Below are 57,229 nucleotides of genomic sequence, written 5' to 3'. Positions count from 1 at the left end.
CACCGCCGTGGTGGCGCGATTCGCCTACCCGCAGCGCGCCGGTGAGGCCGACGCCTACGCCGAGTGGATGGCGGCGGCCGGCCACCGTCCGGTTCGCACCGACCACGTCAACGAAGGCCAGGGCGACCTGCTGCTGGCCGGGTCAAAGCTATTGGCCGGATACGGTTTTCGCACCGACCTGCGCGCCCACGGTGAGATCGCGGCCATCACGGGTCTGGCGGTCACCAGCCTGGAACTCGTCGACCCGCGCTTCTATCACCTCGACACGGCGTTGGCCGTGCTCGACGACTCGACGATCGCCTACTATCCCCCGGCGTTCAGCGACGACGCCCGAAAGCGACTGGTGGGCCTGTTCGGCGACGCCATCGAAGTGGGTTCGGCCGACGCATACGTCCTCGGCCTCAACGTGGTGTCCGACGGCCGCCACGTCGTGATGCCCGCAGCCGCCACCGGATTCGCCGCACAACTGCGCCGAGCCGGATTCGAACCGATCGGTGTCGACATGTCCGAACTCCTCAAAGGCGGCGGATCCGTCAAATGCTGCACCCTGGAGCTACATCCATGACCATCCTGGACGGTGTGGACAACCAGGCCACCCCGGATTCGACAACTACCCAGGCGATCGCGCTCGACAATCGCCATGTCGCCCACAACTACTCGCCGCTGCCAGTGGTTGCCCACAGCGCCGAGGGAGCCTGGATCACCGATGTGACCGGCCGCCGCTACCTCGATTGCCTCGCCGCATACTCGGCGGTGAACTTCGGCCACCGCAACCCCGAGATCATCGCCGCGGCGCACACCCAACTGGACCGGCTCACCCTGGTGAGTCGCGCCTTCCACTCCGACCGCCTGGGTCCGTTCGCCGAAGCGTTGGCCGGATTGTGCGGCAAGGACATGGTGCTGCCGATGAACAGCGGCGCCGAAGCGGTGGAGAGCGGCATCAAAGTGGCCCGCAAATGGGCCACCGACGTCAAAGGCGTGAAAGCCGACAGCTCGAATATCGTCGTAGCGCACAACAACTTCCACGGGCGCACCACAACGATCATCAGCTTCTCCGACGACGAAACCGCGCGCCGCGGCTTCGGCCCGTACACACCGGGATTCCGCTCGGTCCCCTTCGGCGACCACCGAGCGGTCGACGAGGCGATCGACAACAACACCGCCGCCGTGCTCATCGAGCCCATCCAAGGCGAGGCCGGCATCATCGTCCCGCCCGCCGACTTTCTACCCCGCGTCCGCGAGACCTGTACCCGCAACAACGTGCTGATGATCGCCGATGAGATCCAGTCCGGCCTGGCCCGCACCGGACGCACCTTCGCCTGCGAACACTGGGATGTGGTACCCGACGTGTATCTGCTCGGCAAGGCCCTGGGCGGTGGCGTGGTACCGCTGTCCGCGGTGGTGGCCGACCGCGACATCCTCGGCGTTCTGCATCCCGGCGAACATGGATCCACCTTCGGCGGTAACCCACTGGCCGCGACCATCGGCACCACGGTCGTCGACATGCTGCGCCGTGGCGAATTCCAGCTCCGCTCAACTGAACTCGGAGCCCACCTACACCAGCGCCTCACCGAACTGATCGGGCACGGAGTCATCGCGGTACGCGGTATGGGCCTGTGGGCAGGGGTGGACATCGACCCAGACCTGGGCACCGGCAAGCAATTTGGCCTGGCGTTGGCCGAACGCGGCGTGCTGGTCAAAGACACCCACGGCTCGACCCTGCGGTTCGCCCCGCCCCTGGTGGTGACCGCCGACGAACTCGACTGGGCCGTCGACCAATTCGCCGACACCCTGGTGCACGCGCGCCGGTAGGCCGGTCCTGCCGGGCTGACCGGCGCGGAGAAATCAGTACTTGAGCACGCCCCGGTCGACGGCGATCTGGCTGCCCGACAAGGTTGCCGAGTTGTCACTGGCCAAGAAGGCCACGACGTCGGCGACCTCTTCCGGAGCCATGAACGCCGCAAGTCCCTCGTTCTTGCCGTCGGTCACCTTGTGGTAGGGCATGGGCGCGAAGCTGTGCAGGTAGCTCGGATACTTCGCGAAGATCTCGGCCATCGCCTCCGGCTCGATCATCGGGGTGTCGATCGAGTAGGGGTGGATCGAGTTGACCCGAATCCCGAACTCCCCCACCTCAAGCGCCAGCGTGTTGGTCAACGCGACCAGGCCGTGCTTGGAGGCCGCGTAATGCCCGTTGCCCGGCGTGGCCTTGAGCCCGGCCGAAGAGCTGACGATGATGACCGACCCGCCGTTGCCGGCCTCGATCATGGCGGGCACCGCGGCCCGGATGGTCCGCCAGGTGCCGTTGAGGTTGACGTCTACGACCGTGTCGAACTGTTCGGGCGAAAGCTCGAACAGCCGGCCCCAACTGAGCACTCCGGCGTTGGCCACCACGATGTCGAGCCGGCCGAACTGCTCGACACCGTCGGCCACCACCTGCTGCTGGGCGGCCAGATCACGGATGTCGACCTCACGGGCCAGCACCTTGCGGCCGGCGGCCTCCACGGCGGCGACGGTCTCGGCAAGTTCCTCCGACGTGGCGGCCGGATAGGTGATCGTGTCGTCGACCGACCGGCACACATCGATCGCGATGATGTCGGCACCTTCGTTGGCCAATCGCACCGCATGCGCGCGCCCCTGGCCGCGTGCAGCGCCGGTGACGAATGCCACCCGGCCTTCCAGAGTTCCGTTACCTGCCGACATCCCGGGGTCCTTTCAGTGAGCCTGGCCACAGGCTAACAGCAGAAGTAGAACGTGTTCCTGTCCGTACCGATGAATGGAATGCCAGATGATGCGCCAGCTCACACGGTGCCCGATCCGGTTCGTCCAACGCCAGATCAGAGATCGGCGATGATCTGCTGTCGTTTGGCCGCGTACTCGTCTTCGCTGATGGCACCGGTCGCACGCAGGGTTTCCAGTTCCTGAAGGCGTTGGGCGGTCGACGGCGCGGGCGGCGCGAGGAACGGTGCCGAAGGCGCGGCCGGTTCCGGGGCGGCGACCGACGGCGAGGGCTGCTGTGCGGCCGTGCGCCGCACCACGGCCTGAACCTCTTCGCGGGCCACCGGATTGGCCCGCAGGTCGACCATGTTGTTGATGGTGATGCCGTGCGTCTTCAGGATCTGCAGGATCTCCATCAGCGGGCCGGATTGGCCGGTGAGGTCGTAGGTCCTGTTCTCCTCGGCGATCGTGAACGTCGCCGGCATCAGGCCACTGACCAGACTGCTTCTCTCCCAATCGATCCGGTATTCGTTGGTGGCCGGGTCGACCAAGACGACCAACTTGCGGTTGGTGATCATGGGCAACCGCGACACCGAGGCCAGCACGCGGTCCTGACTGGCGAACGGCGCAATGCCGGGTCCAGAGATCTGCAGATCCAACTTCACCAGCGGCTGCTCGTTGATGCGGGTGTTGGTCTCGTGAATTCCGGTGACCTGGGCCAGGGCCAGTACCCCGACCTGTTCGAGCTTCTCGTTCTGCGCGGCCGACTTCGACCCGGCAGCGGTGAGGCCCAACGCAATCAGAACGTCGATCGCGGTGACCAACAGCCCGGTCCAGAACATCCATTTCATCATCGGATCACCGCCGGCGACGAAGTAGATGACCAGGAATATCGGACCGACGATGCCGCACAACAGTACGAAGGCCTGAATGCGTACGTACCGCCAGAATGTGGACATCACGGGCTCCTGTCGTCGTCTCAAGCGCCATCAGATTAGCGCCCGAGACCCTGCGGATCAGGAGTGAACGACTCCATCGGTCGCGACTGCCGTCGGCACCGTCTGCTGCTGCATCGGGGCAGGACCCAACATCCGGTACAGCGGCCAGGTCCACCGGTATCCCCCGCTGCTCGAGCGGGCGTAGCTGGTGTGCACGGCGATGGCGGTGGCCGTCACCTCTTCGGCGTCCTCGTCGTAGTCGCAGACCGCGTCACCGCGGTCGCACACGCTGATGGTGCGGCTGCCGATCGTGGCAGTCAGCGGTGCCGGAGCGTGGGCCAGGATCGGCCAATCCTGCGCGACGCCCTTGCCGGCTCCGGGCACCGCGGTCGCGGTGCCCAGGTTGACGGTGGGGTCGGCGGGCAACCGGTCACCGTCGGCCACCAACAATGCAGCGGCCAGATTCGGGCTACCCGACAACCCGGCCAGATTGCGGTGCACCACCATCGCTCCCTGCGAGTAGCCGGCCAGGATCACCTGGCTGGACGGGCACCGCTGGGTGAACGCCGCGTACTGGTTGCCCAGGGCTGCCACACCGGTGTCGACGCTGCTCATGAAGCCGCCCCAGCCCAGCAAGTCCCCGTCTGCCGGTACCGGCGCCGCCGGATAGGCCACGGCCTCGGCCGACATCGTGCGGCCGTCCTGCTGCACCCACTGCGACAGGTCACGCAACGAGTTGTAGACGACGCGGCCCATGCCCGCGTCGACCGTCGGATCGTCACGCTCGCCGGAGCCGGCGACACCGATCCAGTGCAAGTCAGGACATCCAGGGCTCGCCGCTGCCGGGCCCGCCAGGCCTATCAGCGCCGCACTGGCGACCGCACCGGCACCTACCAGTGCAACTATCCGTCGAAACATCAGCGGACCCCCAAACCCTTTGGCCTACGTGGGGTGCATCGCCTCACACACCACATCTGTTACATCCGGGTCGTGAGGTGAGGGATCAGAACGGCAGGCCGACCGCCCGGGTGATACTCGGCAGCTTGGTGAGCGGGTTGTCGAGCGAAGGAGGCGGTGGCAGCGCGGGCGGCGGCGGAGGCGGTGGCAACTTGGAGAAGTCGAACGCCGGTGGGGGCGGCAACTTGGAGAAATCGAACGCCGGCGGCGGCGGCAACTTCGTGAAATCGAACGCCGGCGGCGGCGGAAGGGCAGGCATGCCCGCACCCGCGACGGCCGGGCCCAGCATCAGCGCGGTCAAACCATCCGGGGAGGGCAAGCCGCCGTTCTCGTTGCCGTAGTTGGCAACTGTGATGACAGCACTCAGGAAATCCAGTGCTCCGCCGCCGATGCCGCTCACCCCGCCGGAAACCGAAGAAGCGATGGTGCCCGCGGTGTTCTGCGCGTTGGTGTCGATCAGCGCCGACCACGGAGGCTGCATCGTGGCGGTGTCGAATTGCGGCCAGGAGATGCTGGGCACCTCTGCCGGCGCCTCGGGCAACGATGGCAAGACCGGTTCCGAACGGCTCACGATGTTGGAACTCCGGCTCGTTCCGCCGGGGGCCGGCAGCAACGAAGTGGTGCGACTCTGCGGTTTCGGAGAGGGCGTCACGGAAGGGAGCACGTCCGGGATCACCGACGGTGACGGTGCGGGGTGGGCGGCCACTTGCTGCGCGTGCTCGACAGGTGCTGCCGCGACGGCGACGGGCCTTTCGGTCTCGGCCGCCGGCTTCTCTGGTTCGTCCCCGACCACCCACACCAGGGCGCCGACCGCGACAACCGCGACCGTGGTCGAGACGCCTGCGACGATGCGTGACGGACTCAACTGAGTACGGATCCGGTCGGCGAGCGGCACCGACGCGGAGATCGGTTCTGTCACATCAACGTCCATCTCTAGCTCGCCCCGTAACGATCGTGGTCGGAGACCGTTGCATTTTCAACGACGTCGCCACAGCCAAACTATCACCCGACCGCGCGACATGCGCGGGTCCGTGTTCCGGCACGCAAAAACCCCCGAAATCTGCGAGATTTCGGGGGTTTTCGCGTGCTAGGTCAGATCATCACCGAAGTGATCCAGTAGGTGGAACCTACTTGATGATCTTGGTAACCCGGCCGGCGCCGACGGTACGGCCGCCCTCGCGGATCGCGAAGCGCAGGCCCTCGTCCATGGCGACGGGCTGGATCAGCTTGACGGAGATGTCGGTGTTGTCACCGGGCATCACCATCTCGGTGCCCTCGGGCAGGGTAACCACGCCGGTCACGTCCGTGGTACGGAAGTAGAACTGCGGGCGGTAGTTGTTGAAGAACGGCGTGTGGCGGCCGCCCTCGTCCTTGGACAGGATGTAGACGCTGCCCTCGAACTCGGTGTGCGGGGTGGTGGTGCCGGGCTTGACCACAACCTGGCCACGCTCGACGTCCTCGCGCTTGATGCCACGAACCAGCAGACCGACGTTGTCGCCGGCCTGGCCCTGGTCGAGCAGCTTGCGGAACATTTCCACACCGGTGACGGTGGTCTTGGTCGTGGTCGGGCGGATGCCGACGATCTCGACCTCTTCGTTGACGTTGATCACGCCACGCTCGACGCGACCGGTCACCACGGTGCCACGACCGGTGATGGTGAAGACGTCCTCGACGGGCATCAGGAACGGCTTGTCGGTCTCGCGAACCGGATCCGGGATCGACTCGTCGACGGCCTCCATGAGGTCCTCAACCGACTTGACCCACTTCGGGTCGCCCTCCAGCGCCTTCAGCGCGGAGACGCGGATGACCGGGGCGTCCTCGTCGAACTCCTGGGCGGCCAGCAGTTCGCGGACCTCCATCTCGACGAGCTCGAGGAGCTCCTCGTCGTCGACCATGTCCGACTTGTTCAGCGCCACGAGGATGTAGGGCACACCCACCTGGCGGCCCAGCAGCACGTGCTCGCGGGTCTGCGGCATCGGGCCGTCGGTCGCGGCGACCACCAGGATCGCGCCGTCCATCTGGGCGGCACCGGTGATCATGTTCTTGATGTAGTCGGCGTGGCCGGGGGCGTCCACGTGTGCGTAGTGGCGCTTCTCGGTCTGGTACTCAACATGCGAGATGTTGATCGTGATACCGCGCTGACGCTCCTCAGGCGCGTTGTCGATCTGGTCGAATGCGCGCGACTCGTTCAACTCGGGGTACTTGTCGTGCAGAACCTTGGTGATTGCTGCGGTGAGCGTGGTCTTGCCGTGGTCAACGTGACCGATGGTCCCGATGTTGACGTGCGGCTTCGTCCGCTCGAACTTCGCCTTCGCCACTGTGGTGTCCTCCTGGACTTGTTGGTGCTTTTACTTAAAGCAGTTTTGATGTGTTCAGTTGTGTGCCCGCGAGAGTTGCCGCGACGAGCTTACTGACCCGTCGCCTTCGCGATGATCTCCTTCGCCACGTTCGCCGGAACTTCGGCGTACGAGTCGAACACCATGGAGTAGTTCGCCCGGCCCTGGGTCTTCGACCGAAGGTCGCCCACGTAGCCGAACATCTCCGACAGCGGTACCTGCGCCTTGACGACACGCGCACCGCTGCGCTCCTCCATGGCCTGGATCTGACCACGGCGGGAGTTCAGGTCGCCGATCACGTCGCCCATGTAATCCTCGGGCGTCGTGACCTCGACAGCCATGATGGGCTCGAGGATGACCGGCTGGGCCGCCTGGGCAGCCTTCTTCAGCACCTGCGAACCCGCCACCTTGAACGCCATTTCCGAGGAGTCGACCTCGTGGTAGGCGCCGTCGAGCAGCGTCAGCTTCAGGTTCACCAGCGGGTAGCCGGCCAACACGCCGTACTGCATGGCGTCCTGCGCACCGGCATCCACCGACGGGATGTACTCGCGCGGGATGCGGCCACCGGTGACCTTGTTCTCGAACTCGTAGGTGGCACCGTCCTCGCCGATGAACGGCTCGAGGTCGACGAGCACCTTCGCGAACTGGCCGGATCCACCCGTCTGCTTCTTGTGGGTGAACTCGACCTTCTCCACCTTGCGGCGGATGGTCTCGCGGTAAGCCACCTGGGGCTTACCGACGTTGGCCTCGACCTTGAACTCGCGACGCATACGGTCCACCAGGATGTCCAGGTGCAGCTCGCCCATACCGCCGATGACGGTCTGGCCGGTCTCCTGGTCCAGGTGCACCTTGAAGGTCGGGTCCTCTTCGGCGAGCTTCTGGATCGCGGTGCCCAGCTTCTCCTGGTCACTCTTGGTCTTCGGCTCGATGGCCACCTCGATAACCGGATCCGGGAAGGTCATCGACTCCAGCACGACCTGCTGGTTCGGATCGCACAGGGTGTCACCGGTGGTGGTGTCCTTCAGACCGATCACGGCGTAGATGTGACCCGCCGAGGCCGACTCGACCGGATTTTCTTTGTTCGCGTGCATCTGGAACAGCTTGCCCAGACGCTCCTTCTTGCCCTTGGTGGCGTTGATGACCTGGGCACCGGACTCGACCTTGCCCGAGTACACGCGGACGTAGGTGAGCTTGCCGAAGAAGGGGTGCACAGCGATCTTGAACGCCAGAGCAGAGAACGGCTCTTCGGTCGACGGCTTGCGCAGAATCTCTTCGTCCTCCTTGCCGGGGACGTGGCCCTTGACGGACTCGACATCCAGCGGCGACGGGAGGTAATCGATCACGGCGTCCAGCATCGGCTGCACACCCTTGTTCTTGAACGCACTGCCGCACAGCACCGGGTACAGCTCGCTGCTCACGGTCAGCTTGCGGATCGCGCCCTTGATCTCATCGATCGTGAGCTCTTCGCCGCCGAGGTACTTCTCCAGAAGCTCCTCGTCGGTCTCGGCGACGGTGTCCAACAGCTCGCTGCGGTACTGCTCGGCCTTGTCGGCCAGATCCGCGGGGATCTCGACGGTCTCGTAGCTCTCACCGAGCTTGGTCTCACCGCGCCATACCTTGGCGTTCATCTCGACCAGGTCGATGATGCCCTCGAACTCGTTCTCGGCGCCGATCGGCAGCTGGATCACCAACGGCTTGGCGCCGAGGCGGTCCTTGATGGTCTGCACGGTGAAGTAGAAGTCCGCACCGAGCTTGTCCATCTTGTTGACGAAGCAGATCCGGGGCACGTCGTACTTGTCGGCCTGACGCCACACCTGCTCGGACTGGGGCTCAACACCCTCCTTGCCGTCGAACACGGCAACGGCACCGTCGAGCACGCGCAGGCTGCGCTCCACCTCGACGGTGAAGTCGACGTGCCCGGGGGTGTCGATGATGTTGATCTGGTTGTTGTTCCAGAAGCAGGTGACGGCTGCGGAGGTGATGGTGATACCACGCTCCTGCTCCTGCTCCATCCAGTCGGTGGTCGACGCACCGTCGTGCGTCTCACCGATCTTGTAGTTGACGCCGGTGTAATAGAGGATGCGCTCGGTCGTCGTCGTCTTGCCGGCGTCGATGTGCGCCATGATGCCGATGTTGCGGACCTTGTTCAGGTCTGTCAGCACGTCCTGTGCCACGGGATTCCCTTCGGGAAGATTACTGTCTAAAGGCTGATTTTGAATCTGGTCGCGGCTACGCCGCGCACGGAGCAAGCTCCGTGCGTCACCAGCGGTAGTGCGCGAAAGCCCGGTTCGCTTCGGCCATCTTGTGAGTGTCCTCACGACGCTTCACAGCGGCGCCCAGGCCGTTGCTGGCGTCGAGGATCTCGTTGGCGAGGCGCTCGATCATGGTCTTCTCACGACGGGCCTTGGAGAAGCTGACCAGCCAACGCAGGGCCAGGGTGGTGGAGCGATCGGGGCGAACCTCGACCGGCACCTGGTAGGTGGCACCACCGACGCGGCGGCTGCGCACCTCGAGGGCGGGCTTGACGTTGTCGAGCGCGCGCTTGAGGGTGACGACCGGATCAGTACCGGTCTTGTCGCGAGCCTGCTCCAACGCGCCGTAGACAATGCGCTCGGCCAGCGACTTCTTGCCGTCCAGCAGAACCTTGTTGACCAGCTGGGTGACCAGCTGCGACCCGTAAACCGGATCGTTGACCAACGGGCGCTTCGGCGCGGGACCCTTGCGCGGCATCAGCTCTTCTCCTTCTTGGCGCCGTAACGGCTACGGGCCTGCTTGCGGTTCTTGACACCCTGGGTGTCCAGCGACCCGCGGATGATCTTGTAACGGACACCCGGGAGGTCCTTCACACGACCACCGCGCACCAGCACCATCGAGTGCTCCTGCAGGTTGTGACCCTCACCGGGGATGTAGGCGGTGACCTCAACGCCGCTGGTCAGCTTCACGCGAGCGACCTTGCGAAGCGCCGAGTTCGGCTTCTTCGGGGTGGTGGTGTACACGCGGGTGCACACGCCACGGCGCTGCGGGCTGCCCTTGAGGGCCGCGGTCTTGACCTTCGCGACCTTGTCGCGGCGACCCTTGCGGACCAGCTGGTTGATGGTTGGCATGTACCGGCTTTCTCTGTGTTGCTTCTTGCTGTTTAAGTCTCTGTACTGCAGTTATCCCCCGGGCCGCGTACCCCGCGGCCGGGCGTGTCGCATGTGCTCACACCAGTGGAATTCCGATGCGTGTTAGACATGCAAATTCGCCCGGCGTGCGGGCACGCTAGCGAAACACTCAGCCACGTGCGCCTTCCGGCCAGGCACGATCTACCACAATACCAGGGCTGGGCGTGACGAACCAAACCCGCTCACGACGACCTTATCCCAGGTCAGACGCTACGACTCCGACTGCCCCATCCCGGCGGCCAGTCGTCGCAGCATATCGGTGAACACCGCATCGGTGTCGATATCGTCCATAACGCCCGTCATTTCCAGCAGGACGAAGCCGTGCAGAGCCGACCAGAACTGCAGCGCGGCATAGAACGCGTCCTCGCCTTCCAACCCGTACGAGGTGAGGACCTCGATGACCGGCCCGGCCGCAGCCTTGGTGGCTGCCGAGTACTCCGGGTCGTCCCCGCCGAAGGGCATCCGCGTGAAAGCCGAGTAGCGGCCCGGATGGTGATGCGCGTAGCTGCGGTAGGCGCTGGCCATGACCGCCACCGCATCGTCTCGGGTACGGCCGGCGCCGACGGTGTTGAGCATCTCGATGATGTCGTCGATCACCCGCATCCGGACCGTACGCCGCAGGTCGTCGAGGCTGTGCACGTGGTTGTAGAGCGACGGGCCCTTCGTTCCCAGCTGGCCGGCCAGGGCATTGATGGTCAGCGCATCCCAACCCTCACGGTCCAGGAACGTCAGCGCCGCGTTGACGATCGCGTCACGGCTGAGCTTCGTGGTCCGCGCCGGCCGGGACTGGGAACGCCGGGTTCCAGCCGCCTGTGCCTCCGGCCGAGCTGACATGTGGCACTGCCTTCGAGTCGATGTGATTGACGCCCAGATTTGGGCCGCCGTGAAACTCTAGCCCCTCAGACAGCGCAGATCAGTTCACCCGGCCCTGACTGAGCCGGGCGAGTTTCTCGGTGACCTGGCACAGGTCGGGCAGGGTGGCCGGGTTCATCGTCTGAATCGACCATGTGATGACGTCCCGTCCCTTGGCCACATAGACACTGCAGACATTGGGATCCGACGCGCGGAAGCCCTGGTGGCCGTCGATCGACAGCTCGGTCAGGGTGCGTCCGGCCCGGGTCTCCAGCGTCCTCTCGGTGTCCATGTCGCTGCCCCGGTACCACCAGGTGGAGATGCCCATCCCGGCACCGAAGGTGCCCAGCACCGAGTTCTCCTGCCAGAAACACCCGGTGTCGCTGACCACCGCCTTGGTGAACATCGACGAGCCGACGGCATCAGCGATGTCGGCATCGGTGACGCCGTTGCAGTCCGCGCCGTGAAAGCCGTCGCCGCGAGCCACCGGTCCCGACGTCGACGCTGGTTCCGTCGGCGCACACGCGGCGAGGGCGATTCCGGCTGCGAAGCCGACCAGACACCTCGCGGCGAGGTAGCGGTGCGCCACGGTCAGAGTTCCGATTGAAGAGTGGCTGAAAGCAATTTCTTGGCGTCCCGGCACGGATCACCTTTGCCCGCCTGCACCGCACCGCCCACACTGCGGAACTGCACCCACCAACTGATCACGCCCGACCCGGCGGCCGCCGTCGCCGAGCAGGCCGCGCCCGTCACATCTCGACGGGCCAAGAACGCCTGATGCCGCTCGACCACCACATCGGTGATCTCCGCATCCCGACTACGGGCCACCGCCCGCTCACGATCCAGCGAGCCCTCCTCGAACCAGGAGAAGATCACGTCGAGCATCGCCGGTGAACTCGAATTGGGCTGCGGACCGGGCTGGGCGTTGCGCGACAACACGTACTGGCAGACCGCGCCGCTGTAGGGGCGCACCACGTTGTCGGCGGCCAGGATCTCCTGGACGGTGCTGTCGACGAGCAGGCCACACCGGTCGTCCACGTACCCGAAACTGCGATCGGGGTCGTCGGTGTCGGCCGACGCACGCCGGGCAGCGCCGTCGATGGTGTGCGAACACCCCGCGACGGTCACCACGGCTGTGACTGCCACGGCAGCAGCCTGAACAACACACCGACGCATTGCTGAACACGGTACCGAGCAGTGACACCGCACGCGACCTGTCGGCAACCGCCCGCCAAACTGGTCAACACTTGCCGACAGCGCAAGGGCTCCACGTACTCTTCTCCCAGCGGATCGGAAGGGGATCTCACCGTGAATTGGAAAGCTGTGGGTCGGATAGCTGTTGCCGGACTGCTCACGTTGCCGTTGGCACTCACCATCGGCGCGCCCGGCGCGGCGGCCAAGAACGGTGACACCACCATCACCGGCCAGGGCGTCGAACAGACCATCGACTGCAACAACGCGACGTTGTTCGTCAACGGAACCGACATCCGGGTCAACGCGTTGGGCACCTGCTGGGCAGTGGCCGTGCAGGGGTCGTCCAACGTGATCGTCGCCGACAACGTCATCAACGACGTGACCGTGTACGGCTATGACCAGACGGTGTTCTTCAAGAACGGCGATCCCATACTCGTCGACCGCGGCCGCGAACTGGGGATGACAAACCAGATCAGCCGTGTACCCGCCTGACGACGCCTGACGACGTCTGAGCAAGAAAGCAGAGAAGACCCGTGCGTACCCGTTTCCCCCACACCCAGCTGATCCTCGGAGTCGGCGCGGCAGCCGCTGCGCTCAGCCTGGCGGCCTGCGGTTCCGAAAGCTCGGACACCACCACGCCCAGCGCCACCGCGGGCGAGTCGGGGGTCAATGTCGAAGTCGGCAACACCATCAACTACATGTCGGTCGGCACCACCACTGACATCGACTGCGCCGATGGCAAGTCGCTCACCGTGGGCGGCACCAACAACACATTGACGGTCAAGGGCACCTGCGCCAACGTGAACATCGGCGGATCCGACAACAAGATCACGTTCGAGCGGATCGACAAGGGACTGACGATCTTCGGGCTGAACAACACCGTCACCTACGACGCGGGCGACCCGAAGATCAACAACACCGGCAGCAACAACAAGGTCAACAAGGGCTAGTCTGCGCTGGCCCCGTGCCGGCCTGCGCCTGAGGCAAACCGTCCGGCACCATAGGCGGCCTCATCTGCGACACGGGCGATGCTGGCGAATTCGAAATCCATTGCCGCCTGCTCCGATTCGCCCCACTGATGATGGGCCGAAAGCCGGTCGGCCCGCAGACATTGCTGAGGTAGCCGGGCCAGCTCGGCGGCCAGTTCCTCGGCGTGCTTACGGGCTTGACCTTTGGGCACCACCCGGTTGGCCAGGCCGATCGCATGAGCTTCGTCGGCGTCGACGGCGCGTCCGGTCAGAATCAGATCCATGGCGCGGCTGTGCCCGATCAACCGGGGCAGCCGCACGGTGCCGCCGTCGATCAGCGGTACACCCCACCGGCGGCAGAACACCCCCATCACGGCGTCCTCGTCGACCACCCGCAGGTCACACCACAGGGCCAGTTCCAGTCCCCCGGCCACCGCGTGGCCGCTGATCGCCGCGATCACGGGCTTCGACAACACCATCCGGCTCGGCCCCATGGGCCCGGGGCCGGCAGGATCGAGCCGGTTCATCTCCGGCGTGCCGAATGCCTTGAGATCGGCTCCCGCACAGAATGTCCCACCCGCGCCGGTCAGCACCGCCACGGCGGCGTCGTCATCGCCGTCGAACTGTTCGAACGCGGCGTACAGGGCCGCGGCGGTAGGGCCGTCGACCGCGTTGCGGGCATGCGGCCGGTCGATGACGACCGTGGTCACCGGTCCGTTACGTTCCACCCGCACAGCGTCGGTCATGTCGCCTCCATCAGTTCGGTACCGTCGCGCCGCTCGACGAGTTCGGCGGCAAAGTCGTTGTACGCCTTGCGTAATTCAGCACCCGGCCAGTCGTCCGGCAGCAGCTCGTCCGGCAACACCGGGTCAGCCAGCAGGTGGCGCACGATCCCGGCGGCCGCGACGAACCGGCCCGGGACATCGGTCGCGTCGGCCATCTCGTGCAACAACTGCTCGCCGGTGCGCCGCCAGCCCGGTAGATCCCACAACCTGGCGACCAGGCCGGACGGATCCTCATCACGAGCGTGCAACAGCCGCACCCGGTCGGTGATCTCCTGGGGCAATACCTGCTCGAGGTTGTCCGGGCGCATCCACACCCCCTCGCGCAGTTCACCGAAGCGATACTGCTGCAACGTATTGCGCAGGGAAGCCCGGGTCCGGGCATCGGTGCCGACGCTGGTGATGACGAGGGTCAGCCACTGCCCGTCGTACCCGCGAAGCCGCGGGTCGATCGCGTCGTCCTGGCGGCGCTGGCGGGTCAGCAACCGGTCCGAGAGCCGGTAGCCGTCCTCGGAACGAACCAAGTCCCCGGCACTGACCATCCGGGTCAGCGCCACCCGTAGCGTCGGCTCTTTGATGTCGAAATCGGCTGTCAGCCGGACCAATTCGGCAGCGCTGGCCCAGGCCGGATGCGCACCGAGCAGCACGCTCAACACCACCGAGCGGGCCGTCATCCGTTTGAGCCCGGGCATCTCAGACCCCGGACGCCCTACGCCCGTGGTCGCCCATCGGCTCGTCGCGGTGACGCACCGCTTCGCGGAAGCCGTGCTCAACCGCGTCGGCGACGAAAGCGTGCCCTTCAGGAGTGTGCCGGGCGACGCCGTCGAACACGGTGCTGACCATCCGGCTGGTTGCCACCCCCTGCTGCAGCAGGGCCGTGTTGCAGGCCAGCTTGGCCATGATGAGCTGATTGACCGGCATCGCGGCGATGCGTGCGACGAGACGCTCGGTGCGCTCATCGAGATCTTCCGGCTGAGGCGCCTCGACAGCCAGACCCCACTCGGCGGCCTGCGCTCCGGTGATGCAATCTCCGGTGAACAGAAGGCGTTTGGCGCGTTGATCCCCCAGCCGGTGCGCCCACAGGCCTGCGGCCGGAACACCCCAGACCCGCATCGGCGGATAGCCGATCTTGGCATCGGCGGCGGCAATCACCTGGTCGGCGTGCAGAGCGATGTCGGTTCCGCCGGCCACGCAGTAGCCGTGGATCTTGACCACGGTCGGCTTGTCGGCATGCATCAGGCTGGAGAAGCCGCGCACGAACCGGCTCATCATCTGGTAGTCGACCATGGGATCCCACGGTTGATCCGGAAGATGGTTGACGGCCTGGGTTTTACCCGACAACACGGTCCCGTCGTAGCGATGCCCCCCGGCCTCACCCGTGCCGTCGGCGTAGGCGGACAGGTCGAAGCCGGCGCAGAAGCCCTCACCGCGGCCCGATACCAGGATCACGTGCACATTCGGATCGAGGTCCGCACGCTCGACCAGTGCCTGCAGTTCCAGCGGAGTGTCCGCCACGATCGAATTGCCTTTTTCGGGGCGGTTGAACGTGATGCGCGCTATCCGGTCGGTGACCTCATAAGTCATGGTCTTGAGATTGTCGAAATCGACGGTCATGCGTTGGTCACCTTCCCCGCGAGCAGACACAAAACTGTCCACGATTGGCTCGAAAATGCGCAGTTTTGCTGGCCGTCACCCCTTGACCAGCGCACGCTCGAGGATCGGCGCGAGGTCCAGCCCGGTCGGCAAGGTGCCGAAGGCCTGGCCCCACTGCCCGCCGAGCCGGCTGGCCAGGAAGGCCTCGGCCACCGCCGGATGTCCGTGACGCACCAGCAGCGCGCCCTGTAGCGCCAGCGAGATGTCCTCGGCCACCTTACGACCGCGGTACTGGATCGTCTCCAAGTCGGCCAGGTCGTTCTGCAGTGTGGTGACATGGCGGTCCAGCCGCGGGTCCTGTCCGGCGGTCTTGGACAGTTCGTCGAACAGCACCTCGACGCTCTCCGGCCGGGTAGCCATGGCGCGCAAGGTATCCAGCGCGCTGACGTTGCCCGAGCCCTCCCAGATACCCATCAGCGGGGCCTCGCGGTACAGCCGCGGCATACCGGAATCCTCGACGTAGCCGTTGCCGCCCAGGCATTCCATCGCCTCGGCGGCGTGCGGAGTGGCGCGCTTGCACACCCAGTACTTGCCGGCCGCCAGGCCGATACGACGCAGCAGCGCTTCCCGCTCGTCGCCGCGGACCGCCTTGTCGGTGGCACCGGCCATCCGCATCGCCAGCATGGTCGCCGCTTCGGCCTCCACGGCCAGGTCGGCCAGCACGTTGCGCATCAGAGGCTGATCGATCAGATAGGCGCCGAACGCCTTTCGGTGCTGGGCGTGGTGCACGGCGCGGGTCAGCCCGCTCCGCATGCTGGTGGCGCTGCCCAGCGTGCAGTCCAACCGGGTGAGGTTGACCATCTCGATGATGGTCGGCACGCCGCGGCCCTCCTCGCCGACCAGCCAGGCGGTGGCGCCGTCGTACTCGACCTCGCTGGAGGCGTTGGCGTGGTTGCCGAGCTTGTCCTTGAGTCGCTGCAGGAACATCCGGTTGCGGCTGCCGTCGGGCAGGATGCGCGGCAGGAAGAAACAGCTCAGGCCGCCCGGGGCCTGTGCGAGAACCAGGAAGATGTCGCCCATCGGCGCCGACGTGAACCACTTGTGCCCGCGCAGCGAGTACGTGCCGTCACCGTTCGGCGTGGCTTCGGTGGTGCCGGCGCGGACGTCGGAGCCACCCTGCTTCTCGGTCATCGACATGCCCGCGGTGATGCCGGCCTTGGTCGTGGCGAGCTTGAGTTCGGGGTCGTAGACCCGGCTGGTCAGCAGCGGCTCGTAGATGGCCGCCAGCTCGGGGTTGAACCGCAGTGCGGGCACGACGGCATAGGTCATCGAGATCGGGCAGACGTGCCCGGGCTCGACGGTCCACACCGAGGTCTTGGCGGCGCGGACCACATGCGATCCCTCGCGCTCATCGGCCCACGGAGCGCCGTGCAGGCCGTGGGTGACGGCCACGTTCATCAGCTCGTGATACGCCGGGTCGTACTCGACTTCGTCGATCCGATAGCCGAGGCGGTCATGGGTGTGCAACACCGGCTGGTTGCGGTCTGCCAGCTCACCCCAGCGTTGAGCCTGGGCGCTGCCGTTGATCGCGCCGAGCTCGTGAACCTCGTCGATGCCCCACTCCCCGCCTTCGCGGATCAGTGCCTCGGCGAGCACCGGTGAGGTCGCTGGGTTGTAACCCTCCAATGCGGGGACCTGATTGGTGACGACATGCGTGCCCGCGGAGGCGAGGAGCGAAGGATCAACAGCCATGACCCCAGTGTTACAAATTTCCGACAGTCGCACAATAGTTGTAATGCGGTGCGGCCTCTCGGCTCGGCCGGTCACACCGGATCGAGCTCTCCCACTGCGGTGGGCAGCTCGGCACTGTCGCGGGGCCGTTCGTCGGGCCGTTCGTCGCGCTCACGCGGCCGTGCCGACCGCCACGCCTCAAACCGATTGAGCGCGAACAGCACCACCGCTGCCAGGGTCCAGCCGAGCAGGATGTCGACCACATAGTGCTCGGCGGTGTACACCAACGTGAAGGCCATGATGAGCGGGTAGGCCACCAACAACGGCCGCCATCCACGGTTCACCCGATTCCACAAGAACGCCGCGACCGCCGCGGTGAGCCCCGCATGCAGGGACGGGATCGCCGCGACGAGGTTCACGCTGGCCTGCCCCTGATCGATCAGTGCCGTCGCGGTATGCAAGTTGAGCTTGCCCCAGCCGCGGGTGACGATCCGTTCGATCCACTCGTGGGCACCGTCCCGACTGCCCTCCATGGCGCCGAGCAGCCCGCCGTCGACGGCTTCGCGCGCCGACCGGAACATGCACCGCGGCCCCGACGGACCACCGTCGACGTCACCTGCGGTACATCGCGCAGCGGCCCACGGCGGCGCGGCAGGCAGCAGCGCATAGATGGCCAAGGCCACGAACGACAGCCCGACGAACAAGCGGACGAACCGCTTCCACTCCTCGCGGTCCCGCAGCCACAGCACACCGGCAACGACGTAAGGAAGGATGAAAAACGACATGTACACGGTGCTGATCACGACCTCCCACCACGGCGGGTGGGCCAGTTTGAGCCGTTCCTGCAGCCACACCGTGGGAACCGTGCCGAAGAACATCCACCGGTCCGCGTCGACCTGCCAATGCCACAAGGTGGGCCGGCCGACGAGGGTCGCCGCACCACGGCTGAGGTCGTAGGCGGCCAGCACCACGGCAAACGGCAGCCAGTCACGGATGACGTAGAGCATCCGACGGCCCTGCCCGATGCTCGCAGCCAACAGCCCGGTCGCGATGTACAGCAGCAACAGCTCGCGGTTGAACGCGAAACCGTCGGTGGCGGTGCGGTAGATCACCACGGCAGCCCAGGTCAGGATCGCCGCGTACCGCAGGATTCGCAGTCGACGCGCACGTGCCGTCGCTCCCGCCTGCGCGGGAGCTGCTTCGGTTACCGAGTCATCAACCGCGGTCACAGAAGTGACGTTAGTTCACCTACACGTCACGCGGTCGTTGATAACGATTCAGACCACCGATCGTTATCAGCCCGCGTGCTCACGCAAGAAGGCGATGTCGTCCTTGCGTCCTTCTTCCGCGGTCTCACAGATCACCGGCGCGTCGGCCGCCTTGACCACCGCCGCCAGCAATTGTGGATCGATCTGCCCGGCACCGAAATTGGCGTGACGATCCGCGCCCGAACCGGCCGCGTCGCGCGAATCGTTGCAGTGCACCAGGTCGATGCGACCCGTGATGGCCCTGATCCGGTCCACCGCGTCGATCAACGCCTCCCCCGCCGCCCAGGCATGACACGTGTCGAGGCAAAAGCCGATTCCCTTGTCCCCGATGCGATCCCACAATTTGGAGATGGTGTCGAAATGCCGGGCCATCGCGTGCTCGCCACCCGCGGTGTTCTCCAGGTAGACCGGCACGTCGGTGTTCAGCGAGTCCAGGGCCTTGACCCAACGTTCGAACCCGGCCTCCATGTCATTGTCATCGGCATGGCCTCCGTGCACGATCACCGCGGTGGCGCCGATCTCCGCGGCGGCGTCGCACGTGTCCTGCAGGATCTTGCGGGACGGAATCCGCACCCGGTTGTTGGCCGACGCCACGTTGATCAGGTACGGCGCGTGCACATACAGCGGCACCGTCGACGCCTTGAGCACCTCGGCATCCTCACGGGGCTTGGGTTTCTTCCAGCTTTGCGGATTACCGAGGAAAAACTGCACCACGTCGGCGCCGTCTGCGGCTGCCGCGGCCAATGGGTCGGTGTTGTCTACATGCGAGCCGATGAGCACGCCGCCAAGTCTAGGCGGGGACGGTGACAGTCTTTTCACGGTCGAGTGGCCAGTTATGCCACGCGAACCGTCGATGTGCGTGGCATAACTGGCCACTCGACCACCAACCCGCACGAAAAAGCCCCCGCCGGAGCGGGGGCTTTTCCGTGACTGACTAGCGGTAGTCGCTGTACCCGTAATCGTCCAGCGGCACCGCGGCACCGGTGGCCGCACCGAAGTCCGGGCTGTAGTACTGATCCTCGTAGGACGGGATCGTGTACGCCGCAGCGCGGGCCTCTTCGGTCGGCTGCACCTGGATGTCGCGGTATCGGGCGATGCCGGTACCGGCCGGGATCAGCTTGCCGATGATCACGTTTTCCTTCAGACCCTGCAGCTTGTCGCTGCGGCAGTTGATCGCCGCATCGGTGAGCACGCGGGTGGTCTCCTGGAACGACGCCGCCGACAGCCACGAATCCGTGGCCAGCGATGCCTTGGTGATACCCATCAGCACCGGACGTCCGGCCGCGGGCTCGCCGCCCTCGGCCACGACGCGACGGTTCTCGGTCTCGAACTCGGCACGCTCGGTGAGCGAACCGGGCAGGAACTCCGTGGCGCCCGAGTCGATGATCGTGACGCGACGCAGCATCTGCCGGACGATGACCTCGATGTGCTTGTCGTGGATCGACACGCCCTGGGCCCGGTAGACCTCCTGGACCTCCTTGACGAGGTGGATCTGCACCTCGCGGGGGCCCTGGACACGCAGCACCTCGTGCGGATCGGCGGAGCCTTCCATCAGCTGGTCACCGACCTCGACGTGGTCACCGTCGGACAGCACACCTTCGGAGCCGTCTTCGTGGGTGATCACGCGCAGGCGCTGACGCTTGGAGAGCTTGTCGTAGACAACTTCCTCGCCACCGTCGTCGGGAACGATGGTGATCTTGAAGAACTTGTCGCTCTCCTCCAGCCGGACCCGACCCGCGACGTCGGCGATGGGCGCCTTGTTCCGCGGGATACGAGCCTCGAACAGCTCCTGCACGCGAGGCAGACCACCGACGATGTCGGCGCCACCGGTAACACCACCCTGGTGGAAGGTACGCATGGTCAGCTGGGTACCGGGCTCACCGATGGACTGGGCGGCGACGATGCCGACGGCCTCGCCGATGTCGACCAGCTTGCCGGTGGCCATCGAACGGCCGTAGCACTTGGCACACACACCGGCAGCCGAGCCACAGGTCAGCACCGAGCGCACCTTCACCTGCGAGATGCCGGCAGCCAGCAGCGCGTCGATGGCCGGGTCACCCAGGTCATGGCCGCGCTCGATGACGACGTTGCCGTCGGCATCGACTGCGTCGGTGGCCAGGGTCCGGGCGAACGCCGAGGTCTCGACGTGTGCGTCGCGGATCAGCGAACCGTCCGCAGCGCGCTCGGCCAGCGTGACGACGATGCCGCGCTCGGTCTCGCAGTCGTTCTCGCGAACGATGACGTCCTGCGACACGTCCACCAGACGACGGGTCAGGTAACCCGAGTCGGCGGTACGAAGAGCGGTGTCGGCCAGACCCTTACGGGCACCGTGGGTGTTGATGAAGTACTCCAACACCGTCAGGCCCTCGCGGAACGAGGACTTGATCGGGCGCGGGATGAACTCACCCTTCGGGTTGGTCACCAGACCCTTCATGCCGGCCAGGGTGCGGGTCTGGGTGAGGTTACCCGTGGCGCCCGACTTCACGATCGTGATGATCGGGTTGTCGGCCGGGTAGTACTCCTCCAGCGCCTTACCCACCTCTTCGGTGGCGTCCTGCCAGATCTTGACCAGGGACTCGTTGCGCTCGTTGTGGTTCAGCGCGCCGCGCTGGTACTTGCGCTCGATCGCCTCGGCCTCGGCCTCGTGCCGCTCCAGGATCTCCTGCTTCTGCGGCGGCACCAGAACGTCGGCCATCGAAACCGTGACACCCGAACGGGTGGCCCAGTGGAAGCCGGCGTCCTTGAGCTTGTCGACGGTCTGCGCCACCACGATCATCGGGAAGCGCTCGGCCAGGTCGTTGATGATCCGGGCCTGGACCTTCTTGTGCATCTGCTCGTTGACGAACGGGTAGCCCTTGGGCAGCAGCTCGTTGAAGAGCACCCGGCCCAGCGTGGTCTCGGCGGTCCAGGCGTCGCCCGGCTTCCAGCCGTTCTCGAACAGTTCAGCCTCGACGTTGGCCGGCGGACGCGCGTCGGTCAACCGCACCTTGATCTTGGCGCGCACCGACAGGGCACCGCGGTCCAGCGCCATGATGGCTTCGGCCGGGCTGCTGTACACACCCTGCTCCGGCGAATCCTTGCCGGCCGGCGCGTACTCGCCGAAATCCCCGGCCACCTCGGTGGTCAGGTAGTACAGACCGGTCACCATGTCCAGACGCGGCATGGCCAGCGGCTTACCCGACGCCGGGGACAGGATGTTGTTCGAGGACAGCATCAGGATGCGGGCCTCGGCCTGCGCCTCTGCCGACAGCGGCAGGTGCACGGCCATCTGGTCACCGTCGAAGTCGGCGTTGAATGCCTCACACACCAGCGGGTGCAGCTGGATGGCCTTGCCTTCCACCAGCTGCGGCTCGAAGGCCTGGATACCCAGGCGGTGCAGGGTAGGTGCACGGTTCAGCAGCACGGGATGCTCGGCGATGACCTCTTCGAGGACATCCCACACCTGCGGACGCTGACGCTCGACCATGCGCTTGGCGCTCTTGATGTTCTGGGCGTGGTTCAGGTCGACCAGCCGCTTCATCACGAACGGCTTGAACAGCTCCAGCGCCATCAGCTTCGGCAGACCGCACTGGTGCAGCTTCAGCTGCGGGCCGACCACGATGACCGAACGGCCCGAGTAGTCGACGCGCTTACCGAGCAGGTTCTGACGGAAGCGGCCCTGCTTGCCCTTGAGCAGATCGGACAGCGACTTGAGCGGGCGGTTGCCCGGTCCGGTGACCGGACGGCCGCGACGGCCGTTGTCGAACAGCGCGTCCACCGACTCCTGAAGCATGCGCTTCTCGTTGTTGACGATGATCTCGGGCGCACCCAGATCGATCAGTCGCTTGAGCCGGTTGTTGCGGTTGATCACGCGGCGGTACAGGTCATTCAGGTCGGAGGTGGCGAACCGGCCACCGTCGAGCTGAACCATCGGACGCAGCTCCGGCGGGATCACCGGGACGGCGTCGAGCACCATGCCCAGCGGGGAGTTGCCCGACTGCTGGAAGGCCGCGACAACCTTCAGACGCTTGAGGGCGCGCAGCTTCTTCTGGCCCTTGCCGCTGCGGATGGTCTCCCGCAGGTTCTCGGCCTCGGCCTCGATGTCGAAGTTCTCGATGAGCTTCTTGATCGACTCGGCACCCATGGCACCGGTGAAGTACTCGCCGTAGCGGTCCTGCAGCTCGCGGTAGAGCACCTCGTCGACGATGAGCTGCTTGGGAGCCAGCTTGGTGAAGGTGGTCCAGATCTCGTCGAGCCGGTCCAGCTCACGCTGGGCCCGGTCACGGAGCTGACGCATCTCACGCTCGCCGCCGTCGCGCACCTTGCGGCGCACGTCGGACTTGGCACCCTCGGCCTCGAGCTCGGCCAGGTCGGCCTCGAGCTTCTGGGCCCGGGCCTCCAGGTCGGAGTCACGCTGGTCCTCGACGGCCTTGCGCTCGACGGCCATCTCGGCCTCGAGCGTGGACAGCTCGTTGTGGCGCATCTCGTCGTCGACCGAGGTGATCACGTAGGCCGCGAAGTAGATGATCTTTTCCAGATCCTTCGGGGCCAGGTCGAGCAGGTAGCCCAACCGGGACGGGACACCCTTGAAGTACCAGATGTGCGTGACGGGTGCGGCCAGCTCGATGTGGCCCATCCGCTCACGGCGCACCTTGGCGCGGGTCACCTCGACGCCGCAGCGCTCACAGATGATGCCCTTGAACCGGACGCGCTTGTACTTGCCGCAGTAGCACTCCCAGTCGCGAGTCGGTCCGAAGATCTTCTCGCAGAACAGGCCGTCCTTCTCCGGCTTCAAGGTGCGGTAGTTGATGGTCTCCGGCTTCTTGACCTCGCCGAAAGACCAGTTGCGGATGTCGTCCGCAGTGGCCAGGCCGATGCGGAGTTCATCGAAGAAGTTGACGTCTAGCACGTAACTCCCTTTCCCCTTGCGGGTGTTGAAACTTGACTACTGGGCGAGATCAGGCGAGGTCTTCGACTGAAGCGGATTCGTTGCGCGACAGGTTGATTCCCAGGTTCGCGGCAGCGCGCTCCAGGTCCTCGTCGTCACCGTCACGCATCTCGATCGCCGCGCCGTCGCTGGAGAGCACCTCGACGTTGAGGCACAGCGACTGCAGCTCCTTGAGCAACACCTTGAACGACTCCGGAATACCGGGTTCGGGGATGTTCTCGCCCTTCACGATCGCCTCGTACACCTTGACCCGGCCGACGGTGTCGTCGGACTTGATGGTCAGCAGCTCCTGCAGGGTGTAGGCGGCACCGTAGGCCTGCATGGCCCAACATTCCATCTCACCGAATCGCTGGCCACCGAACTGCGCCTTACCGCCCAGCGGCTGCTGGGTGATCATCGAGTACGGACCGGTGGAGCGGGCGTGGATCTTGTCGTCCACCAGGTGGTGCAGCTTCAGCATGTACATGTAGCCGACCGTCACCGGGTACGGGAACGGTTCGCCACTGCGGCCGTCGAACAGCGTCGCCTTGCCGTCGGCATTGACCATGACCTCGCCGTCGCGGTTGGGCAGCGTCGAGCCGAGCAGACCGGCCAGCTCCTCCTCGCGAGCACCGTCGAACACCGGGGTGCTCACGATGCTGTCGACCGGCGCCGAGTGCAGCTGCTCGGGCAGCTTGGACGCCCATTCCGGAGTCCCCTCGGCGACATCGATGCTCCAGCCGGCCTTGGCGACCCACCCGAGGTGGGTTTCCAGGATCTGGCCGATGTTCATACGACGCGGCACACCGTGGGTGTTCAGAATGATGTCCACCGGGGTGCCATCGGGCAGGAACGGCATGTCCTCGACGGGCAGGATCTTGCCGATGACGCCCTTGTTGCCGTGGCGTCCGGCGAGCTTGTCGCCGTCGGAGATCTTGCGCTTCTGGGCCACGTAGACGCGGACCAGCTCGTTGACGCCGGCGGGCAGCTCGTCGTCGTCCTCGCGGGAGAACACGCGGATGCCGATGACCTTGCCGGACTCACCGTGGGGCACCTTCAGCGAGGTGTCGCGGACCTCACGGGCCTTCTCACCGAAGATGGCACGCAGCAGGCGCTCCTCCGGGGTCAGCTCGGTCTCACCCTTCGGGGTGACCTTGCCGACCAGGATGTCGCCGTCGCGGACCTCGGCGCCGATGCGGACGATGCCGCGCTCGTCGAGATCGGCCAGCACCTCATCGGAGACGTTCGGGATGTCCCGGGTGATCTCCTCGGCGCCCAGCTTGGTGTCGCGGGCGTCGATCTCGTGCTCTTCGATGTGAATCGAGGTGAGCACGTCCTCTTCAACCAGGCGGTTGGACAGGATGATCGCGTCCTCGTAGTTGTGGCCTTCCCACGGCATGATCGCCACGAGCAGGTTCTTGCCCAGGGCCATCTCACCGTTCTCGGTGCACGGACCGTCGGCGACGACCTGGCCGGCCTCGACCCGCTGCCCGGCATCCACGATCGGACGCTGGTTGGCGCAGGTGCCGTGGTTGGACCGGGCGAACTTACGCATCCGGTAGGTGTGCCGGGTGCCGTCGTCGGCCATCACGGTGATGTAGTCGGCCGAGACCTCCTCGACGACGCCCGCCTTCTCCGAGACCACGACATCGCCGGCGTCGATGGCCGCACGCAGCTCCATGCCGGTGCCGACCAGCGGGGCCTCGCTGCGCACCAGCGGAACCGCCTGGCGCTGCATGTTGGCACCCATCAAGGCGCGGTTGGCGTCGTCGTGCTCGAGGAACGGGATCATCGCGGTCGCGACCGACACCATCTGGCGCGGCGAGACGTCCATGTAGTCGACGTCGGACGGGCCCACGTTCTCGACCTCGCCACCCTTACGGCGCACCATCACGCGGTCTTCGGTGAAGCGACCGTCGGGAGCGATCGGCGAGTTGGCCTGCGCCACGACGTGGCGGTCCTCCTCGTCGGCGGTCAGGTAGTCGATCTGGTCGGTGACCACACCGTCGACGACCTTCCGGTACGGGGTCTCGATGAAGCCGAACGGGTTGACCCGGGCGTACACCGACAGCGAGCCGATCAGACCGATGTTCGGACCCTCAGGGGTCTCGATCGGGCACATGCGGCCGTAGTGGCTGGCGTGCACGTCGCGGACCTCAAGGCCGGCACGTTCACGGGACAGACCGCCGGGGCCCAAAGCGGACAGACGCCTCTTATGAGTTAGCCCGGAAAGCGGGTTGTTCTGGTCCATGAACTGCGACAGCTGGCTGGTGCCGAAGAACTCCTTGATCGCCGCCACGACGGGACGGATGTTGATCAGGGTCTGCGGCGTGATCGCCTCGACGTCCTGGGTGGTCATGCGCTCGCGCACGACACGCTCCATGCGGGACAGGCCGACCCGGATCTGGTTCTGGATCAGCTCACCCACGGTGCGCAGACGACGGTTGCCGAAGTGGTCGATGTCGTCGACTTCGACCGGTACTTCAACACCACCAGGCACCGTCATTACGGTCTGGCCCTCGTGCAGACGCACCAGGTACTCGATGGTGGCGACGACGTCTTCCTCGGTCAGGGTCGACGACGTGATCGGCTGGCCGGCGTTCAGCCCCAGCTTCTTGTTGACCTTGTAGCGGCCGACGCGGGCCAGGTCGTAACGCTTCTCCTTGAAGAACAGGTTCTCCAACAGGGTCTGCGCGGACTCCTTGGTCGGCGGCTCGCCCGGACGCAGCTTGCGGTAGATGTCCAGCAGCGCCTCGTCGGGACCGGCGGTGCTGTCCTTCTCCAGGGTGCCCATCATGATCTCGGAGAAGCCGAAGCGCTCGGTGATCTGCTCGTTGGTCCAACCCAGCGCCTTGAGCAGCACGGTGACCGGCTGGCGACGCTTGCGGTCGATGCGCACACCGACGGTGTCGCGCTTGTCGACGTCGAACTCCAGCCACGCACCGCGGCCGGGGATCACCTTGACGCTGTGCAGCGTCTTCTCGGTGGACTTGTCGATGCTCTCGTCGAAGTACACACCGGGCGAGCGCACGAGCTGGCTCACCACGACACGCTCGGTGCCGTTGATGATGAAGGTGCCCTTCTCGGTCATCATCGGGAAGTCACCCATGAAGACCGTCTGGCTCTTGATCTCACCGGTGTTGTTGTTGATGAACTCGGCCGTGACGAACAGCGGGGCCGCGTACGTCATGTCCTTGTCTTTGCACTCGTCGACCGGCGCCTTGACCTCGTCGAAGCGCGGGTCGGAGAAGCTCAGCGACATCGAGCCCGAGAAATCCTCGATCGGGGAGAGCTCTTCGAGCACCTCTTCGAGGCCGCCCTTGGGGTCGGTCTCACCGCGATCGACAGCCTTCTGCCGCCATTCATCCGAACCCACGAGCCAATCGAAGGAATCCGTCTGAACGTCGAGCAGCCCCGGAACCTCAAGTGGCTCGCGGAGCTTGGCAAAAGAAACTCGGTTTGGTGCTCCTGGGACGGAGTTATTGGTGATAGCGTTCGCTGACTTGCTCTGGCTAGAGACTGCCAAGATGCATCCTTCCAGCACCTCATGCGACTGCGCGGAAGGCCTTCGAAAAGATCCGAGTGCCGGCCCGATCGTCGCTTTTTCTGCGTCGGTTCGGCTGGCTACTTCCCACTTCAGCCTGTCCGAAACCCCATACGCACGGCACAGGACTAGATACTGAGCAACGCTCAGGCTAGAACACTATGTGCAGGTCAGGTGAGGGTGGGCAGGATGCAGCCAGCGCAACGTCCAACAATAGCGCAAGACGGCAACTTATTCAACGAGCAGTCCTCGGCCACCAATACTCACCGTGTGAATCGGGTCACCCGGCGCTGGCTGGCGTCCCTCAACCCTTTCACACATGCTGCCCAACAGATTGGCCTGTCCATGGCCGTCCGTCAAGAGGTGACGCGCGGTTTTGTGCGCCGAGATCTCCCCTGAACTGCAGGTCGGGCAAACTCCTGCCGAGCGCCGGTCAGGCCACTCCGAAGGCGCGAGCAGCCCCGATGCGCTGACCGCACCCAGCTGTACAACTCCGCCGTGCCACGGCGCCCTGCCCCATGACGCAAATCAGGCCGGACCCTGGGGGCCCGGCCTGATTGATCCAAACTCAGCTCTGGTGTGGCACCTCGATGGCACCGGTCGGCGCATCGTCCTCAGCCGCACGGTGGTGGCGCGTGGTGGGCTCGTCGCCGAACTGGTGTACCGGCAGCCTGTGGGTGCCCTCGAGGTCGTCGAGGATCGCGGCTTGCGCGGCGGGCGGCAGGGTGTGCAGGATCTCGCGCACGCGGGCCTGGCGGCGGGCCACACCCTGACGCTCGGGCATACCGGGCGTTGCGGTCAGCTGCGGCGGCACGCCTTCGATCTCTTCGACACCGCCGTCATGCTGACCGGCGTCGAGCATGGCCTGCTCGGCGGCCGCGGTCGCCTCGTCCTTCTCCTCGGACATACCGATCGGGCCGATACGCCGTCCGTTGAGGAACTGCTTGACGACGGGTTCCTCGCTGGTCAGCAGCACCTCGCGGGGGCCGAACATGACCAGCTGCTTGCGGAACAGCATGCCGATGTTGTCGGGCACGGTACGGGCGATGTTGATGTTGTGCGTCACGATCAGCACCGTCGCGTCGATCTGCGCGTTGATGTCGATGAGCAGCTGGCTCAGGTAGGCGGTACGCACCGGGTCCAGGCCGGAGTCCGGCTCGTCGCAGAGGATGATCTGCGGGTCGAGCACCAGCGCGCGGGCCAGGCCGGCACGCTTGCGCATACCACCGGAGATCTCACCGGGGAACTTGTGGCCGTCGTTGGGCATACCGACGAGCTCGAGCTTTTCCATCACGATGTTGCGGATTTCGCTCTCGCTCTTCTTCGTGTGCTCGCGCAACGGGAAGGCGGTGTTGTCGTAGATGTTCATCGAGCCGAACAGCGCGCCGTCTTGGAACAGCACGCCGAACAGGGTGCGGATCTCGTAGAGCTCCTTGGCCGAGCACTCGAGGATGTTGGTGCCGTCGATGACGATCGAGCCGCGCTCGGGGCGCAGCAGGCCGATCAGGGACTTCAGGAACACCGATTTACCGGTACCCGACGGGCCCAGAAGCACGCTGACCTCGCCAGCAGGAATCGACATCGTGACGTCTTCCCAAATCTTCGATGATCCGAAAGATTTGCTAAGCCCCGTCACATCGATCTGGACGCCCATAAAGATCCTTCCGCCTACGGCTCACCCCGCCACCTGCTGCGGCCTGTGGCTTGAGTCACCATAGCGCACGCGGCGCCGACCACACACGCATGTCTCCCAACATCCGGGAGTACCCAGTCCTGAGTCGAACCAATCGGAGCCCATCCAAGCAAAGAACCCCCGAATCCGTGGGGATTCGGGGGTTCTTGCGGTCAGGTGTCGAACTACTTGACGCTGACGGTGGCGCCGGCAGCCTCGAGCTTGGTCTTGGCGTCGTCGGCGGCCTCCTTGGAGACCTTCTCCAGCAGCGGCTTGGGAGCGCCGTCGACCAGATCCTTGGCTTCCTTCAGGCCCAGGCCGGAGACGATCTCGCGGACGACCTTGATCACGCCGATCTTCTTGTCGCCGGCACCCTCGAGGATGACGTCGAACTCGGACTGCTCCTCGCCGGCCTCGGCGGCAGCGCCACCGGCAGCGGGGGCGGCAGCAACGGCGACCGGTGCGGCAGCGGTGACCTCGAAGACCTCTTCGAACTGCTTCACGAACTCAGAGAGCTCCAGCAGGGTCATTTCCTTGAATGCGTCGAGCAGTTCGTCGGTGGACAGCTTGGCCATGTTTATGGTCCTTCCTGGTTTTTCTTACAGATGTTGGGTGGTTTGTGCGGTTGAGCAGCAGCGGCAGGTGAAGCGGAAGCTTCTACGCAGCTTCCTCAGCAGCCTTCTTCTCCTGCAGCGCCGCGGCGAGGCGGGCAACCTGAGAAGCGGGCGCGTTGAACAGGCCGGCGGCCTTGGACATGTTGCCCTTCATGGCGCCTGCCAGCTTGGCGAGCAGAACCTCGCGCGATTCGAGGTCAGCGATCTTCTCGACCTCGGCGACGGACAGCGCCTTGCCGTCCATGTAGCCGCCCTTGATGACGAGCGCCTTGTTGTCCTTGGCGAACTTCTTGATCGCCTTGGCGGCGTCGACAGCTTCGCCGGTGACGAACGCGATCGCGGTGGGACCGACGAACAGCTCGTCGAGCCCGTCGATGCCGGCTTCGGCTGCCGCGCGCTTGACCAGAGTGTTCTTGGCGACGCGATAGGTGGCGGAGTCACCGAGCGCACGACGCAACTCGGAGATGTTGGCCACCGTGAGGCCGCGGTACTCGGTGACGACGGCAGCCGTCGACCCCTGGAACCGCTCGACAATGTCGGCAACCGCTGCGGCCTTGTCATCTGTGGCCATGCATGCCTCCTTGTGGTGGGTATCGGGCGCTCCACCAAACTCGGGGCCGTGAAATGACGAACGCCCCGACGCAGACAGGTCGGGGCGCAGAGAAATCCAGTGCGGAACTGGTCCAGCCTCGTCCTCCTACGTGGGCCGCCGGGACATCTCCCGGACCTTCAACCTATTGCTAGGTGACCGACGGTCTTCGGTGGAACCAGGCCAGAGTAGCCGAACACCTGCCAATCAGCCAAAACGGGAGCGTCCGCCCCGCCTCAACCGGCGCCGGCCACCACCAGCAGCACGAACGCGGTCGCCAGTAACGCCACGCGCACCCAGTGCAGACGATCCCAGCGCCGGGCCAGGTCGTGGAACTGATCAAGGCCCCCGTCAGCAGCACCGGATCCCGCGGCGACACGGTTGTTGATCGGCACCAGCGTGGTCACCGACAGCAGCATGACCAGGATCATCAGCACCACGGCCGCGATGAGCAGGGGCCCGGGTCGCCACACCGTGACGGCGATCAGCAGTGCGGTGGAACCGATGTACCAGAACGGCATCGCCGTCCCGAGGATCCGGCTACCGGCGCCGCGAGCTTGCCGATACGCGGCGTCGGGCAGCCGCCGCAGGATCGGGTTGGTGAATGCGGCCACCCCGAACTCGACACCGAGAAGGGGACCCATGACGATGACGGCGAGAATTTGCAGGATTCCGTTCACATCGTCGAGCCTGGTCAGTACGCTGACAAAAAACAAGGTACTGACAAATTAGTCAGCATAGGAAGGCCCGACATGGCGGTTTCCAAGAAAGAGATCGGTGAGTGCCCGATCGACGCGACGTTGTCGGTCATCGACGGCCGCTGGAAGGGCACCATCCTGTGGCGATTGGCCGACGGGCCGATGCGCACCGCCGAACTGCGCCGCAGCATCCCCGACATCACCGAGCGCATGCTCATCCGGCACCTGCACGATCTGGTGCACGCCGGCATCATCGATCGCCATGACGCGGGCACGGTGCCGCCGTGCGTGCACTACTCGATCTCGGAGTACGGAAGAACACTGGAGCCGGTGCTGCAAGCCCTGTGCAACTGGGGTCGCACCCACATGGAGATCCAGAAGCACAACCGTCAGCCGCGGGCCAGGGCCGCCGCGCCCACCAGGCCGGCGTCGCCACCGAGTTCGGCCGGCACCACCCGCAGTCCCCGCAGGAATTCCAGCCCGGCGTAGTCGGCCAGCGCAGCGTGCAGTGGGTCGAACAACAGTGCCCCGGACTTGGCCACTCCCCCGCCGATCACCACCAGATCCAGATCGCACACCGCACCCACCGACGCGATCATCGCCGCCACCGCACGTGCCCCGCGCTGAAAGGCCATGAGCGCCACGCCGTCTCCCTGGTTGGCGGCATGACCCAGCGCCTTGGCATCCGTACCGTCCCAGCCGTGGCGCCGGGCCCAGCGCACCATGCTGGGGCCCGACGAGATGGTCTCGACGCAGCCGTGCCCGCCACACGTACACGCGTCGCCGCCATCGGGTGCGACGACGACGTGGCCGACATGACCCGCGTTGCCGGTACGGCCGTCATACGGTGCGCCGTCGAGCACCAGACCGCCGCCGACCCCGGTCGAGACCACCATGCCGAGCAGGAACGGCGCACCCCGCCCCGCCCCGCACCACTGCTCACCCAGCGCCATACACAGCCCGTCGCCGCCGAGCCGCACCGGCAGACGGGTAACCTCGGCCACCCGCTGCACTATCGGAAAGTGTTGCCACTCAGTGATATTGATCGGAGTGATCGTCCCGCGGGGCAGGTCGATCGGCCCGGCCGAGGCGACACCGACGCCGGTCGCGGCACCGTCCGCCGTCCGCATGGCCTCGCCGAGCAGCTTCTCGACCACGGCCCACACCGTCTCGGCGTCACCGTCGGGGGTCGGTAGCTGAGCCCGATGCGCCAGCCGCCCCTCGGAGTCGACCAGACCGGCGGCGATCTTGGTGCCGCCGATGTCGACCGCGAGGGTGAGAGTCACGTAGCGCTCCTAGTGCTTGTGCGTGTTGTCCGGTTGGCGGGGATCGCCGGGGTGCTCGTATCCGGGCGCGAGTTGCACCACGGCCGCGCAGCGCGCGTCGAGCCATTCCCGGAAGGCCTGCCTACGGGCGGCCCCTCTCAGCTGCGCGGCGACCCGGTCGCGCACCTGATCCAACGACGGACAGACCGGCCGGCCACGCCATCCGCTCGGGTCCGCCTGCTTCAACGCGAATCGCAGCGGATTCCGCGCGTGATAGTCAGCCACCTCGGCATCTGAAACATCCACTGCAGCAGTCACATCCACGAAAACCGCCCGCGCCAGCGGAGAGTCCAGGGTGGCGGCGGCCACGCTGCCGATCTCCAGCTGGGCCGCGGTGTCGGGCAGGACCTCGTCGCGACCGGGCGCACCGAGGCCCGACAGCCCGCGCGCTGAGGCCTCATCGGCGACCACCCGTTCGGCGACCACCAACTGGGTGAGCCAGCGGCGCAGCTGCCGCCCCTCGCTGGTGCCGGGGCGCGGCAGCGCCGAGGCACGGTTCCCGGCCCGCAGCACGGCTTCCCGCTCGTCGATCTCGGTGACCGACACCGGTTTTCCGGCCACCTGCGCCGCCCATGTCACGTGGCTCATCGCACCGTGACCTTCACCGCGGGTGAGTAGATCAGCCGGCCGGCGCAACCCACCCGGATCAGCGCCCACCACTGGCCTGGTTCCACCCACGGTGGTGGTGTGACGTCGAACCCGATCTCGGCGGTGCCGGCCGCGGGCACTTCGACGCCCACCGCCGCCGGCCCCATCCAGTCCCACGTTCCCCACGGGCTGATCAGGTGCGCCTCGGCGGTCAGGCCGGCGAGCGCGTCGGTGCCGATCACCATCGAAATCCGCGCGGTCTCACCGGCCCTGATGTCGACGCCGTGGGGCTCGGACACCAGCTTGAGCACGTTCGCTTCGGGTGCCCCGATCGTGACGATGCAGACGTCCTCGACCACCTGCCGCCACGAGGGCGGTAGTGCGTCTGATCCACTGCCGGTCACCGAGAGTTCGGCGCGCAGCGGATACAGCCCGGGCTTGGCCGAGGCCGGGATGTTCAGCACCACATCGGTTTCCAGGTGTTCGCCGGGTGGCAGGACGTAGGGCAACTCGGCGGGCTGCACATCCCACTCCGCCGGGCCGGTCAGCCTGACTCGGCCGTGCAGTGCGGCATCGGTGCAGTCACTGGCCGCGGTCAGCCGCACCACCACTTCGCTATCGGGTTGGCCGGCAATGCCTTCCGGGTGCAGGTAAGCGACAGCGGGCAGCCCGCCCAGGGGCGCCGGGCCACGATTGTGCAGCCAGTACCTGGCATACAGCGGTTGGGCCGCCTCGGCATCGGGTGCCAATCGCCGATGCTCACCGCGCAATACCCTGGGCAGGTTGAGTTGCGTGGAGACCGTGGCGATCTGGTAGCCGTGCAGGCTCAGATGTGACGGCTGCTCGGGTGCCGGTTCTTCCAGCAGGTTCAGGTTCGCGGCCGCGGTGACCGCACGTAGGCCGGAGCGCAGCGTGACCTCGGCAGGGCTTCCGGTGATCTCGACCAGGCGCGCGGTCACCCCGTCGGCCGGATCGGCGCTGCGGACGCTGCCCGAGGCGAGCGGATTCCCCGCGGCTTTGAGTGCGCCCAGTTGTACGGCGCCCGCCGGCTCGATCTCCAGCAGCGATCCCCACGACGGCAGCCCGCCACCCGCGTCCGATTCGGCCACCGCCGGCTGCAGGGGCCGGTTGAACTCCGCGGCGCTCGATGCGATGCCCGCGTCCCGCCAGTCACCGCGGCCGGTGGTCAGGGCGTAGTCGAATGTGTGTGTCCAGTGCTGCAATTGGAAGTTGGATCCGTCCGGCGCGGTCCGGCGCGGTGGGTCGATCCAGGTGCCCGAAGGCCAGCCCGTGCAGGACCGCATCAGCGACGTGTGCAACGTTCCGTCGGGCTCGATGGCGAAGCTCGGCACACCGCGGTTCAGCAGTGCGACAGTGCGGGCGTCGAACGGTTCGGCCGCCGCGGGCGCCTGTTGGGTAACGAGGATCTCGGCGTCCCCCAGATCCTCGACCACCGCATCGATGTCGCCGGCCAGGATCAGCACCGGCAGGGTTCGCACTCCACGCAAGTCGGCACCCGGCACCCACTGTTCGGACAACGGCGCGGTGGCCGGAACCCATACCCGGGCCGAGCCCGTCGCGTCGATCTGACGTTTGAACTCGTCGCTGTAGGCGATGTCGGCTTCTGCGAGAACAGCTGCGGTGAACGGGTTTTCGTCCGGACCACCGAGCGCGAACCGAGTGTCGGGCAGGTTCGAGTCCACCGTGAGATCGCCGTAGCGGGGCTTGTCGGCGGCGCTGCAGGTGGCCGTGACGCCGGCCCGCACCAGGGCCACCATCAGCTCGCGCGGGTCGGCACCCTCGTCGGGAGCGACGACCTCGGCCACCGAGACTGCCCGGACTGCCTCGCCGATACGCACCCGCGCCGCCGAGGACAGGCCGAACCAACCGTAAGCCGGGTTGTCCAGCGTCCACGGGTGCTGGGCGGCGTCAACAGCACTGCCGGTGTGGCCGGCTCCGTGGTCGTGCATCAGGCCGAATCCACGGCCGATCACCGCGTCGCCGACCTCGCTCACCGGCAACGCGCCCGGCACCGGGCAGGGCCACCGCAGCCGCACCAGGCGGTCCGCGCCGACGAATTCGTCGATGACGGTGCGGCAATCGACACGGTCCACACCGGACCACAGCGTGATGATCTGGGTGTAGCGCAACAGATCTGGAATGCGGCCCCGCACGATCACCCGCTGTCCGAGTGCGCTCTGATAACACTGCACATCCTCGGCGGGGGCGGCCGAGGAGCCCACGACCGGTCCGGTGGGCAGCAGGTGCCAGGGGCCTTCGCCGGCCTCCGGATGGGCCGGATACTCCTCGTAGACCGCCAGTTCGTTGCCGACGCCGCCGTCGGCGATGAGTTCACGCCCGTCGTCGACGAGTGAGCACACCCCACCGCCGCGGGCCGCATCGATACGCAGCCGGTAACGCTCGTTGGCGATCTCGTCGCCCCCCGCCGGTTGCCAGCCGCGCGCTGTCCCGGCGACGAACCGGTAGGCCCGCCAGCCCAGCGACGGCACGTCGCGGGCCAGCCAGCTCACGCTCGCCCCGTCATGCTCGACCAGTACAGGCACCTCGTTGCCGTCGCTGTCGAGCAGCGCACCGGGGAACGGTTGGTCCAGGTGCACGGTGACGATGTCGGTCCGCTTGTGCGCCAAGGCATTCCATACCACGACCGAACCGTCCACGGCTCGGGACAACAGGCTCAGCGCGTTGTCGCGCGCGGTGACGCCCAGCTCCCAGGCGTCCCGCCAGCTGGTCAACAGGTCGAGGTAGACCTGATCGGACTCCGATCCGGTGATGGCGTCGTGGTGTGCCCCGTAGGCCAGCTGGACCCAGGCCTTGGCCATCGCGGCCTGGGGGTAGTCCGCGCCGCCCAGCAGTCCGGCGAACACGGCGAATCGCTCGGCGTCGAGCACCGCGTCTTCGGCGGCCCGGTTGGCCTGCTTGGTGTCGATGTAGGAGACGTCCTTGCCGGTGTAGATCGGGTTCATGTCGCGGGTCTGCGGGGAGGGCGTGATCCCCCGCTCGTCGGCTTCGGCGCGCACGGCGCTGAAGAACTCGGACGGCAGAGCGCAGATGAACTTGGGCCAGACGTAGCGCGCGTTCCAGTCACGGTGGATCTGGGTGACCCACTTGTTGGGCGGGGTGTAGTCGGTGCCGACCGGCAGGAGCACGTTGCGGGTCAACGCAACTCGTTTGAGTTTGGTGAACAGTGTGTAGGTGGATTCCTCGGCTTCGGCCAGCGAGGCCGCCGAGTCCATCCACCATCCGGCCGAGTAGTGGGCGGGCATGTAGTGCGTGAGAAGGCCCCGGCCCGACGGCGCGATCCACTCGAACTCGCTGGCGAACTGCATGCGCTCGGGGTCGCCGTCGTTCTGCATCGGCCCCCACTGATGATGCGGCCCGCGGGCCCACGAACTGGAGGTCAGGCCCACGTCGGCCGCCATCCCGGGGAACTGCGGATCGTGCCCGAACACGTCGAGCTGCCAGGCGGTGGCCGGGTTCGAACCCAGCACATCACGCTGAAAACCCATGCCCGACACAAAGTTCCGGATCGCGGTCTCGGGGCTGGTGAGGTTCGTGTTGGGCTCGTTGTAGGTGCCGCCCATGATCTCGACGCGCCCTTCGGCGATGAACCGGCGCAGATCGGCGCGGTCTTCCGGCCGGGCGTCCCAGTACGGCTTGAGGTAGTCCACCTCGGCCAGCACGAACTTGTATTCCGGCTCGCGCCGGGCCATCTCCAGGTGGGCAGCCACCAGGTCGAATCCGTTGGTCTGGCGGCACTGTCCGGGCGGATCCTCGGTCCACACGCTGGTATAGGCGGCCTGGGTGTTCCACCAGACCGGGTCGTAGTGGAAGTGGCTGATCATGTACATGGTCCAGCCTGGTTCGGCGACGGTGAAGTCGAAGTCCGTCGAGTCCACGCGTGCGCGCCGGACCTCGCCGGGAGCGCCTCGCTCAACGTCGACGGGGACTTCGACGGTGCCGCCGCCCGGCGCCGCGATCGCCTCTCCGGAGAGGCCGTCTCCGCTGACGCGCACCGGCGTCGGCGCAGCGCAGGCCTCGTATCGCACCCGGACCAGCTGGCGGGGGTGATCCGCCGGCCCGGCAAACAGCTCCGTCGTCTCCACTGACAGGACGCGCATCTGAAAAACCCTACGACTTCAGCGCGAAGAAATGTCCACGACCAACGCTCGATGATCCGAAATCGGTAGGTGGGGCGCTTCGGAGTCGGTGACGAACAGCGCCGGATCGTCGGTGAGGATGTGGTCGAGTTGTGTCGTCGGCGTGTCGGCGGGAAACGTCGGGGCGGCCCCCAGGGCGCGCCAGTGTTCGGGTGCGCTCGAGTTCAGGTCGCCCATGAGTATCCGCGGACCCGGGAAGCCGCTCAGATCACGCACGAGATGACGCAACTGCAACCGATTCCACCCCGGCACGAACGACAAATGCGTATTGGCCACCGAGATCGCGCCCAGCGGGGTGTCGATGCGGGCCACCATCGCGGCGCGGGGTTCTTCGTGCACGATCCTGAACCGGCGGATACCCGAGACGTACATGGGGAACCGGAACGGTATCCGTGGCAGCCGCAGCACCTGCCAGTTTTCGACCGGATACCGGGTGAGCAGGGCGATGCCGTAGGCGGCGGTGCCGGGCTGTTCCCGCCCGGTTGCGGCCATCCAGGTGGCACCGGGTGTTCCGGAGATCGCGGCGACGAACCGGTGGTGCACAGCGTTCATCGCGCGGGCCGCGACGGCGTTCAAGGCGCACGGCCCGCAGTTCGCCCTGGCCGGCAGCTACGCGCTATGGGTCTACGGCGCACCCGAACCCGTGCACGACGTCGATTTCGTCGTCGCCGAAACCGACGCCGAGGCGGCCGAGACGGCGTTGCGCAAGGCCGGCTTTCAGATCGTGCACGTCCCCGAGGACTGGTTGTTCAAGGCCTATCCCGACGACGATGTCCTGGTCGACGTGCTCTACCAGCTCAACGGCGAATCAGTGGACGCGGCGGTGCTGGGCTCCGCCGAGGTTCACGACGTGCTCGCGATCCGGATGCCGGTGCTGCTGCCGACGCTGGTGGTGTCGGAGAAGCTGCGCTCACTCAACGAACACCACTGCGACTTCGCCGCATTGCTGCCGGCCGCCCGCGCGGTGCGCGAGCGGGTCGACTGGGATGCGGTACGGGTCGCGACCGCCGACAACGACTTCGCTGCCGCGTTCCTGATGCTCGTCGACCGGCTGGGGATCACCTGATTTTGTCCGCCGGACAGACGTGCCCGTTTCAGCTGGATTTTGGGCAGTTTCAGGTCTATTCGCGGACGGCAGCGGCACGCAGGCGGTCGGCCACGGCGCGCACGGCGGCGGCCACCTCGGGCGGCTCGAGCACCTCGAAGTCGTGGCCGACGGTGGCGAAGTAGAGCACCATGCGTTCGGGGTCGTCGGCCCCGGCGGTGACGATGCAGGCGTCGGGCCCGTCGGCCTCGACAGTGGCCGAGGCCGGCGGAAACTTCTGTGCCACAACCGCTTGCGGGGCGTGGTAGCGGACCCGGGCGCGGTAACGGTATGGCGAGGAGCTGATCGAGCGCCCCACGTATTCGGCCGCGTCCGGAGCCTCCCGGGGCGCGAAGGTGCTGCCGCGCGCTGCCACCGCCGACATCCGGTCCAGGCGCAGGCTGCGCCAGTCCTCACGGTCACGGTCATAGGCCATCAGGTACCAGCGCCGTCCCGTGGTCACCAGTTGATAGGGCTCCAGCCTGCGCTGGGTGTGGTTGCCTCGGATGTCCGTGTAGTCGGCGCTGACGTGTTCGTGGTCGCGGCAGGCCCGGGCCAGTGCCATCAGCACATCGGGTTCCACCGGCGCGTCCGACGAGTTGGGCGCCAGCGTCACCGTCGCGTCGTGCACTGCCGAGACCTGTGAACGCAACCTCGCGGGCATGACCTGGTCGAGTTTGGACAGTGCCCGCAGCGCGGATTCACCGACCCCGGCGACGCTGCCGCCGGCGGCCAGCCGCAGGCAGACGGCCATGGCGACGGCCTCGTCGGGGTCGAGCAGCAGCGGCGGCAGGGCCGCACCGGCGCCCAGCTGGTAGCCGCCGGCCGGCCCCTTTCCGGCGTGTACGGGGTAACCGAGCTCGCGCAGCCGCTCGATATCGCGGCGGACGCTGCGGGTGGTGACATCGAGCCGCCGGGCCAGCTCTTCACCGGTCCAGACCCGACGCGACTGCAACAGGCCCAGAAGCTGCAGCACCCGGCTGGTGGTTTCAGTGCTCACCGCCATGCGAGAAGTCTGCCCCACTTTTAGGACCGGAACTGTCCTATATGGGTGAGACGGTATTCCCATGCGGACACACCTGCTCGCCGACCAACTGGATTTCCACTGGACCCACCAACTGAGGCCCCGCTTGGACGGCCTGACCGACGACGAATATTTCTGGCAACCGGTGCCCGACTGCTGGACGGTCCACCGCGACGGCGCCATCGACTTCAGGTATCCACCGCCGCAGCCGGAACCGTTCACCACCATCGCGTGGCGGCTGGCACACGTGATCGTCGGCGTCTTGGCGATGCGCAGCCACTCACACTTCGGTGGACCGCCGGCGGACTACGAGTCGTGGCCGTACGCCACCGACGCCGCCACCGCCCTGCAACAACTCGACGACGCGTACCGAAATTGGATCGACGGGGTCAGAAGCCTCGACGAGAATGATCTGGCGAAGCCGGTCGGTCCGGCCGAGGGCCCGTGGTCCGAGCATCCGATGGCCGAGTTGGTTCTGCACATCAACCGCGAAGTGATCCACCACGGCGCCGAGATCGCCTGCATCCGTGACCTTTACGCCCACTCAACCCACAACAAGGAGAACTGAACCATGCCAGGAATGCCCGCGCCGGCCGTTGACGAGCGCAACACATTGGTCGCATTCGTCGCCTTTCAGCAGAACGCGTTCTTCGCGGTGGCGCACGGCCTTACCGATGAGCAGGCGCGGTCCACGCCGTCGGTGAGCGCGTTGTCGATCGGCGGACTGATCAAGCATGTCACCGGCATGCAGCAGGGCTGGACCGCCCGCGCCGAGCACGCCCCGCAGTTCCCGCCGCCGGATCCCCGGCCGATGGAAGAGCAGATGGCCGATTACGCCGACCAGTACGTCATGCACGAGCACGAGACCCTGGCCGGCCTGCTCGAAGCGCTCAAGGCCCAGAACGCCGAGACGTTGCGGGTACTGGCCGACAAAGACCTCGACACCCCGGTTCCGGTGCCCCACAACGTGCCGTGGTTCCCGCAAGACGTCGACAACTGGTCGGTGCGGTGGGTCGCCATGCACCTGATCGAGGAACTCAGCCGGCATGCCGGGCATGCCGACATCATCCGCGAATCCATCGACTGCGCAACGATGTACGAGTTGATGGCAGCCGAGGAGCGGTGGCCCGAAACCGATTGGATCAAGCGCTGGCGGCCCGCCGCCGTCTGACCTAGCGCGCCAGCACCAACCGCAGCGCGTAGTCCACCACGAGCTCCAAGTCGTCGCCCAGGTTTCCGCTCAGCCATTGCTGGGCGAGCTCGGCCATCGCACCGGTGTACATGGCCGCGCCGACCTGGGCGGCGACGGGGTCGGACCCCGGATTGAGCCGACCGCCCTCGGACAACACCGCCTCACGGAGCAGGTCCTGGGTGGCCGTGCGCCGCGCGGCCAGCACCGGGTTGGCCCTGGCATCGGTGAACAGCACGCGCCCCCGGCGCGGGTCGGCCGAGCTGAAGCCCAGCACCGCGGCGATCCCGGCCCGGGTGCGGGCCGGCACGGAGTCGCCCGCGGCGGCCGTGGCCGCGTCGACGTCGGCCGCCAAAGCCGAGCTCACCTGGTCGTAGACCGCGCCGAGCAGGTCGTCGGTGTCGGCGAAGCTCTCGTAGAAGTAGCGGGTGTTGAGGCCACACTCGCGGCACACCGAGCGCAGCGAGAGCGCTGCCTCACCACCGTCCCCGAACAGCCGGAACGCCGCGTCGATCAGCAGCGCGCGGCGCTCGGCGCGGCGGTCCGGCAGCGGCACGCCGGCCCATCGGGTCGGGGTGGATGTTCCGGCCATTGCCTCAGATTAGATCTGGTCACACCCGTACCCAAAATGTATTCTGGCTACAGACGTGATCAGAAAGGGGTCCGCGGTGGACATGCCACACCAGGTGCTCGAGCAGATGCTGCAGCGCAAGTTCGACAAGGACGTCCGTCAGCACTACTTCCGTGGCATGGAGTTCGCCGGTCCGGCCGGCGATCCGGGGTGGTTCGGCCCCGGCAGTGCCGTCTGGCATGTCCATTCGCACACCGAGGCGTTGATCTTCGGCCTGCAGTGCGCGGCGTATATCGAGCGCCTCGATCCGTCGATCTACTGGATGGGTATGCACCATTCGCGGCTGGTCAAACGCGACCCCGAGACGGGGGTCGCCGTGCCGCAGATCGATCCGCAGGGCGCGGCGGTCCGGCTGGGCCACTCGATCGCGTTCTTCATCGGCACCGCCTACGGCAACACCGAGACCGCCGAGCGGGTGGCCCAGACCGTCCGCGCCATGCATCACACCATCAAGGGCACCCGCCCCGACGGCGCGGCCTACGACGCCGACGATCCGGACTGGCTGCGCTGGAACTACGCGACCGTGGTGTGGGGGCTGGCCACCGCACACGAGATCTACCATCCGAACCCGTTGCGCGGTAAGAAACTTGACCGCTACTACGGGGAGTTCGTCCGGGTCGGGCACGCGCTGGGCGGCACTGACCTGCCCGAGACCAAGGCCGAGACACTGGACTGCCTGGAGTCGTATCTGCCCAAGCTGGCGCTGACCCACGGCGCGGCCATGGCCACCGGCTCCAACCTGCCCATGCCGCAGAGCGCGGTGGACTGGGCGATCCGCGACACCATGCCCAAGTGGGCCAAACAACTGATCGGGCACACCGACCCCAACCCGATCGAGCGGGCCGGTCGACGCGCCATCGTGTGGTCGATCATCAACGGCCTGCACACCGCGGCCGGTACCACGCTGGAGTTCCGGGCGGCGCAGAAGCGCGTCGCGCAGGGCACCACCGTGCCGCACACCGAGCCCACCTACGTACCCGGAAGCGACCCGGTTCGCAGCCGCGAAGAGGTCGAAGAGAGTTTCGCATCGGTGTGACGCACAGCACAGATGTTTTTGGCCGCACCGTGGCCTTTGAGACACTGCAGCTATGAGCACTACGCCGCCGAAAACCAAGCACCGCGAGGTCGCCAGGTTGAGTCGGGTGCCGTTGCCCGTGGAAGCCGCCCGTATCGGCGCCACCGGATGGCAGATCACCCGCACCGGGGTCCGGGTCGCCGCCAACATCTTCGGCGGCGGATCCCTGCAGCAGAAGATCATCAAGCAGGTGCCGCAGACCTTTTCCGACCTGGGCCCCACCTACGTCAAGTTCGGCCAGATCATCGCGTCGAGCCCGGGCGCCTTCGGTGAGCCGCTGAGCCGCGAGTTCCGCAGCCTGCTCGACCGGGTGCCACCGGCCGACACCGACGAGGTCCACCGGCTTTTCGTCGAGGAACTCGGCGACGAGCCCTCGAACCTGTTCAAGAGTTTCGACGAGAAGCCGTTCGCATCGGCCTCGATCGCGCAGGTGCACTACGCCACGCTGCACAGCGGCGAGGAGGTCGTGGTCAAGATCCAGCGTCCCGGCATCCGCCGCCGCGTCGCCGCTGACCTGCAGATCCTCAAGCGCGGCGCGCAACTGGTGGAGCTGGCCAAGCTGGGGCGGCGACTCTCGGCTCAGGACGTGGTCGCCGACTTCGCCGACAATCTGGCCGAGGAGCTCGACTTCCGGCTGGAGGCCCAGTCGATGGACGCCTGGGTGTCGCACATGCACGCGTCCCCGCTCGGCGAGAACATCCGGGTCCCCCAGGTGTATTGGGATCTGACCAGTCCGCGGGTGCTGACGATGGAGCGGGTCACCGGGGTCCGTATCGACGACGTGGCCGCGATCCGCAAGAAGGGCTTCGACGGCACCGAGCTGGTCAAGGCCCTGCTGTTCAGCGTGTTCGAGGGCGGGCTCAAACACGGCCTGTTCCACGGTGACCTCCACGCGGGCAATCTCTATGTCGACGACAACGGCAAGGTGGTGTTCTTCGACTTCGGCATCATGGGCCGCATCGACCCGCGCACGCGGTGGTTGCTGCGCGAGCTCGTGTATGCCCTGCTGGTCAAGAAGGACCACGCGGCCGCCGGCAAGATCGTGGTGCTGATGGGGGCCGTGGGGACGGTGAAACCCGAGGCGCAGGCCGCCAAGGACCTGGAGAAGTTCGCTACCCCCCTCACGATGAAGTCGCTCGGCGATATGTCCTACGCCGAAATTGGCAAGCAGCTCTCGGCGTTGGCCGATGCCTACGACGTCAAACTGCCCCGGGAACTGGTGTTGATCGGCAAGCAGTTCCTCTACGTCGAGCGCTACATGAAGCTGCTGGCGCCGAAGTGGCAGATGATGAACGACCCCCAGCTCACCGGGTACTTCGCCAACTTCATGGTGGATATCAGCCGGGAACACAATGAATCCGATCCGGGGATCGACGCCTGAATGGCCGGCATGAAGGTGCGAACCGGATTCGCCAAGTCGTCCGCGGAACCCGGCGACGTCGACCTCTACTACGAGGACATGGGTGACCCGAACGATCCGGCCGTTCTGCTGATCATGGGACTGGGCGCACAGATGCTGTTGTGGCGCACCGGTTTCTGCGAAAAGCTGGTGAACCAGGGTTTGCGCGTCATCCGATACGACAACCGCGACGTGGGCCTGTCCACCAAGTTGTCCGGCAAGCGGGTCGACTCCCCGCTGCCACTGCGGATGGCCCGGTCGTTCCTGGGCCTGCGCAGCCCGGCGGTCTACACGCTCGAAGACGTCGCCGATGATGCCGCCGCCGTGCTCGATCACCTCAACATCGACACCGCACACATCGTCGGCGCCTCGATGGGCGGGATGATCGCGCAGATAGTCGCGTCCCGGCACTCCGGGCGCACCAAGTCGCTGGCGGTGATCTTCTCCAGCAACAACCAGCCCCTGCTGCCGCCGCCCGGCATCAAACAACTGCTTTCGGTGATCACCGGTCCGCCTGCCGATTCTTCGCGAGAAGCCGTCATCGACAACGCCGTTCGGATCAGCAAGATCAACGGCAGCCCCGGCTATCCCACGCCCGAAGAGGTGATCCGGGCCGAGGCCGCCGAGCTTTATGACCGCGCCTACTACCCGGCCGGAATCGCCAGACACTTCGACGCCATCCTCGGTAGCGGCAGTCTGCGCCACCACAACCGGCAGATCAGCGCACCCACCGTGGTCATCCACGGACGCTCCGATCGGCTGATGCGTCCGTTCGGTGGCCGCGCGGTCGCCCGGGCCATCGACGGCGCGCGCCTGGTGTTGATCGACGGCATGGGTCACGAGCTACCGGAACCGGTGTGGGACGAGATCGTCGGTGAGCTCAAGACGAATTTTGCCCAGTCAAACTGATTCTCTGCATCCGCAACGTTAATTATCGAAATCGGCTTTTGCCAGGTTTTGAAAGCTGGGTAGCTGGCAACACTCGCCCTACTGTTTTCAGCAGCAGTCTGGGGGGCCGCTAGGTCAAGACGTGGCGTAGCGCAGCTCACCTCGGTCGGTCTCTGCCCGAGAGGTAGCGCGTGTCCGATATGCCGGGAAAGCTCAAGCCCCACTTTGACGACGTACAAGCCCATTACGACCTGTCCGACGATTTCTTCACCCTGTTCCTGGACCCCACCAGGACCTATAGCTGCGCCTACTTCGAACGTGATGACATGTCGCTACAGGAAGCGCAGACCGCGAAGATCGACTTGGCACTCGGCAAGCTCGGCCTACAGCCCGGAATGACGCTGCTCGATGTCGGATGCGGTTGGGGTGCAACGCTTATCCGCGCGATCGAACGATACGACGTCAATGTCGTCGGACTCACGCTCAGCCGTAATCAGGCCGCTCACGTCCAGAAGTTGTTCGACCTGAGCGACAGCCCGCGCACCAAGCGGGTGCTGCTCGCCGGCTGGGAAGAGTTCGACGAGCCGGTGGACCGGATCGTGTCGATCGGAGCGTTCGAGCATTTCGGCCCCGACCGATACGACGATTTCTTCCGCTTCACCCGCCGCGCCCTGCCGGACGACGGGGTGATGCTGCTCCACACCATCACCGCGATACATCCCCGACACGCGCACGAGCGGGGCATTCCGCTCACGTTCGAGCTGGCCAAGTTCATCAAGTTCATCCTCACCGAGATCTTTCCCGGCGGACGGCTGCCCACGATCGAGATGGTCGAGGAGCATGCGCGACGGGCCTCGTTCTGCCTGACGCGCCGGCAGTCATTGCAGCCGCACTACGCGCGCACCCTCGACTTGTGGGCGGCGAACCTGGAGGCCAACCGCGACGAGGCCGTGCGGGCGCAGTCGCAGGAGGTCTACGACCGCTACCTGCGATACCTCACCGGCTGCGCGAACCTCTTCCGCGTCGGCTATACCGACGTCAACCAGTTCACCCTGCATGTCGCGGGGTGATTTCCTTCGCCAAAGAAGGCGCCTTGCTGCATTCCCGCAGGCACCGGCGGGAAAAATGACGATGCGGTGAAGTGATCTTGTTTGCCGACGAAATAGGTTGATGCGAGCGGCAACACGATCTCCGTTCCGGCCTGCGGTACTCTGAGACCCGCGGGGAGAACTCTACAGCTTGGAGCATTTCGAATATGTCCAAATTGACACCGAAATACGAAGAACTGCAGTCGATCTACGACATTTCAAACGAATTCTACGAATTATTTCTAGGCCCCACGATGGGGTACACGTGTGGCTATTTCGAACGCGAGGACATGACCGGCGACGAGGCTCAGCTCGCCAAGTTCGACCTTGCCCTGGGCAAGCTGGGCCTCGAGCCCGGCATGACTCTGCTCGACATCGGTTGCGGCTGGGGCGCGTGCATGGCTCGGGCGATCGAGAAGTACGACGTCAATGTCATCGGCCTGACCTTGAGCGGTGAGCAGCGTGAGTACGCCATCGAAAAGCTCTCCAAGGTACCCACGCAGCGCAACGTCGAGGTTCGGCTGCAGGGCTGGGAAGAGTTCAACGACAAGGTCGACCGCATCGTGTCGATCGGGGCGTTCGAGCATTTCGGGTTCGAGCGCTATCCGGCGTTCTTCGAGACTGCCTACAACGCGCTGCCCGACGACGGGGTGATGTTGCTGCACAACATCACGGGTTTCGATCTTCGCGAAGGTCAGAAGCTCGGCCTGCACATGACATTCGAAGACGCCCGGTTCGCCCGGTTCATCATGACCGAGATCTTCCCCGGCGGCCGGCTGCCCTCGGTGGCGATGGAGCAGGAAAAGGCGATCGAAGCCGGGTTCAAGGTGACCCAGCTGCAGGAGATCGGCCCGCACTACGTTCGGACCCTCAAGATCTGGGCCGACGCGCTGGAGGCCCACAAGGACGAGGCCATCGCGATCCAGGGCCAGGAGGTCTACGACCGCTACGACAAGTACCTCAACGGCTGCCAGAAGTACTTCGCCTCGGGCCACATCAGCGTGCATCAGTTCACCCTGCAGAAGTAATCTCGCGCGGCCTGTCGGATCCCGGCAGCATCGTTCGTCGGATAGGTAGAGAGTGGAACAGACGGTTCTCACTCGCTGACGCCGGGAGACGACGATGCACTACTTCGCATTACTGATCAGCCAGGACGTGGAACTCGCGCCCGAGCAGCAGGCCGAAGGCATGGCTGCCTTCCAGGCATTTCACGACAAGGCCAAGTCGTCGATCCGGGCCGGCGACGCGCTCGACAGAAGCGCCCCCGCCACCCGTATCGACGGCGGTCCGGACCACCCGACCATCACCGACGGCCCGTTCGCCGAGGGCGCCGAGGTGGCCTGCGGCTACTACGTGTTCGAGGCCGACAATCTCGACGAAGCGCTGGCGCTGGCCCGCGACATCCCGGTCGCCCAGTTCGGCGCGGTCGAGGTGTGGCCGATGGTCCATTGGCAGGCACCCGAGCAGCCGCTCGGCACCGATTGGCTGGCGCTGCTGCTGGAACCGCCTGAGGCCGTCAACACGCCGGGCACCGACGAGTGGAACGAGCAGGCGGGCCTACACGTCGAACTCGCCAAGACCATCGGTGACCGGACGCTGGCCGGTGCGCCGCTACATCCGCCGTCAACCGCCACCACGGTGCGGGTGCGGGACGGCAAGGTGCTGCTGACCGACGGGCCCTATGTCGAGGGCGCCGAGGTGGCCAACGGCTTCTACGTGTTGCGGGCGTCCGATCGCGACGAGGCGGTCAAATTGGCCTCGATGATTCCGGCCTCGGCCATCGAGGTTCGTCAGTTGTCGGGCGTCGCGGGCCTGTAGTCGTTCGGTGTCTGAGCTGGACGGCGTCTTCCGGCGCGAGTGGGGCCCGGCGGTTGCCGCCCTGGCGCGGTGGTCGGGTGATCTCACCGTGGCCGAGGACGCCGTCCAGGAGGCCTGCGCGCAGGCACTGCGAGTGTGGCCGGCCGAGGGGACGCCGGGCAATCCCGGTGCCTGGTTGACCACGGTGGCGCGCAATCGAGCCCTGGACCGGCTCAGGCGTGAATCCGCCCGTCCCGGAAAGGAACTCGCAGCAGTGTACGAGCAGGTGAACGCGTCGGGCGACGCAGAGCTGCACCCGGTGCACGATGACGAGCTGCGGATGATGTTCACCTGCGCACATCCCGCACTGGACCGCGGCTCGCAACTGGCCCTGACGCTGCGGCTGATCTCGGGGCTCACCGTAACCGAGATCGCCCGCGCCCTGCTGCAGTCCGATTCCGCGATCGGACAGCGAATCACCCGGGCCAAGAACAAGATTCGCAACGCCAACATTCCGCTGCGGGTGCCGCCACCGGAGCTTCTGGAGGAACGCATACCGCATGTGCTCGGCTGCATCTATTCGGTGTTCACGGAGGGCTACTGGTCCACCGGCGGTCCGTCGGCCATCCGCGACGAGCTGTGTGACGAGGGAGTCCGGCTCGCCGGCGAGTTGTGTTCGCTGATGCCCGGCAACCGCGACGCCCATGCGCTCGCAGCCCTTGTGCTGCTGCATGATTCACGACGCCGCACCCGGGTGGACGAGGCCGGCGCGTTGATACCACTGGACGAGCAGGACCGCAGCCACTGGAATCGGGGACGTATCGCGCGGGGTTTGGACCACCTGCGACTGGCCGACGGAGCCACCGGTTCCTACCTGCCGCAAGCGGTGATCGCGGCGCTGCACGCGACGGCGTCGTCATGGCAGCACACCGACTGGGCCACCATCTGCCTGGCCTACGACCGCTTGGCCGCGATGACAGACTCCCCCGTGGTGCGCGCCAATCGTGCACTCGCCGTTGGCTTTCGCGATGGCTTCGATGCCGGCCTGGCCGCCCTCGACGAGGTCACCGACGATCCCCGGCTGGCCCGGACGAACACCGTCGCCACGATCCGGGCGGATCTGCTGCGCCGCGCGGCCCGGCCGGACGAAGCCCTGCGGTGGTATCGGATTGCGGTCGAGGGCGCCAATACGTCAGAACCGGCGCGGGCGTTCCTGCGTCGCCGCATCGCCGAGCTGACCCCAGAAACGGCGAATGGCCAGTTGTGACACGCGATTCGAGGAATCTTGTGTCACAACTGGCCACTCGACCAAAAGGACTACGCCTCCGTGAAGTTCCGGGTCACCGACGGGTCAACCGGGATGCCCGGGCCGGTGGTGGTGGAAACGGTCACCTTCTTGAGGTAGCGCCCCTTCGAGGACGACGGCTTGGCACGCAGCACCTCGTCGAGGGCGGCGCCGTAGTTCTCGGCCAGCTTGGCCTCGTCGAAGGACGCCTTGCCGATCACGAAGTGCAGGTTGGCCTGCTTGTCGACGCGGAAGTTGATCTTGCCGCCCTTGATGTCGGCCACAGCCTTGGTGACATCGGGGGTGACGGTGCCGGTCTTGGGGTTCGGCATCAGACCGCGCGGGCCCAGCACGCGGGCGATCCGACCGACCTTGGCCATCTGATCCGGGGTGGCGATCGCGGCGTCGAAGTCCAGGAAACCGCCCTGGATCTTCTCGATCAGGTCGTCGCTGCCGACAACGTCGGCGCCGGCGGCCAGCGCCTGCTCGGCCTTCTCACCGACGGCGAACACGGCGACGCGAGCGGTCTTACCGGTGCCGTGCGGCAGGTTGACGGTGCCGCGGACCATCTGGTCGGCCTTGCGGGGGTCGACGCCGAGGCGGATGGCGACCTCGACGGTGGCGTCCTGCTTCTTGGAGGAGGTCTCCTTGGCCAGCTTCGCGGCCTCAAGCGGGGTGTAGAGCTTGTCCCGGTCGACCTTCTCCGCGGCTTCGCGGTATGCCTTGCTGTTCTTGCTCATTTGAAATCCAATCGTGTTCTTGGAGTCGTGGTGCGGGCCGATGCCAGCCCTCCCACTGGGATGCGTTACTCGAACCCGGTGTCGGGTCGATCCGCTCCGTTATTCGACGGTGATACCCATCGACCGGGCGGTGCCGGCGATGATCTTCGACGCAGCGTCGATGTCGTTGGCGTTGAGATCGGCCTTCTTGGTCTCGGCGATCTCGCGCACCTGGTCCCAGGTCACCTTGGCGACCTTGGTCTTGTGCGGCTCGCCCGAGCCCTTCTGCACACCGGCTGCCTTGAGCAGCAGCTTGGCGGCGGGCGGGGTCTTCAGTGCGAACGTGAAGCTGCGATCCTCGTAGACGGTGATCTCCACGGGGATGACGTTTCCGCGCTGCGACTCGGTCGCGGCGTTGTACGCCTTGCAGAACTCCATGATGTTGACGCCGTGCTGGCCAAGCGCAGGACCGACCGGCGGGGCGGGGTTGGCCTGCCCGGCCTGGATCTGCAGCTTGATGAGCCCGGCGACCTTCTTCTTCGGGGCCATGCTTCTGGTGTTCCTTTACTTGCTCATCCAAGGGCGTGAACGCCCGTTGTTTTTAGCCGCTGTGGCGACTAAATCTTGGAGACCTGGTTGAAGGTCAGTTCGACCGGTGTCTCGCGGCCGAAGATCGAGACCAGCACCTTGAGCTTCTGCTGTTCGGCATTGACCTCGCTGATGGAGGCGGGCAGCGTCGCGAACGGGCCGTCCATGACGGTGACGGACTCGCCGACCTCGAAATCGACCAGGATCTCGGGCCGTTCCAGGGTCGCCTCGGTGGTGGCACCGGTCGTTGCGGCGGCGCTGGACTTGGCGGGTTTCTTGGCCGCGCCCTGCGGCAGCAGGAACTTCACCACGTCGTTGAGCGACAGCGGCGACGGGCGCGACGTGGCACCGACGAACCCGGTGACACCCGGGGTGTTGCGGACCGCGCCCCACGACTCGTCGTTGAGCTCCATGCGCACCAGGATGTAGCCCGGCAGCACCTTGCGGTTGACCTGCTTGCGCTGGCCGTTCTTGATTTCGGTGACCTCTTCGGTGGGCACCTCCACCTGGAAGATGTAGTCGCCGACGTCCAAGTTCTGCACGCGGGTCTCGAGATTGGCTTTCACCTTGTTCTCGTAACCGGCGTAGGAGTGGATGACATACCAGTCACCGGGCTTGAGCCGCAGCTCCTTCTTGAGCGCGACCGCCGGGTCCTCGTCTTCGTCGACCGCAGGCGCCTCATCGGTGGCTTCCTCGGCCGGGGCAGCGCCGGTCTCGTCGACCGCATCGGTCGCCTCGACGGCTTCCTGGCCTTCGGTCACCTCGTCGGTCTGCGACTCGACGCCGTCAACGGTCTCGTCGGCGAATGTCTCGTCGCCGTCGAACGTGGTCACGTTGTCAGTCCTCTCTCAAATTCCAGATCAGGTGCCGAACACCAGCGACACCAGCCGCGCCAGTCCAAGGTCGGCGCCGGAGATCAGCGCAACCATGAACACCAGGAAGACCAGCACCACCGTGGTGTAGCTGACCATCTGCTTGCGGTTCGGCCAGATCACCTTGCGCAGCTCGGCAACGACCTGCCGCAGGTAGTTGACGACGAACATGATCGGGTTCCGCGACGGGCCGGTCTTGCGGGCCTTCGCGTTCTTCTTGGCCTTCTTCGACTTGCCGGAGTCGGCCGTGGCATCCTCGCTCGACGCGTCGCCTTCTGCGGCCTCGTCGCTGTCGGCCTCAGCAGCCACGCCACGACGGGTCCGCTTGCCGGTCGGGCGCAGCGGCCGGGTCACCACAGCGGTCTGGCCGTGCGTGGTGTCCGTTGCCCCGGTCTCGGTGCCGGCGTCGGTTCCAGTGTCGTCTGCGGAGCCGGCACCTTCGCGCTCGTCGCTCACCGCATGCCTTTCATCCTGGTTTGTGTGTCACCTTCCAGTGTCCACACGTTGTCGAGTATTCAGTTTGAGCAGGGGCGACAGGACTTGAACCTGCAACCTGCGGTTTTGGAGACCGCTGCTCTGCCAGTTGAGCTACGCCCCTCTGTTGGTGACTGCTGGCGCTTGTGCCACCGTACTGCGCCGGGGCTCACACAATTCGCGCGCTCTCCGATCGCTCGATGGTCAAGTCGACGGACAGCGCGCTGAAATGGGAAAAACCCCGAGTGCCGAGTGTACCCCGGCGCGCGTGTCAGACCCTAATCGCGCCCACTGATGACGCTCACTCCCCGGCGGCCTTCCGCACGACCTTGCCGGTTTCGGGATCCCACTTCACCGAGATGGAATCGTCGGCATCGTGACCCATCATCGTGGTGAAGGCGTCCAGCACCACTTCGCCGTCGTCATCGGTGCAAACGTTGTGGGTGACGACGATGTCGGCGCCGAAGCGCTCCTCGACCGACGTGATCGTCATGACCGCATGCAGCTGGTCGCCGGCCTTGAGCGGCTTACGGTAGACGAATTTCTGGTCCACCTGGACGATCTGCTTGGTTTCCATCCCGACGTCGACGTTCTGGAAAAAGTGTTCCTGAACCAGCAGCGCCAGAGTGGAGGCGAAGGTGAGCGGAGCGACCAGGGCGTCGTGACCGAGTTCGGCCGCGGCCGCCTCGTCGTGGCTGGCCGGGTCCATGGCCTTGACCGCCTTGGCGTACTGACGGATCTGCTCGCGGCCGATGAGGAAAGGGTACGGATACTTCCAGACCATTCCGCGGATGTCAGCCTTGAGTGCCATGGCCCAGAACTCCTTACGCCAGTTTTGCGGTCGCGATGGCGCGCCCGAAGATCTTCTTTCCGCCTGCGGTCGCCGAGATGGCGATGGTGACCAGGTTCTCTTCAGGGTCCACGGACTTCACACGTCCGTTGAACACGATCTCAGCTCCCACACCGTCGTTGGGCACCGGCACGACGGCGGTGAACCGGACGTTGTATTCCTTGACCGCAGCCGGGTCGCCGACCCATTCGGTGACGTAGCCGCCGCCGACACCCATGGTCAGCATGCCGTGGGCGATCGCGGTGTCGAGGCCGACCTGCTTGGCGATCTCGTCGTCCCAGTGGATCGGGTTGAGGTCACCGGAAACGCCGGCGTAGTTGACCAGATCTCCGCGGGTCAGCGGGATCACGCGCTCCGGAAGCGTGTCACCGACCTTGACCGAACTGAACTCGCGCAGCGCCATCAGTTAAAACCCTCTTCTCCGTCACCCGCACGCCCGGCCAGGGTCGTGTAGGCCTCCTGGACCACCTCACCGTTGTCATTGGTGATGATGTTCTTGGTCACGATGATGTCGGTGCCGTGCGCTTTGCGCACTGAATGCACGTAGACGTCGCAGTACAGCTTGTCCCCGGCCAAAACTGGCTTGAGGAACTTCAGCTCCTGATCGACCTGGACGATCTGGGCGTCCTGGATGCCGATGTTGGCCCACTCGAAGAAGGCCCATTGCGCCTGGTACCCGAAAATGCAGATGAAGGTCAGCGGCGCAGGCAGCGAGCCGTGGCCGAGCTCGGCTGCGGCTGCTTCGTCGTGGTAGAACGCACCGTCGTTCTTGACCGCGATCGCGTGCTCGCGAATCTTCTCGCGCCCGACCTCGTAGTGCTCAGGATAGCGATAGTGCATCCCGACGATGCTGGTCGATAGAGCCACGGGCGTTTGGCTACCGCGACTCTTTGTGCGGCTGGTGGGTGCCGCAGTTAGGGCAGAACTTCTTGATCTCGAGCCGGTCGGGATCGTTGCGGCGGTTCTTCTTGGTGATGTAGTTGCGGTGCTTGCACACCTCGCACGCCAAAGTGATCTTCGGCCGTACGTCGGTACTCGACGCCACGTCAGTTCTCCCTGCTCAAAATCACGCTCTGCTTTTGATGTTCCTGTAGCGGTGGGGAGGCTCGATCTCCCGACCTCACGATTATGAGTCGTGCGCTCTAACCAGCTGAGCTACACCGCCCCGGATGGTTCCAGGTGGGGCTCCACGTCGGGATACTCCTGCGTCGCTTCGCTCGCCTGGCGTCCACCGAGCCCCCTAACGGAATCGAACCGTTGACCTTTTCCTTACCATGGAAACGCTCTGCCGACTGAGCTAAGGGGGCTTGTCCCGCAGCGTTGCGGCTGCGGGGCCTTAAAGAGGGTACAACCTCCCCGGCAGCCGCACCAAACCGCAGGTCAACGCGGCTACCGAGGAGCTGTTTTCGCTGTTCGGCTAGTCCAGGAGCCAGTCGTTGGGCGCGAACAGCTCGCAGTGCACCCGCTCGTGGGCGATTCCGCGGGCGCTCAGCTGAGCGCGGACCGCCTCGACGAATCCGGCCCCGCCGCACAGGTAGTAGGCGGCGTCGGCAGGCAGTTCGATGCCGTCGAGCTTGAGCAGGCCGGCGTGAACTCCGGGGCTGCCACTGGTGACGCCGTCCTCGTACCAGAGGTCCAGGCTCGCGCCCGGCAGCGCATCGATCAGCTCGTGCTGACGCTCGCGCAGCGGGTGGTCGCTGTCGCTGCGGTCGGCGTGCAGGACCCGCACCTGGGCGTCGGGCGCCTCGGCCGCCAGGAATTCCAGGATGCCGACCATCGGGGTGATACCGATTCCCGCCGAGACCAGCACCAGCGGGCCGTCGGGACGGCCGCCGTTGTAGAGGTCGCCGAACGGCACCGTGACGTCGAGCAGGTCACCGACGCACAGGTTGGCCCGGATCCAGGACGACACCTCGCCCGCGGGCTGATCGGCGACGGCGTCGACCGGTTTGACCGCGAAGGTCAGATCGGCCGACCCGGGTGCGCCGACCAGGCTGTACTGGCGTAGCTGGCGGGCCCCGTCGGGCAGTGTCACGCCGACCGAAACATATTGTCCGGGAAGGAAGTTGACAGGCTCATCGGCGCGGACGGTGACCAGCACGGCACCGGACGGGTCGTCGACGCGGGCGATCACGCGCAGCCGCCGGAAGACGTCACCGGGTTCGACGCCGGCCCCCGCATACAGATCTCGCTCCAGCGCGATCAGCGTGTCGGCCATGATCCAGTAGACCCGGTCCCAGGCCTCGGCCACCTCGGCGGTCACGGTCTCGGCGCCCAGCACCTCCACGATCGCGGCGAACAGGTTGTCGTGCACGATCGGGTACTGGTCGGCGGTGATGCCGAGCGAGGCGTGCTTGTGGCCGATGCGTGCCAGCAGGGCCGACGGGTGCGGCAGGTCGGGGTTGACCAGATGGGTGGCGAACGTGGCGATCGAGGCCGCCAGCGCGCGCTGCTGGGCACCCTGGGCCTGGTTGCCGCGGTTGAACAGGTTGCGCAGCAGTTCGGGGTGGTTGGCGAACAGGCGGCGGTAGAACTCCGAGGTGATCTCGTCGATGTGCGCGCCGATGAGAGGCAGTGTCGCCGAGACGATTTCGGCGTGCTTCGGCTCGAGTTCGTCGCGTACCGCAGACGGCTCGGGGCTGGTGACGGTCATCGGAGATTCCCTTCGGTTGTGATTTGTAAAACGATCGGCAGGCGGCTGTCTGCCGTGAGGTCGGTGACGGTGTAGCGGTCGAGTTCGCGGTAGAAGGCCTCTTTGGCGTCGGCCAGCACGCGTCGTAGTCGGCAGGCCGCGATGAGCGGGCACGGGGATTCCCCTCCGCATTCGATGACCTCACGGTCACCTTCGAGTTCGCGCACCAGCCAGCCGATCGAGGCGTTGCGCCCGGCGTCGGTGAGCACCAGTCCCCCGACCCGACCCCGCCGGGCGTGCACCATGCCGAGATCGGAGAGCTTGGCCACGGCTTTGGCGACGTGGTGCTCGGACGCGTTGGCCCCCGCGGCGATGGTGCGGGTGGTGATGCGTCGGTCCTCGGATTCGCCCGAGGACAGCAGCATCAGCGTGCGCAGTCCCAGGTCGGTGAACCGGGTGAGGTGCATACCGGTGACGCTAGTAATTCCGCATTTCTGATACCAGTTTTATCGGTGTGGGTTCAAACACGCCATGACGTGCGGTTTTTGGACCTGCGGGGATGCGCGCAGAAGGAGATCCGGAGCACTAATACCCTGAACACATGTCCGAGCCCAAGGCGCAAGGCCGCTTGTACTTCCGGCAGTTGTTGTCGGGTCGCGACTACGCGGCCGGCGACCCGATCGCCCAGCAGATGCGCAACTTCTCCTACCTGATCGGCGACCGCGAGACAGGCGATGCCGTGGTGGTCGATCCGGCCTACGCCGCCAACGAGCTCGTCGACGTCATCGAGAGCGACGGCATGCGGTTGTCCGGGGTGCTGGTCACCCACCACCACCCCGACCACGTCGGCGGCACCATGATGGGCTTCACCCTCAAGGGCCTCGCCGAGCTGCTGGAACGCCAGAGCGTGCCGGTCCATGTCAACACCCACGAGGCCGATTGGGTCTCGAAGGTCACCGGGATCGCGCCGAGCGAGCTGACCGGGCACGTCCACGGCGACACGGTTTCGGTGGGCGCGGTACAGATCGAGCTACTGCACACCCCGGGCCACACCCCGGGTAGTCAGTGCTTCCTGCTCGACGGCCGCCTGGTCGCCGGCGACACGTTGTTCCTCGATGGGTGCGGGCGTACCGACTTTCCCGGCGGCAACGTCGACGACATGTTCCGCAGCCTGCAGGCGTTGGCCAAGCTGCCCGGAGACCCGACCGTGTTCCCCGGCCACTGGTACTCGGCGGAGCCGAGTGCGCCGCTCGATGAAGTCAAACGCAGCAACTACGTGTATCGGGCATCGAACCTTGAGCAATGGCACATGCTGATGGGTGGCTGAAAATGGGTTCAACCGGCCCGAATGCGGAATCCACTGAACCTACGGTCCCGTAACGGGGCAATTCCACCTTGCAGCGACCGATCTGCCACCGATTTCGTTGCATAAGCCGTTGCAATAGGAAGTAAGCGTCCTTTTGCGCGATTCGAGTAGTGCAATACTCAGGACACCGAAGCACAGACCCGGCAAAGTAGCTGTCAGCAATTGTTGAGCAGTATTTGACAGTCCCGCCGGGGGTCACCGTGAAGAACATCGTGCTGTGCTTTGACCACACAGATGAACATCCCGGACTCCGTGACGCATCGAATACCGAGATGTTGTTCCGGTTGCTGGACAGCGCCGATCAGCTGACCTGGTATCACAGCGGCGCGGCAATGCGGCACGGTAGACGAATCACGCCGGGCCGCCGCGGCGACGCCGCCAGCGAAGCCCGGGCGGCCATCGTCGAGGCGTACCGATTCCTCGGCGACGCGTGGGATCCCGGGGACCGGATCTTCGTGTTCGGCGGCGGCGAGGGCGGGCATCGCGCCGGCGAGCTGACCACCCTGCTCGGCACGGTCGGCTTGTTGCCGGCACATTCCGCAGACGTACTGGACTACGCGCTGGCCACCTACGTACTGCCCCGCACCCCGCGCACCCCTCAGGATTGGCGGCAGGTCAGGGTGTTGGCGGCGCAACTCGTCGGCGACCACGACCCCGCCGTACCGGTGCGGTTCGTCGGGCTGTGGAACGCGACCACCACACCGGGCACCAAGCAGCGGATGGGTCCGCTGCCGACCGTGGAATCGGGCCGGCATGCGGTGGCGGTGGACGGCGGCCGCCGGACCATGCGGTTCTGTGAACATCTCGACGAAGTCTGGTTCCGAGGCACCCGCCGCGATGTCACCGGCGGCACCGGTGCGTGCTGGCCGCTGTCGGATATCGCACTCGACTGGATACTCGACGGGGCCCTCACCGCGGGGCTTCAGGTGGTCGACAACAGCACCTGCCCCACCGATCTCGACGCCCTGGCCGGGACGGCGCCGCCGATCGGGCGACGCCGGGCTCCGCTGCACGCCAAGGTGCACGCCAGCGTGGAGGTGTACCTGCGCTCGCACCCGCACTATTGGCGGCGACTGCCCGCGCGTATCGAGTGGGCCGATGTCGAGTGGCTCGCCCGCGGTGAGCGCCTGATGCACACTCCCGTCACCGCCGCCGTGCAGCGCGACATTCTCACCGCCGTCGCGTCGTGAGACCGCCGGTTTTCGTTGAAGTTTGCTGAGCCGGACCGCTGCCCCCGCTGAAAGTCCGTGATATACCCACTTGGTGGGGATCATCGATTCATTCACGGAGCGGGGGCGTGAGTTGGCTAGTTTCGAACCGGGTGCATGGACTGCGCTCGCGGCATGGGTGGCGATCATCGTCATCGTCATCGCGCTGATCTATGTGTGGCGGCAGTATTTGAAGGCCAAGGAACGGCAGGCCGAGCTGACCCAGCCCAATGTGTCGATGTTCATGGAGCCCAGCAGTGCCGATTGGCACCTGATCGAACTGGTCGTGCGCAACTACGGGCAACGGCCGGCCTACGGGTTGCGGTTCGAGTTCGCGAACCCGCCGACGGTGGGCAAGTACGAAAGCTCCTACGACGACAACTTCGTCGACATCGTGCCGTTGAACCTGCCTTCCGAGATTCCGTATCTGGCGCCGTCGCAAGAGTGG

The 57,229-nt window shown here is 66.0% G+C and carries 56 protein-coding genes, 3 tRNA genes and 1 pseudogene (2 of these 60 only partly in view); 18 read left to right on the top strand and 42 right to left on the bottom strand.

Annotated features, from left to right (window positions below):
* Both ddaH and rocD read left to right on the top strand, forming a co-directional pair.
* Positions 1-565 carry the 3' portion of a dimethylargininase gene (gene ddaH, locus E0T84_RS04985; protein ID WP_138743960.1) on the top strand. It extends 281 nt beyond the left edge of the window, so the window shows 565 of its 846 coding nt (coding positions 282-846); its start codon lies off the left edge, out of view; it ends in the stop codon at positions 563-565.
* Positions 562-1,812: an ornithine--oxo-acid transaminase gene (rocD, locus tag E0T84_RS04980; protein WP_138743959.1), complete on the top strand. Its 1,251-nt coding sequence runs from the start codon at positions 562-564 to the stop codon at positions 1,810-1,812. Before ddaH ends, rocD begins: the two co-directional genes overlap by 4 nt.
* Positions 1,813-1,845: 33 nt before the next feature.
* Here the strand turns inward: rocD and E0T84_RS04975 are convergent, their stop codons facing one another.
* From E0T84_RS04975 to E0T84_RS04925, 11 genes are all read right to left on the bottom strand, one after another.
* Positions 1,846-2,700, bottom strand: coding sequence for a mycofactocin-coupled SDR family oxidoreductase (locus E0T84_RS04975; RefSeq protein ID WP_070944306.1), 855 nt, complete (start codon positions 2,698-2,700; stop codon positions 1,846-1,848).
* A gap of 134 nt (positions 2,701-2,834) precedes the next feature.
* The gene (locus E0T84_RS04970; protein ID WP_138743958.1) at positions 2,835-3,674 is read right to left on the bottom strand and encodes an SHOCT domain-containing protein; all 840 of its coding nucleotides are present in this window, start codon (positions 3,672-3,674) and stop codon (positions 2,835-2,837) included.
* Positions 3,675-3,731: 57 nt separating this feature from the next.
* Positions 3,732-4,571 (bottom strand): cutinase family protein, encoded by an 840-nt coding sequence (locus E0T84_RS04965; RefSeq protein ID WP_070944308.1) that lies wholly within the window; start codon positions 4,569-4,571, stop codon positions 3,732-3,734.
* An 85-nt stretch (positions 4,572-4,656) separates the two neighbouring features.
* Positions 4,657-5,529 (bottom strand): hypothetical protein, encoded by an 873-nt coding sequence (locus E0T84_RS04960; RefSeq protein ID WP_138743957.1) that lies wholly within the window; start codon positions 5,527-5,529, stop codon positions 4,657-4,659.
* Positions 5,530-5,737: 208 nt separating this feature from the next.
* Positions 5,738-6,928, bottom strand: a complete 1,191-nt coding sequence (gene tuf, locus E0T84_RS04955; RefSeq protein WP_070944310.1) for an elongation factor Tu — start codon at positions 6,926-6,928, stop codon at positions 5,738-5,740.
* 89 nt (positions 6,929-7,017) lie between these two features.
* A complete protein-coding gene (gene fusA / locus E0T84_RS04950; RefSeq protein WP_070944311.1) occupies positions 7,018-9,120 on the bottom strand; it encodes an elongation factor G in 2,103 nt (700 codons plus the stop codon).
* Between the two features lie 85 nt (positions 9,121-9,205).
* Entirely contained in the window at positions 9,206-9,676 is a 471-nt protein-coding gene (gene rpsG / locus E0T84_RS04945; RefSeq protein WP_003881868.1) for a 30S ribosomal protein S7, read from the bottom strand.
* Positions 9,676-10,050, bottom strand: coding sequence for a 30S ribosomal protein S12 (rpsL, locus tag E0T84_RS04940; RefSeq protein WP_003881867.1), 375 nt, complete (start codon positions 10,048-10,050; stop codon positions 9,676-9,678). The genes rpsG and rpsL overlap by 1 nt, the downstream gene beginning before the upstream one ends.
* A 270-nt stretch (positions 10,051-10,320) precedes the next feature.
* Positions 10,321-10,944, bottom strand: coding sequence for a TetR/AcrR family transcriptional regulator (locus E0T84_RS04935; protein WP_019344482.1), 624 nt, complete (start codon positions 10,942-10,944; stop codon positions 10,321-10,323).
* Between the two features lie 79 nt (positions 10,945-11,023).
* Positions 11,024-11,551 carry a DUF3558 domain-containing protein gene (locus tag E0T84_RS04930; RefSeq protein WP_249383577.1) on the bottom strand — a complete coding sequence of 176 codons (528 nt, stop codon included), beginning with the start codon at positions 11,549-11,551 and terminating at the stop codon, positions 11,024-11,026.
* A gap of 2 nt (positions 11,552-11,553) precedes the next feature.
* A complete protein-coding gene (locus E0T84_RS04925) occupies positions 11,554-12,138 on the bottom strand; it encodes a DUF3558 domain-containing protein (protein ID WP_138743956.1) in 585 nt (194 codons plus the stop codon).
* A gap of 147 nt (positions 12,139-12,285) precedes the next feature.
* On the opposite strand from E0T84_RS04925, the gene E0T84_RS04920 reads away from it, so the two are divergent.
* Positions 12,286-12,648 (top strand): DUF3060 domain-containing protein, encoded by a 363-nt coding sequence (locus tag E0T84_RS04920; RefSeq protein WP_371725697.1) that lies wholly within the window; start codon positions 12,286-12,288, stop codon positions 12,646-12,648.
* Between the two features lie 41 nt (positions 12,649-12,689).
* Positions 12,690-13,106 carry a DUF3060 domain-containing protein gene (locus E0T84_RS04915; RefSeq protein WP_070944314.1) on the top strand — a complete coding sequence of 139 codons (417 nt, stop codon included), beginning with the start codon at positions 12,690-12,692 and terminating at the stop codon, positions 13,104-13,106.
* Here E0T84_RS04915 and E0T84_RS04910 read toward each other — a convergent pair.
* The 12 genes from E0T84_RS04910 to E0T84_RS04855 form a co-directional block, all read right to left on the bottom strand.
* Positions 13,103-13,870: a crotonase/enoyl-CoA hydratase family protein gene (locus E0T84_RS04910; RefSeq protein ID WP_138743955.1), complete on the bottom strand. Its 768-nt coding sequence runs from the start codon at positions 13,868-13,870 to the stop codon at positions 13,103-13,105. The two genes, E0T84_RS04915 and E0T84_RS04910, sit on opposite strands and share 4 nt — an antisense overlap.
* Entirely contained in the window at positions 13,867-14,598 is a 732-nt protein-coding gene (locus E0T84_RS04905; RefSeq protein ID WP_138743954.1) for a PaaX family transcriptional regulator C-terminal domain-containing protein, read from the bottom strand. The genes E0T84_RS04910 and E0T84_RS04905 overlap by 4 nt, the downstream gene beginning before the upstream one ends.
* A 1-nt stretch (position 14,599) precedes the next feature.
* The gene (locus tag E0T84_RS04900; RefSeq protein ID WP_138743953.1) at positions 14,600-15,520 is read right to left on the bottom strand and encodes a crotonase/enoyl-CoA hydratase family protein; all 921 of its coding nucleotides are present in this window, start codon (positions 15,518-15,520) and stop codon (positions 14,600-14,602) included.
* A gap of 75 nt (positions 15,521-15,595) precedes the next feature.
* Positions 15,596-17,251, bottom strand: coding sequence for an acyl-CoA dehydrogenase family protein (locus E0T84_RS04895; protein ID WP_138743952.1), 1,656 nt, complete (start codon positions 17,249-17,251; stop codon positions 15,596-15,598).
* A 71-nt stretch (positions 17,252-17,322) separates the two neighbouring features.
* On the bottom strand, positions 17,323-18,459 hold the full coding sequence (locus tag E0T84_RS04890) for a phosphatase PAP2 family protein (RefSeq protein ID WP_138743951.1): 1,137 nt from the start codon (positions 18,457-18,459) through the stop codon (positions 17,323-17,325).
* Between the two features lie 66 nt (positions 18,460-18,525).
* On the bottom strand, positions 18,526-19,278 hold the full coding sequence (locus E0T84_RS04885) for a deoxyribonuclease IV (protein ID WP_138743950.1): 753 nt from the start codon (positions 19,276-19,278) through the stop codon (positions 18,526-18,528).
* Between the two features lie 154 nt (positions 19,279-19,432).
* Entirely contained in the window at positions 19,433-23,386 is a 3,954-nt protein-coding gene (locus E0T84_RS04880) for a DNA-directed RNA polymerase subunit beta' (protein WP_138743949.1), read from the bottom strand.
* A 49-nt stretch (positions 23,387-23,435) separates the two neighbouring features.
* A complete protein-coding gene (locus E0T84_RS04875; protein WP_371725693.1) occupies positions 23,436-26,930 on the bottom strand; it encodes a DNA-directed RNA polymerase subunit beta in 3,495 nt (1,164 codons plus the stop codon).
* A gap of 586 nt (positions 26,931-27,516) precedes the next feature.
* Positions 27,517-28,602: an ABC transporter ATP-binding protein gene (locus E0T84_RS04870; RefSeq protein WP_138743948.1), complete on the bottom strand. Its 1,086-nt coding sequence runs from the start codon at positions 28,600-28,602 to the stop codon at positions 27,517-27,519.
* 203 nt (positions 28,603-28,805) lie between these two features.
* On the bottom strand, positions 28,806-29,195 hold the full coding sequence (rplL, locus tag E0T84_RS04865; RefSeq protein WP_070944324.1) for a 50S ribosomal protein L7/L12: 390 nt from the start codon (positions 29,193-29,195) through the stop codon (positions 28,806-28,808).
* A gap of 82 nt (positions 29,196-29,277) precedes the next feature.
* Positions 29,278-29,805, bottom strand: coding sequence for a 50S ribosomal protein L10 (gene rplJ, locus E0T84_RS04860; RefSeq protein ID WP_070944325.1), 528 nt, complete (start codon positions 29,803-29,805; stop codon positions 29,278-29,280).
* A gap of 254 nt (positions 29,806-30,059) precedes the next feature.
* Positions 30,060-30,503: an anthrone oxygenase family protein gene (locus E0T84_RS04855; protein WP_371725692.1), complete on the bottom strand. Its 444-nt coding sequence runs from the start codon at positions 30,501-30,503 to the stop codon at positions 30,060-30,062.
* A gap of 72 nt (positions 30,504-30,575) precedes the next feature.
* Between E0T84_RS04855 and E0T84_RS04850 the strand changes: the two genes are divergently transcribed.
* Positions 30,576-31,010, top strand: a complete 435-nt coding sequence (locus tag E0T84_RS04850; protein ID WP_138743947.1) for a helix-turn-helix domain-containing protein — start codon at positions 30,576-30,578, stop codon at positions 31,008-31,010.
* Here the strand turns inward: E0T84_RS04850 and E0T84_RS04845 are convergent.
* The 4 genes and pseudogenes from E0T84_RS04845 to E0T84_RS04830 all read right to left on the bottom strand — a co-directional run.
* Complete coding sequence (locus tag E0T84_RS04845; RefSeq protein WP_138743946.1) at positions 30,911-31,807, bottom strand: ROK family protein; 897 nt, start codon at positions 31,805-31,807, stop codon at positions 30,911-30,913. The genes E0T84_RS04850 and E0T84_RS04845 overlap by 100 nt on opposite strands.
* Positions 31,808-31,816: 9 nt before the next feature.
* Entirely contained in the window at positions 31,817-32,434 is a 618-nt protein-coding gene (locus E0T84_RS04840) for a malonyl CoA-ACP transacylase (RefSeq protein ID WP_070944329.1), read from the bottom strand.
* A complete protein-coding gene (locus E0T84_RS04835; RefSeq protein WP_138743945.1) occupies positions 32,431-36,573 on the bottom strand; it encodes an NEW3 domain-containing protein in 4,143 nt (1,380 codons plus the stop codon). The genes E0T84_RS04840 and E0T84_RS04835 overlap by 4 nt, the downstream gene beginning before the upstream one ends.
* A gap of 18 nt (positions 36,574-36,591) precedes the next feature.
* Positions 36,592-37,200, bottom strand: a pseudogene (locus tag E0T84_RS04830) (endonuclease/exonuclease/phosphatase family protein); the annotation flags it as partial.
* Between E0T84_RS04830 and E0T84_RS04825 the strand changes: the two are divergent.
* The gene (locus tag E0T84_RS04825) at positions 37,109-37,678 is read left to right on the top strand and encodes a nucleotidyltransferase family protein (RefSeq protein ID WP_249383576.1); all 570 of its coding nucleotides are present in this window, start codon (positions 37,109-37,111) and stop codon (positions 37,676-37,678) included. The pseudogene E0T84_RS04830 and the gene E0T84_RS04825 sit on opposite strands and share 92 nt — an antisense overlap.
* Positions 37,679-37,733: 55 nt before the next feature.
* Here the strand turns inward: E0T84_RS04825 and E0T84_RS04820 are convergent, their stop codons facing one another.
* Positions 37,734-38,702 (bottom strand): YafY family protein, encoded by a 969-nt coding sequence (locus E0T84_RS04820; protein WP_138743944.1) that lies wholly within the window; start codon positions 38,700-38,702, stop codon positions 37,734-37,736.
* Positions 38,703-38,763: 61 nt separating this feature from the next.
* Between E0T84_RS04820 and E0T84_RS04815 the strand changes: the two genes are divergently transcribed.
* Entirely contained in the window at positions 38,764-39,288 is a 525-nt protein-coding gene (locus E0T84_RS04815) for a DinB family protein (protein ID WP_138743943.1), read from the top strand.
* A gap of 3 nt (positions 39,289-39,291) precedes the next feature.
* On the top strand, positions 39,292-39,891 hold the full coding sequence (locus E0T84_RS04810; RefSeq protein WP_138743942.1) for a DinB family protein: 600 nt from the start codon (positions 39,292-39,294) through the stop codon (positions 39,889-39,891).
* Between the two features lies 1 nt (position 39,892).
* Here E0T84_RS04810 and E0T84_RS04805 read toward each other — a convergent pair whose 3' ends face one another.
* Positions 39,893-40,501 carry a TetR/AcrR family transcriptional regulator gene (locus E0T84_RS04805; protein ID WP_070944336.1) on the bottom strand — a complete coding sequence of 203 codons (609 nt, stop codon included), beginning with the start codon at positions 40,499-40,501 and terminating at the stop codon, positions 39,893-39,895.
* A gap of 76 nt (positions 40,502-40,577) precedes the next feature.
* Between E0T84_RS04805 and E0T84_RS04800 the strand changes: the two genes are divergently transcribed.
* The 7 genes from E0T84_RS04800 to E0T84_RS04770 all read left to right on the top strand — a co-directional run bounded on the left by E0T84_RS04800 (position 40,578) and on the right by E0T84_RS04770 (position 48,054).
* Positions 40,578-41,576 carry an oxygenase MpaB family protein gene (locus E0T84_RS04800; RefSeq protein ID WP_138743941.1) on the top strand — a complete coding sequence of 333 codons (999 nt, stop codon included), beginning with the start codon at positions 40,578-40,580 and terminating at the stop codon, positions 41,574-41,576.
* A gap of 52 nt (positions 41,577-41,628) precedes the next feature.
* Positions 41,629-42,996 carry an AarF/ABC1/UbiB kinase family protein gene (locus tag E0T84_RS04795; protein WP_070944338.1) on the top strand — a complete coding sequence of 456 codons (1,368 nt, stop codon included), beginning with the start codon at positions 41,629-41,631 and terminating at the stop codon, positions 42,994-42,996.
* A gap of 9 nt (positions 42,997-43,005) precedes the next feature.
* Positions 43,006-43,923, top strand: a complete 918-nt coding sequence (locus E0T84_RS04790; protein WP_070944339.1) for an alpha/beta fold hydrolase — start codon at positions 43,006-43,008, stop codon at positions 43,921-43,923.
* A 179-nt stretch (positions 43,924-44,102) separates the two neighbouring features.
* On the top strand, positions 44,103-44,972 hold the full coding sequence (locus E0T84_RS04785) for a cyclopropane mycolic acid synthase family methyltransferase (protein WP_070944340.1): 870 nt from the start codon (positions 44,103-44,105) through the stop codon (positions 44,970-44,972).
* 185 nt (positions 44,973-45,157) lie between these two features.
* Positions 45,158-46,018 carry a cyclopropane mycolic acid synthase family methyltransferase gene (locus E0T84_RS04780; protein WP_070944341.1) on the top strand — a complete coding sequence of 287 codons (861 nt, stop codon included), beginning with the start codon at positions 45,158-45,160 and terminating at the stop codon, positions 46,016-46,018.
* Positions 46,019-46,112: 94 nt separating this feature from the next.
* The gene (locus E0T84_RS04775) at positions 46,113-46,808 is read left to right on the top strand and encodes a YciI family protein (protein WP_075910228.1); all 696 of its coding nucleotides are present in this window, start codon (positions 46,113-46,115) and stop codon (positions 46,806-46,808) included.
* Positions 46,809-46,815: 7 nt separating this feature from the next.
* Positions 46,816-48,054, top strand: coding sequence for an RNA polymerase sigma factor (locus E0T84_RS04770; RefSeq protein WP_075910229.1), 1,239 nt, complete (start codon positions 46,816-46,818; stop codon positions 48,052-48,054).
* A 50-nt stretch (positions 48,055-48,104) separates the two neighbouring features.
* Here E0T84_RS04770 and rplA read toward each other — a convergent pair whose 3' ends face one another.
* From rplA to E0T84_RS04705, 13 genes are all read right to left on the bottom strand, one after another.
* Positions 48,105-48,812 (bottom strand): 50S ribosomal protein L1, encoded by a 708-nt coding sequence (gene rplA, locus E0T84_RS04765; RefSeq protein WP_044516013.1) that lies wholly within the window; start codon positions 48,810-48,812, stop codon positions 48,105-48,107.
* A 99-nt stretch (positions 48,813-48,911) separates the two neighbouring features.
* On the bottom strand, positions 48,912-49,340 hold the full coding sequence (gene rplK, locus E0T84_RS04760; RefSeq protein ID WP_003881829.1) for a 50S ribosomal protein L11: 429 nt from the start codon (positions 49,338-49,340) through the stop codon (positions 48,912-48,914).
* A 68-nt stretch (positions 49,341-49,408) separates the two neighbouring features.
* Positions 49,409-50,212, bottom strand: coding sequence for a transcription termination/antitermination protein NusG (nusG, locus tag E0T84_RS04755; RefSeq protein WP_070946241.1), 804 nt, complete (start codon positions 50,210-50,212; stop codon positions 49,409-49,411).
* A 27-nt stretch (positions 50,213-50,239) separates the two neighbouring features.
* Complete coding sequence (gene secE / locus E0T84_RS04750) at positions 50,240-50,707, bottom strand: preprotein translocase subunit SecE (RefSeq protein WP_070946242.1); 468 nt, start codon at positions 50,705-50,707, stop codon at positions 50,240-50,242.
* A 69-nt stretch (positions 50,708-50,776) separates the two neighbouring features.
* Positions 50,777-50,849 (bottom strand) — tRNA-Trp (locus E0T84_RS04745).
* 177 nt (positions 50,850-51,026) lie between these two features.
* Positions 51,027-51,536 (bottom strand): (3R)-hydroxyacyl-ACP dehydratase subunit HadC, encoded by a 510-nt coding sequence (gene hadC, locus E0T84_RS04740; RefSeq protein WP_070946243.1) that lies wholly within the window; start codon positions 51,534-51,536, stop codon positions 51,027-51,029.
* Positions 51,537-51,549: 13 nt separating this feature from the next.
* Positions 51,550-51,978, bottom strand: a complete 429-nt coding sequence (hadB, locus tag E0T84_RS04735) for a (3R)-hydroxyacyl-ACP dehydratase subunit HadB (protein ID WP_075910230.1) — start codon at positions 51,976-51,978, stop codon at positions 51,550-51,552.
* Positions 51,978-52,442 carry a (3R)-hydroxyacyl-ACP dehydratase subunit HadA gene (hadA, locus tag E0T84_RS04730; protein WP_075910231.1) on the bottom strand — a complete coding sequence of 155 codons (465 nt, stop codon included), beginning with the start codon at positions 52,440-52,442 and terminating at the stop codon, positions 51,978-51,980. The genes hadB and hadA overlap by 1 nt, the downstream gene beginning before the upstream one ends.
* Positions 52,443-52,452: 10 nt before the next feature.
* Positions 52,453-52,620, bottom strand: a complete 168-nt coding sequence (rpmG, locus tag E0T84_RS04725) for a 50S ribosomal protein L33 (RefSeq protein ID WP_003881823.1) — start codon at positions 52,618-52,620, stop codon at positions 52,453-52,455.
* A 46-nt stretch (positions 52,621-52,666) separates the two neighbouring features.
* Positions 52,667-52,740: transfer RNA gene (locus E0T84_RS04720), tRNA-Met, on the bottom strand.
* A gap of 69 nt (positions 52,741-52,809) precedes the next feature.
* Positions 52,810-52,882: transfer RNA gene (locus tag E0T84_RS04715), tRNA-Thr, on the bottom strand.
* A gap of 110 nt (positions 52,883-52,992) precedes the next feature.
* The gene (locus E0T84_RS04710; RefSeq protein ID WP_075910232.1) at positions 52,993-54,228 is read right to left on the bottom strand and encodes a globin domain-containing protein; all 1,236 of its coding nucleotides are present in this window, start codon (positions 54,226-54,228) and stop codon (positions 52,993-52,995) included.
* Positions 54,225-54,674: an Rrf2 family transcriptional regulator gene (locus E0T84_RS04705; RefSeq protein WP_138743940.1), complete on the bottom strand. Its 450-nt coding sequence runs from the start codon at positions 54,672-54,674 to the stop codon at positions 54,225-54,227. Before E0T84_RS04705 ends, E0T84_RS04710 begins: the two co-directional genes overlap by 4 nt.
* Positions 54,675-54,808: 134 nt before the next feature.
* Between E0T84_RS04705 and E0T84_RS04700 the strand changes: the two genes are divergently transcribed.
* The 3 genes from E0T84_RS04700 to E0T84_RS04690 all read left to right on the top strand — a co-directional run.
* Entirely contained in the window at positions 54,809-55,534 is a 726-nt protein-coding gene (locus tag E0T84_RS04700; RefSeq protein ID WP_138743939.1) for an MBL fold metallo-hydrolase, read from the top strand.
* 239 nt (positions 55,535-55,773) lie between these two features.
* Positions 55,774-56,763 (top strand): DUF2235 domain-containing protein, encoded by a 990-nt coding sequence (locus E0T84_RS04695; protein ID WP_138744023.1) that lies wholly within the window; start codon positions 55,774-55,776, stop codon positions 56,761-56,763.
* Positions 56,764-56,836: 73 nt separating this feature from the next.
* Positions 56,837-57,229: the 5' portion of a hypothetical protein gene (locus tag E0T84_RS04690; RefSeq protein ID WP_138743938.1), read on the top strand. It continues 462 nt past the right edge of the window; the window shows 393 of its 855 coding nt (coding positions 1-393); the start codon lies at positions 56,837-56,839; the stop codon falls past the right edge of the window.

This window comes from Mycobacterium sp. DBP42 (genome assembly GCF_005924235.1).
GTDB classification, from domain to species: Bacteria; Actinomycetota; Actinomycetes; order Mycobacteriales; family Mycobacteriaceae; genus Mycobacterium; species Mycobacterium syngnathidarum.
The sequence above is the reverse complement of the archived record's forward strand: the minus strand, read 5'-3'. Positions and strand labels throughout refer to the sequence as shown.

What these genes read in the sequence shown, in the direction of transcription:
- rocD (WP_138743959.1), top strand. Translation starts at nt 562, where the DNA reads ATGACCATCCTGGACGGTGTGGACAACCAGGCCACCCCGGATTCGACA.
- E0T84_RS04975 (WP_070944306.1), bottom strand. Translation starts at nt 2,700, where the DNA reads ATGTCGGCAGGTAACGGAACTCTGGAAGGCCGGGTGGCATTCGTCACC.
- E0T84_RS04970 (WP_138743958.1), bottom strand. Translation starts at nt 3,674, where the DNA reads ATGTCCACATTCTGGCGGTACGTACGCATTCAGGCCTTCGTACTGTTG.
- E0T84_RS04965 (WP_070944308.1), bottom strand. Translation starts at nt 4,571, where the DNA reads ATGTTTCGACGGATAGTTGCACTGGTAGGTGCCGGTGCGGTCGCCAGT.
- rpsG (WP_003881868.1), bottom strand. Translation starts at nt 9,676, where the DNA reads ATGCCGCGCAAGGGTCCCGCGCCGAAGCGCCCGTTGGTCAACGATCCG.
- rpsL (WP_003881867.1), bottom strand. Translation starts at nt 10,050, where the DNA reads ATGCCAACCATCAACCAGCTGGTCCGCAAGGGTCGCCGCGACAAGGTC.
- E0T84_RS04935 (WP_019344482.1), bottom strand. Translation starts at nt 10,944, where the DNA reads ATGTCAGCTCGGCCGGAGGCACAGGCGGCTGGAACCCGGCGTTCCCAG.
- E0T84_RS04925 (WP_138743956.1), bottom strand. Translation starts at nt 12,138, where the DNA reads ATGCGTCGGTGTGTTGTTCAGGCTGCTGCCGTGGCAGTCACAGCCGTG.
- E0T84_RS04910 (WP_138743955.1), bottom strand. Translation starts at nt 13,870, where the DNA reads ATGACCGACGCTGTGCGGGTGGAACGTAACGGACCGGTGACCACGGTC.
- E0T84_RS04905 (WP_138743954.1), bottom strand. Translation starts at nt 14,598, where the DNA reads ATGCCCGGGCTCAAACGGATGACGGCCCGCTCGGTGGTGTTGAGCGTG.
- E0T84_RS04900 (WP_138743953.1), bottom strand. Translation starts at nt 15,520, where the DNA reads ATGACCGTCGATTTCGACAATCTCAAGACCATGACTTATGAGGTCACC.
- E0T84_RS04895 (WP_138743952.1), bottom strand. Translation starts at nt 17,251, where the DNA reads ATGGCTGTTGATCCTTCGCTCCTCGCCTCCGCGGGCACGCATGTCGTC.
- E0T84_RS04870 (WP_138743948.1), bottom strand. Translation starts at nt 28,602, where the DNA reads ATGGGCGTCCAGATCGATGTGACGGGGCTTAGCAAATCTTTCGGATCA.
- rplL (WP_070944324.1), bottom strand. Translation starts at nt 29,195, where the DNA reads ATGGCCAAGCTGTCCACCGACGAACTGCTCGACGCATTCAAGGAAATG.
- rplJ (WP_070944325.1), bottom strand. Translation starts at nt 29,805, where the DNA reads ATGGCCACAGATGACAAGGCCGCAGCGGTTGCCGACATTGTCGAGCGG.
- E0T84_RS04850 (WP_138743947.1), top strand. Translation starts at nt 30,576, where the DNA reads ATGGCGGTTTCCAAGAAAGAGATCGGTGAGTGCCCGATCGACGCGACG.
- E0T84_RS04840 (WP_070944329.1), bottom strand. Translation starts at nt 32,434, where the DNA reads ATGAGCCACGTGACATGGGCGGCGCAGGTGGCCGGAAAACCGGTGTCG.
- E0T84_RS04835 (WP_138743945.1), bottom strand. Translation starts at nt 36,573, where the DNA reads ATGCGCGTCCTGTCAGTGGAGACGACGGAGCTGTTTGCCGGGCCGGCG.
- E0T84_RS04820 (WP_138743944.1), bottom strand. Translation starts at nt 38,702, where the DNA reads ATGGCGGTGAGCACTGAAACCACCAGCCGGGTGCTGCAGCTTCTGGGC.
- E0T84_RS04815 (WP_138743943.1), top strand. Translation starts at nt 38,764, where the DNA reads ATGCGGACACACCTGCTCGCCGACCAACTGGATTTCCACTGGACCCAC.
- E0T84_RS04810 (WP_138743942.1), top strand. Translation starts at nt 39,292, where the DNA reads ATGCCAGGAATGCCCGCGCCGGCCGTTGACGAGCGCAACACATTGGTC.
- E0T84_RS04805 (WP_070944336.1), bottom strand. Translation starts at nt 40,501, where the DNA reads ATGGCCGGAACATCCACCCCGACCCGATGGGCCGGCGTGCCGCTGCCG.
- E0T84_RS04795 (WP_070944338.1), top strand. Translation starts at nt 41,629, where the DNA reads ATGAGCACTACGCCGCCGAAAACCAAGCACCGCGAGGTCGCCAGGTTG.
- E0T84_RS04790 (WP_070944339.1), top strand. Translation starts at nt 43,006, where the DNA reads ATGAAGGTGCGAACCGGATTCGCCAAGTCGTCCGCGGAACCCGGCGAC.
- E0T84_RS04785 (WP_070944340.1), top strand. Translation starts at nt 44,103, where the DNA reads ATGCCGGGAAAGCTCAAGCCCCACTTTGACGACGTACAAGCCCATTAC.
- E0T84_RS04780 (WP_070944341.1), top strand. Translation starts at nt 45,158, where the DNA reads ATGTCCAAATTGACACCGAAATACGAAGAACTGCAGTCGATCTACGAC.
- E0T84_RS04775 (WP_075910228.1), top strand. Translation starts at nt 46,113, where the DNA reads ATGCACTACTTCGCATTACTGATCAGCCAGGACGTGGAACTCGCGCCC.
- rplA (WP_044516013.1), bottom strand. Translation starts at nt 48,812, where the DNA reads ATGAGCAAGAACAGCAAGGCATACCGCGAAGCCGCGGAGAAGGTCGAC.
- rplK (WP_003881829.1), bottom strand. Translation starts at nt 49,340, where the DNA reads ATGGCCCCGAAGAAGAAGGTCGCCGGGCTCATCAAGCTGCAGATCCAG.
- hadC (WP_070946243.1), bottom strand. Translation starts at nt 51,536, where the DNA reads ATGGCACTCAAGGCTGACATCCGCGGAATGGTCTGGAAGTATCCGTAC.
- hadB (WP_075910230.1), bottom strand. Translation starts at nt 51,978, where the DNA reads ATGGCGCTGCGCGAGTTCAGTTCGGTCAAGGTCGGTGACACGCTTCCG.
- E0T84_RS04710 (WP_075910232.1), bottom strand. Translation starts at nt 54,228, where the DNA reads ATGACCGTCACCAGCCCCGAGCCGTCTGCGGTACGCGACGAACTCGAG.
- E0T84_RS04705 (WP_138743940.1), bottom strand. Translation starts at nt 54,674, where the DNA reads ATGCACCTCACCCGGTTCACCGACCTGGGACTGCGCACGCTGATGCTG.
- E0T84_RS04700 (WP_138743939.1), top strand. Translation starts at nt 54,809, where the DNA reads ATGTCCGAGCCCAAGGCGCAAGGCCGCTTGTACTTCCGGCAGTTGTTG.